Origin of the sequence: Kitasatospora sp. NPDC058032 (genome assembly GCF_042885845.1) — a bacterium.
Lineage (GTDB): Bacteria > Actinomycetota > Actinomycetes > Streptomycetales > Streptomycetaceae > Kitasatospora.
This window is the reverse complement of record NZ_JBHVRK010000033.1, coordinates 9,178-66,848: the sequence shown is the minus strand read 5'-3', so window position 1 is coordinate 66,848 and position 57,671 is coordinate 9,178. Positions and strand designations below refer to the sequence as shown.

At 74.4% G+C, this 57,671-nt stretch carries 43 protein-coding genes and 1 pseudogene (1 of these 44 running past the window's edge); 12 read left to right on the top strand and 32 right to left on the bottom strand.

The features are described 5' to 3' along the window. The 4 genes from ACFVUH_RS33300 to eccD all read right to left on the bottom strand — a co-directional run. Positions 1-253: the 5' portion of a M16 family metallopeptidase gene (locus ACFVUH_RS33300; RefSeq protein WP_387917209.1), read on the bottom strand. 1,100 nt of this gene lie to the left of the window's left edge; 253 of the gene's 1,353 nt are visible here — the first part of the coding sequence; its start codon is at positions 251-253; its stop codon lies beyond the left edge, outside the window. Positions 254-360: 107 nt separating this feature from the next. Then, the gene (locus tag ACFVUH_RS33295; RefSeq protein ID WP_387917207.1) at positions 361-2,568 is read right to left on the bottom strand and encodes a polyribonucleotide nucleotidyltransferase; all 2,208 of its coding nucleotides are present in this window, start codon (positions 2,566-2,568) and stop codon (positions 361-363) included. A 451-nt stretch (positions 2,569-3,019) separates the two neighbouring features. Next, positions 3,020-3,310 carry a 30S ribosomal protein S15 gene (rpsO, locus tag ACFVUH_RS33290; protein ID WP_209416808.1) on the bottom strand — a complete coding sequence of 97 codons (291 nt, stop codon included), beginning with the start codon at positions 3,308-3,310 and terminating at the stop codon, positions 3,020-3,022. A gap of 184 nt (positions 3,311-3,494) precedes the next feature. Continuing rightward, positions 3,495-4,958, bottom strand: coding sequence for a type VII secretion integral membrane protein EccD (gene eccD, locus ACFVUH_RS33285; protein ID WP_387917205.1), 1,464 nt, complete (start codon positions 4,956-4,958; stop codon positions 3,495-3,497). 383 nt (positions 4,959-5,341) lie between these two features. Here eccD and eccCa point away from each other — a divergent pair, with 383 nt between their 5' ends. Further along, positions 5,342-9,289 (top strand): type VII secretion protein EccCa, encoded by a 3,948-nt coding sequence (eccCa, locus tag ACFVUH_RS33280; RefSeq protein WP_387917204.1) that lies wholly within the window; start codon positions 5,342-5,344, stop codon positions 9,287-9,289. 472 nt (positions 9,290-9,761) lie between these two features. After that, positions 9,762-11,177, top strand: a complete 1,416-nt coding sequence (locus ACFVUH_RS33275) for an APC family permease (RefSeq protein ID WP_355372091.1) — start codon at positions 9,762-9,764, stop codon at positions 11,175-11,177. 78 nt (positions 11,178-11,255) lie between these two features. Here the strand turns inward: ACFVUH_RS33275 and ACFVUH_RS33270 are convergent, their stop codons facing one another. The 6 genes from ACFVUH_RS33270 to ACFVUH_RS33245 form a co-directional block, all read right to left on the bottom strand. Further along, positions 11,256-12,548 (bottom strand): hypothetical protein, encoded by a 1,293-nt coding sequence (locus ACFVUH_RS33270; protein WP_387917203.1) that lies wholly within the window; start codon positions 12,546-12,548, stop codon positions 11,256-11,258. A gap of 78 nt (positions 12,549-12,626) precedes the next feature. After that, positions 12,627-13,169 (bottom strand): SigE family RNA polymerase sigma factor, encoded by a 543-nt coding sequence (locus tag ACFVUH_RS33265; protein WP_380683041.1) that lies wholly within the window; start codon positions 13,167-13,169, stop codon positions 12,627-12,629. Positions 13,170-13,306: 137 nt separating this feature from the next. After that, the gene (mycP, locus tag ACFVUH_RS33260) at positions 13,307-14,527 is read right to left on the bottom strand and encodes a type VII secretion-associated serine protease mycosin (RefSeq protein WP_387917202.1); all 1,221 of its coding nucleotides are present in this window, start codon (positions 14,525-14,527) and stop codon (positions 13,307-13,309) included. Between the two features lie 94 nt (positions 14,528-14,621). Then, positions 14,622-14,915 carry a WXG100 family type VII secretion target gene (locus ACFVUH_RS33255; protein WP_380683043.1) on the bottom strand — a complete coding sequence of 98 codons (294 nt, stop codon included), beginning with the start codon at positions 14,913-14,915 and terminating at the stop codon, positions 14,622-14,624. Between the two features lie 77 nt (positions 14,916-14,992). Beyond that, on the bottom strand, positions 14,993-15,298 hold the full coding sequence (locus ACFVUH_RS33250) for a WXG100 family type VII secretion target (protein ID WP_355372105.1): 306 nt from the start codon (positions 15,296-15,298) through the stop codon (positions 14,993-14,995). Between the two features lie 186 nt (positions 15,299-15,484). Continuing rightward, on the bottom strand, positions 15,485-17,152 hold the full coding sequence (locus tag ACFVUH_RS33245; protein ID WP_387917200.1) for a type VII secretion protein EccB: 1,668 nt from the start codon (positions 17,150-17,152) through the stop codon (positions 15,485-15,487). A gap of 170 nt (positions 17,153-17,322) precedes the next feature. On the opposite strand from ACFVUH_RS33245, the gene eccE reads away from it, so the two are divergent. The 3 genes from eccE to ACFVUH_RS33230 all read left to right on the top strand — a co-directional run bounded on the left by eccE (position 17,323) and on the right by ACFVUH_RS33230 (position 21,921). Beyond that, positions 17,323-18,738 (top strand): type VII secretion protein EccE, encoded by a 1,416-nt coding sequence (eccE, locus tag ACFVUH_RS33240; protein ID WP_387917198.1) that lies wholly within the window; start codon positions 17,323-17,325, stop codon positions 18,736-18,738. Then, positions 18,738-19,511, top strand: a complete 774-nt coding sequence (locus tag ACFVUH_RS33235; RefSeq protein ID WP_387917197.1) for a hypothetical protein — start codon at positions 18,738-18,740, stop codon at positions 19,509-19,511. The genes eccE and ACFVUH_RS33235 overlap by 1 nt, the downstream gene beginning before the upstream one ends. Before the next feature lie 184 nt (positions 19,512-19,695). Further along, on the top strand, positions 19,696-21,921 hold the full coding sequence (locus ACFVUH_RS33230) for a MinD/ParA family protein (RefSeq protein WP_387917195.1): 2,226 nt from the start codon (positions 19,696-19,698) through the stop codon (positions 21,919-21,921). 81 nt (positions 21,922-22,002) lie between these two features. Here ACFVUH_RS33230 and ACFVUH_RS33225 read toward each other — a convergent pair whose 3' ends face one another. The 10 genes from ACFVUH_RS33225 to rimP all read right to left on the bottom strand — a co-directional run bounded on the left by ACFVUH_RS33225 (position 22,003) and on the right by rimP (position 35,418). Further along, positions 22,003-22,980, bottom strand: coding sequence for a bifunctional riboflavin kinase/FAD synthetase (locus ACFVUH_RS33225; RefSeq protein ID WP_355372117.1), 978 nt, complete (start codon positions 22,978-22,980; stop codon positions 22,003-22,005). A 65-nt stretch (positions 22,981-23,045) separates the two neighbouring features. Then, a complete protein-coding gene (locus ACFVUH_RS33220; RefSeq protein WP_387917193.1) occupies positions 23,046-26,864 on the bottom strand; it encodes a trypsin-like peptidase domain-containing protein in 3,819 nt (1,272 codons plus the stop codon). 189 nt (positions 26,865-27,053) lie between these two features. Continuing rightward, positions 27,054-27,983 carry a tRNA pseudouridine(55) synthase TruB gene (gene truB / locus ACFVUH_RS33215; protein WP_355372122.1) on the bottom strand — a complete coding sequence of 310 codons (930 nt, stop codon included), beginning with the start codon at positions 27,981-27,983 and terminating at the stop codon, positions 27,054-27,056. Positions 27,984-28,050: 67 nt separating this feature from the next. After that, positions 28,051-29,157, bottom strand: a complete 1,107-nt coding sequence (locus ACFVUH_RS33210) for a bifunctional oligoribonuclease/PAP phosphatase NrnA (RefSeq protein ID WP_355372125.1) — start codon at positions 29,155-29,157, stop codon at positions 28,051-28,053. Positions 29,158-29,159: 2 nt separating this feature from the next. After that, a complete protein-coding gene (gene rbfA / locus ACFVUH_RS33205; RefSeq protein ID WP_355372127.1) occupies positions 29,160-29,603 on the bottom strand; it encodes a 30S ribosome-binding factor RbfA in 444 nt (147 codons plus the stop codon). Positions 29,604-29,756: 153 nt separating this feature from the next. Beyond that, on the bottom strand, positions 29,757-30,053 hold the full coding sequence (locus ACFVUH_RS33200) for a DUF503 domain-containing protein (protein ID WP_355372129.1): 297 nt from the start codon (positions 30,051-30,053) through the stop codon (positions 29,757-29,759). Positions 30,054-30,187: 134 nt separating this feature from the next. Further along, on the bottom strand, positions 30,188-33,253 hold the full coding sequence (gene infB, locus ACFVUH_RS33195; protein WP_387917191.1) for a translation initiation factor IF-2: 3,066 nt from the start codon (positions 33,251-33,253) through the stop codon (positions 30,188-30,190). Positions 33,254-33,464: 211 nt separating this feature from the next. Beyond that, positions 33,465-33,710 carry a YlxR family protein gene (locus ACFVUH_RS33190; protein ID WP_355372135.1) on the bottom strand — a complete coding sequence of 82 codons (246 nt, stop codon included), beginning with the start codon at positions 33,708-33,710 and terminating at the stop codon, positions 33,465-33,467. Between the two features lie 127 nt (positions 33,711-33,837). Next, on the bottom strand, positions 33,838-34,839 hold the full coding sequence (nusA, locus tag ACFVUH_RS33185) for a transcription termination factor NusA (RefSeq protein ID WP_355372137.1): 1,002 nt from the start codon (positions 34,837-34,839) through the stop codon (positions 33,838-33,840). A gap of 57 nt (positions 34,840-34,896) precedes the next feature. Beyond that, complete coding sequence (gene rimP, locus ACFVUH_RS33180; protein ID WP_355372140.1) at positions 34,897-35,418, bottom strand: ribosome maturation factor RimP; 522 nt, start codon at positions 35,416-35,418, stop codon at positions 34,897-34,899. Positions 35,419-35,703: 285 nt separating this feature from the next. On the opposite strand from rimP, the gene ACFVUH_RS33175 reads away from it, so the two are divergent. Beyond that, a complete protein-coding gene (locus ACFVUH_RS33175) occupies positions 35,704-36,636 on the top strand; it encodes a ferritin-like domain-containing protein (RefSeq protein WP_387917189.1) in 933 nt (310 codons plus the stop codon). A 146-nt stretch (positions 36,637-36,782) separates the two neighbouring features. Further along, a complete protein-coding gene (locus ACFVUH_RS33170) occupies positions 36,783-37,727 on the top strand; it encodes an aminoglycoside phosphotransferase family protein (protein WP_387917188.1) in 945 nt (314 codons plus the stop codon). Here the strand turns inward: ACFVUH_RS33170 and ACFVUH_RS33165 are convergent. The 5 genes from ACFVUH_RS33165 to dxr form a co-directional block, all read right to left on the bottom strand. Beyond that, positions 37,700-38,305 carry a GNAT family N-acetyltransferase gene (locus ACFVUH_RS33165; protein WP_355372147.1) on the bottom strand — a complete coding sequence of 202 codons (606 nt, stop codon included), beginning with the start codon at positions 38,303-38,305 and terminating at the stop codon, positions 37,700-37,702. The two genes, ACFVUH_RS33170 and ACFVUH_RS33165, sit on opposite strands and share 28 nt — an antisense overlap. 16 nt (positions 38,306-38,321) lie before the next feature. Continuing rightward, positions 38,322-39,197: a GNAT family N-acetyltransferase gene (locus tag ACFVUH_RS33160; RefSeq protein ID WP_387917216.1), complete on the bottom strand. Its 876-nt coding sequence runs from the start codon at positions 39,195-39,197 to the stop codon at positions 38,322-38,324. A 161-nt stretch (positions 39,198-39,358) separates the two neighbouring features. Continuing rightward, entirely contained in the window at positions 39,359-40,519 is a 1,161-nt protein-coding gene (gene ispG, locus ACFVUH_RS33155; RefSeq protein WP_355372150.1) for a flavodoxin-dependent (E)-4-hydroxy-3-methylbut-2-enyl-diphosphate synthase, read from the bottom strand. A gap of 139 nt (positions 40,520-40,658) precedes the next feature. After that, positions 40,659-41,963, bottom strand: a complete 1,305-nt coding sequence (locus ACFVUH_RS33150; RefSeq protein ID WP_387917186.1) for a M50 family metallopeptidase — start codon at positions 41,961-41,963, stop codon at positions 40,659-40,661. Between the two features lie 79 nt (positions 41,964-42,042). Further along, positions 42,043-43,272 carry a 1-deoxy-D-xylulose-5-phosphate reductoisomerase gene (gene dxr / locus ACFVUH_RS33145; protein ID WP_387917185.1) on the bottom strand — a complete coding sequence of 410 codons (1,230 nt, stop codon included), beginning with the start codon at positions 43,270-43,272 and terminating at the stop codon, positions 42,043-42,045. A gap of 89 nt (positions 43,273-43,361) precedes the next feature. Between dxr and ACFVUH_RS33140 the strand changes: the two genes are divergently transcribed. After that, positions 43,362-44,027 (top strand): NAD(P)H-binding protein, encoded by a 666-nt coding sequence (locus ACFVUH_RS33140; RefSeq protein ID WP_387917183.1) that lies wholly within the window; start codon positions 43,362-43,364, stop codon positions 44,025-44,027. 112 nt (positions 44,028-44,139) lie between these two features. Here the strand turns inward: ACFVUH_RS33140 and ACFVUH_RS33135 are convergent, their stop codons facing one another. The 3 genes from ACFVUH_RS33135 to ACFVUH_RS33125 form a co-directional block, all read right to left on the bottom strand. Further along, on the bottom strand, positions 44,140-45,582 hold the full coding sequence (locus ACFVUH_RS33135; protein ID WP_387917182.1) for an aldehyde dehydrogenase family protein: 1,443 nt from the start codon (positions 45,580-45,582) through the stop codon (positions 44,140-44,142). 162 nt (positions 45,583-45,744) lie between these two features. Beyond that, positions 45,745-47,310 (bottom strand): PucR family transcriptional regulator, encoded by a 1,566-nt coding sequence (locus ACFVUH_RS33130; RefSeq protein WP_387917181.1) that lies wholly within the window; start codon positions 47,308-47,310, stop codon positions 45,745-45,747. A 162-nt stretch (positions 47,311-47,472) separates the two neighbouring features. After that, a complete protein-coding gene (locus tag ACFVUH_RS33125; protein WP_387917180.1) occupies positions 47,473-49,548 on the bottom strand; it encodes an ATP-binding protein in 2,076 nt (691 codons plus the stop codon). A gap of 240 nt (positions 49,549-49,788) precedes the next feature. On the opposite strand from ACFVUH_RS33125, the gene gabT reads away from it, so the two are divergent. Both gabT and ACFVUH_RS33115 read left to right on the top strand, forming a co-directional pair. Next, positions 49,789-51,129: a 4-aminobutyrate--2-oxoglutarate transaminase gene (gene gabT / locus ACFVUH_RS33120; protein WP_355372169.1), complete on the top strand. Its 1,341-nt coding sequence runs from the start codon at positions 49,789-49,791 to the stop codon at positions 51,127-51,129. 451 nt (positions 51,130-51,580) lie between these two features. Then, positions 51,581-52,228, top strand: coding sequence for a phosphatase PAP2 family protein (locus tag ACFVUH_RS33115; RefSeq protein ID WP_387917179.1), 648 nt, complete (start codon positions 51,581-51,583; stop codon positions 52,226-52,228). On the opposite strand, the gene ACFVUH_RS33110 is transcribed toward ACFVUH_RS33115, so the two are convergent. Next, entirely contained in the window at positions 52,225-52,563 is a 339-nt protein-coding gene (locus ACFVUH_RS33110; RefSeq protein ID WP_355372174.1) for a DUF2218 domain-containing protein, read from the bottom strand. The genes ACFVUH_RS33115 and ACFVUH_RS33110 overlap by 4 nt on opposite strands. A 63-nt stretch (positions 52,564-52,626) precedes the next feature. On the opposite strand from ACFVUH_RS33110, the pseudogene ACFVUH_RS33105 reads away from it, so the two are divergent. After that, a pseudogene (locus ACFVUH_RS33105) lies at positions 52,627-53,061 on the top strand (MarR family winged helix-turn-helix transcriptional regulator); the annotation flags it as partial. Positions 53,062-53,185: 124 nt separating this feature from the next. Here the strand turns inward: ACFVUH_RS33105 and ACFVUH_RS33100 are convergent. After that, positions 53,186-54,139, bottom strand: coding sequence for an EamA family transporter (locus ACFVUH_RS33100; RefSeq protein ID WP_387917214.1), 954 nt, complete (start codon positions 54,137-54,139; stop codon positions 53,186-53,188). A 109-nt stretch (positions 54,140-54,248) separates the two neighbouring features. Here ACFVUH_RS33100 and ACFVUH_RS33095 point away from each other — a divergent pair, with 109 nt between their 5' ends. Further along, positions 54,249-55,154, top strand: a complete 906-nt coding sequence (locus ACFVUH_RS33095) for a LysR family transcriptional regulator (protein ID WP_387917177.1) — start codon at positions 54,249-54,251, stop codon at positions 55,152-55,154. Between the two features lie 30 nt (positions 55,155-55,184). On the opposite strand, the gene ACFVUH_RS33090 is transcribed toward ACFVUH_RS33095, so the two are convergent. Both ACFVUH_RS33090 and ACFVUH_RS33085 read right to left on the bottom strand, forming a co-directional pair. Continuing rightward, positions 55,185-55,955, bottom strand: a complete 771-nt coding sequence (locus ACFVUH_RS33090) for a ZIP family metal transporter (protein ID WP_387917212.1) — start codon at positions 55,953-55,955, stop codon at positions 55,185-55,187. Positions 55,956-56,182: 227 nt separating this feature from the next. Continuing rightward, entirely contained in the window at positions 56,183-57,526 is a 1,344-nt protein-coding gene (locus ACFVUH_RS33085) for a restriction endonuclease (RefSeq protein WP_387917176.1), read from the bottom strand. Between the last annotated feature and the right edge of the window lie 145 nt (positions 57,527-57,671).

Genomic DNA, 57,671 nt, shown 5'->3' with positions numbered 1-57,671 from the left:
TGCGCCGCTCGGTGCCCTTGAAGAGCAGGTGCTCCAGGTAGTGGGTGGCGCCGTTGAGCTGCGGCGTCTCGTCCCGCGAGCCGACACCGACCCAGATGCCGAAGGTCGCGGAGCGCACCGTCGGCAGGGTCTCGGTGACGACGCGCAGGCCGCCGGGGAGGACGGTGCGGCGCACGGTTCCGGCGCCGTCGGCGCCCTTGAGCAGGGTCCGGGTCGTGCCGGGGCGCTGCTTCGCCGCCGAGGCCTGGGCCACGGGGGTACCTCCGTAGAAAGCATCCGTCGAGGAGCGTGGGGGGACAACAGGGTGCGGCCCGCACGCCGCTGGGGGCGTGCGGGCCGCGGGGTTCAGCTAGCGGCGCTTCACTCGGAAGCGGCCTCGGCGTTCTCCTCGCCCTCGATGACCGGGATCAGCGAGAGCTTGCCGCGCGGGTCGATCTCGGCGATCTCGACCTGCACCTTGGCGCCGACGCCGAGGACGTCCTCGACGTTCTCGACGCGCTTGCCGCCGGCGAGCTTGCGGATCTGCGAGATGTGCAGCAGACCGTCCTTGCCCGGCATGAGCGAGACGAAGGCGCCGAAGGTCGTGGTCTTGACCACGGTGCCCAGGTAGCGCTCGCCGACCTCCGGCATGGTCGGGTTGGCGATCTGGTTGATCGTGGTGCGGGCGGCCTCGGCGGCCGGGCCGTCGGCGGCACCGATGTAGATGGTGCCGTCGTCCTCGATCGTGATCTCGGCGCCGGTGTCCTCCTGGATCTGGTTGATCATCTTGCCCTTGGGGCCGATGACCTCGCCGATCTTGTCCACCGGGATCTTGATGGTGATGATGCGCGGCGCGTTCGGGGACATCTCGTCCGGGGAGTCGATGGCCTCGTTCATCACGTCGAGGATGTGCAGGCGGGCGTCGCGGGCCTGCTTCAGCGCGGCGGCGAGCACCGACGCCGGGATGCCGTTGAGCTTGGTGTCCAGCTGCAGGGCGGTGATGAAGTTGCGGGTACCGGCGACCTTGAAGTCCATGTCGCCGTACGCGTCCTCGGCACCGAGGATGTCGGTGAGGGTCACGAAGTGGGTCTCACCGTCGATCTCCTGGGAGATCAGGCCCATCGCGATGCCGGCGACGGCGGCCTTCAGCGGCACACCGGCGTTCAGCAGCGACATGGTGGAGGCGCAGACCGAGCCCATCGAGGTGGAGCCGTTGGAGCCCAGCGCCTCGGAGACCTGGCGGATGGCGTACGGGAACTCCTCGCGGGTCGGCAGGACCGGGAGGATGGCCCGCTCGGCCAGCGCGCCGTGGCCGATCTCGCGGCGCTTCGGCGAACCGACGCGGCCGGTCTCGCCGACCGAGTACGGCGGGAAGTTGTAGTTGTGCATGTAGCGGCGGCGGGTCTCCGGGGAGAGCGTGTCCAGCTGCTGCTCCATGCGGAGCATGTTCAGCGTGGTGACACCCAGGATCTGGGTCTCGCCGCGCTCGAACAGGGCCGAGCCGTGCACCCGCGGGATGGCCTCGACCTCGGCGGCCAGGGTGCGGATGTCGGTGACGCCGCGGCCGTCGATGCGGACCTTGTCCTTGATGACGCGCTCGCGGACGATCTTCTTGGTCAGCGCGTTGTAGGCGGCGCTGATCTCCTTCTCGCGGCCCTCGAACTCGGGCAGCAGCTTCTCGGCGGCCAGCGCCTTGACGCGGTCCAGCTCGTTGTTGCGCTCCTGCTTGCCCGCGATGGTGAGGGCCTGGGCCAGCTCGTCCTTGACGGCGGCGGTCAGCGCGACCAGCACGTCGTCCTGGTAGTCCAGGAAGACCGGGAACTCGCCGGTCGGCTTGGCGGCCTGGGCGGCCAGCTGGGCCTGGGCGGCGCACAGCACCTTGATGAACGGCTTGGCGGCCTCGAGGCCGGCCGCGACGACCTCCTCGGTCGGCGCGTCGGCGCCGCCCTCGACCAGCTTGATGGTCTTGTCGGTGGCCTCGGCCTCGACCATCATGATCGCGACGTCGCCGTCCGGCAGGACGCGACCGGCGACGACCATGTCGAAGACGGCCGACTCCAGCTCGCTGTGGGTCGGGAACGCGACCCACTGGCCGTTGATCAGGGCGACGCGCACGCCACCGATGGGGCCGGAGAACGGCAGGCCCGCCAGCTGGGTGGAGGCGGAGGCGGCGTTGATGGCCACCACGTCGTACAGGTGGTCCGGGTTCAGCGCCATCACGGTGACGACGACCTGGATCTCGTTGCGCAGGCCCTTGACGAAGGACGGGCGCAGCGGGCGGTCGATCAGGCGGCAGGTGAGGATCGCGTCCTCGGAGGGCCGGCCCTCGCGACGGAAGAACGAGCCGGGGATGCGACCGGCGGCGTACATCCGCTCCTCGACGTCCACGGTCAGCGGGAAGAAGTCGAAGTGCTCCTTCGGCTGCTTGGACGCGCTGGTGGCCGACAGCACCATGGTGTCGTCGTCCAGGTAGGCGACGGCCGAGCCGGCGGCCTGACGGGCCAGGCGGCCGGTCTCGAAGCGGATGGTGCGGGTGCCGAAGGAGCCGTTGTCGATCACGGCCTCGGCGTAGAACACGTTCTCTTCCACCTGGAAGATCTCCTCTTTCGTACGTCTCCGGGAGAGCGTCCCCGCGCATCGCCTGCGTGTTGACCCTGAACGGTCGGGCCGGTCTTCGATCGAAGCCTCCGGTGCACCCCGCTTCGGTCTGCGGGGCCTCCGGCGGCCACTACCGAGGACCGGCGCCTCTCGGCCGGCCGGGTCCGGACGGGCGGTTCGCGTCTGGACGCTCTCTCGGATGCGGGCGGCTTCCGTTTGAAGCCTTCGTCCCGCGGGGGGTTGGGTTCTGCTGCCCGAGTGGCGCGCTTGCGGCGCCATCACCCGGCATGCCCACAACCCTACGGTGCAATCCTCGGCCACCTGGGGAGGTGCGCGCGAGTTGTTATGCCCGGTTGTTGTGTTCGGGCGCCCCGGTCGGACGGCCGCGGCATACGCGCGAGGGGCGGCTCCCCGGTGTGGGGAGCCGCCCCGTGCGGCGTTCTCAGCGGGCGCCGCCGGCGGCACCGCGGCGGATGCCCAGGCGGTCGACGAGCGTACGGAAGCGCTCGATGTCCTTCTTGGCCAGGTACTGCAGCAGGCGGCGGCGCTGGCCGACCAGGATCAGCAGGCCACGACGCGAGTGGTGGTCGTGCTTGTGGGACTTGAGGTGCTCGGTCAGGTCCGAGATGCGGCGGGAGAGCATGGCGACCTGGACCTCGGGGGAGCCGGTGTCGCCCTCCTTCTGGCCGAACTCGGCGATGATCTGCTTCTTGACGTCAGAGGCGAGAGCCACTGCAACTCCTTACGAGGTGATACCGAGCGGTCCTGGTCTACGGCACAGGACTCTGGGAGAACTCGGTGTCGTGACGGGCGCGGCCGCCGGTCGTCGTCCCACCCGGGGACGGACACACGGCTGCGCTCGGAGGCCAAGCGTACCAGTGCCGCCGACACGGGTGGCCGGCGGCCCCGGCGCGCGGTCAGCCGGTGGCGCCGCGGACCAGCCGGTAGACGTCGAGGACCGCCAGCACCAGCGGGACCAGCGACATCAGGGTGAGGCTGTCGACCAGGTCCAGGATGCGCCCCCAGAACGGGGAGACGCCGAGCCGGGGCACCACCAGGGCGATCGCGGTGAGCACCGCGGCACCGAAGGCGATCGAGGCGGTCAGCCAGACGGTGCGCAGGTCGGCGCCGGTGGAGCCGATGCCGGCCCGCAGCACGAACTGCGGGGTGTGCAGGGAGAGGCCGACGATCAGCAGCGACAGTCCGAGCAGGCCGGCGATGCTGAGGCTGAAGACCTGGGCGCTGTAGCGGAACAGCCGGGCGCGCAGCATGGTGGCGAGGCCGAGGAGGAGGGCGAGCAGCTCGGGGAACGTCTCGTCGGTGAAGCCCAGCACCGCACAGGCGCCGACGATCACCGCGGCGCAGCCGCCGACCAGGCCGACCAGCACCTCGTGGCCGCGGCGGGCCTGGTGGGCGATCCGCTCGTACTGGACGAGTTCGGCGCGGGCGGCCTCCTCGTCGTGGTCGCGGCCGCGGGCGCGGGTCTGGCCGGGGGCGCTGTAGCCGACGGGCAGCCGGGCGAAGCGGGCGGACAGGCCGGGCAGGAAGCCGATCGCGGCGACGGCGGCGACGCCGGTGACGGCGGCGATGTGGTTGGCCGGGGTGCCCGGCAGCAGGACGGCGGCGAAGGTGGCGAACGCGCCGGCGGCGGCCAGGAAGGCGGCGGCGACGAACAGCGAGTCCCGCTCGGGCAGCAGGCCGACCAGCAGGACGGCAACCACCAGCACGGCGACGCAGCCGGTGAGGAACTGCAGCCGGCCGGGTCCGGCCAGCGGGCCGCCGGTGGGCGCGAGGACGCCGCTGCCGGCGATCAGGGCGTGCGGCAGGGCGCCGAGGCCGAGCGCGAGGCCGGCCCAGGCGTCCCGGTAGACCCGGGCGCGGACGCCGGCGAAGGCGGTGAGCACGACGGCGACGACGCCGGAGAGCACACCGGGCAGGCCGTGCATGTCGTGGCGCAGGTCGGCGAACCAGAGGGCGAAGCCGAGCAGGGTGAGCAGCACGCCGGTGCCGATGAGGCCGAAGGCGCGCATCAGCTCGGGGCTCCAGAACCGGCGGTCGCTCTCGCCGGCGGTGGCGATCGCGTCGGCGACGTCGTCGTAGACCGCGGGCGGCAGCGACTCGGCGAACGGGCGCAGGCTGAGCAGGTCTCCGTCGCGCACCTGCTGGGCGCCCAGCGAGCGGCTGCCGTCGAGCACCGTGCCGTCGCGGCGGACCAGGTGGAACCCGGTGGGGACGCCGTCGGGCTGGGTCTGGCCGGAGAGCCGCAGCACCTCGGGGTAGACGTCCGCGAGCGGGACGTCCTCGGGCAGGGCGACGTCGATCCGGCTGTCCGGCGCGACGACGGTGACCCGGCAGAAGCCGGTGGTGGCGGGCGTCGTCATGCCCGCACCTCGTTCGCTCGACGCACTGGGCGCTCCCCCTTGGTGACGGTGCCGCGGCACCGGCGGCTGGTCGGTCCGGCCGACCCGCGGGCACCGGCCGGGCGGAACCGGCCCGGCGGGGCCACGAGTTGGCGCGGCGTTACCCTACCCGCTCGGTTCGTGTCCGGCCCCGTGGAGGGCGGGCGGCCGGGGCGGGCCCGGGCCCCAGTAGGATCGGCCCCTGCGCAAGGCGGCGGGGGCGGCGCGCGCCTCCCCGGGTGCCTGCGGTCGGCGGAGCGGGGGCGGCGTCACACGGGGCGTCCTCACCCGTACGTATCCAGTGGCGTGAGGGCTGATGCCGTGGTGATCGAGCGAAGCGTTCGTGGTCGGGGGGTGGAGCGCGCATGGGCGTGATCACCGTCAAGCGGCCTCCCCGGGCCTACCCGCCCGCGGTGCCGGACGAGCCGGTGGAGCTGGTCGCCCCGCCCGAACTGCCCAGGTCGGGCGGCGAGGACTGGGTGATGAGCATCCTGCCGATGCTCGGCATGGGCGGGTCGGCGGTGTTCTTCTTCTCGCCGGGCGCCCAGGCCCCGATGAAGATCATGGGCGGCCTGATGATCGTCTCGACGGTCGGCATGGCGCTCGCCCAGATCGTCCGGGCCCGCAAGGGCGGCTCCTCGGCCACCGCGGACGAGCGGCGCGACTACCTCAAGTACCTGCAGCAGATGCGCCGCCAGGTACGCCGGACCGCCGAGCGCCAGCGCGGCGCGCAGCTGTTCCTGAACCCCGAGCCGGACCAGCTCTGGTCGATCGTCGCCGACGGCCGACGGCTGTGGGAGCGGCGGGCCGCGGACGCCGACTTCGCGCAGATCCGGGTCGGCCGCGGGCCGGTGCAGCTGTCCACCCCGCTGGTGGCGCCGCAGACCGCGCCGATGGACGAGCTGGAACCGCTGTCGGCCGCCGCGATGCAGACCTTCCTGAACGCCCACGGCACCCTGCAGGACCTGCCGTTGGCGATCTCGCTGCGCGCCTTCTACCACATCACGGTCTGCGGCGACCCGGACACCGTCTACGGCAACGTCCGGGCGATGATCGCCCAGCTGACCACCCTGCACTCGCCGGACGACCTGCTGGTGACGGTGGCGGCCGCGCCCGGCGCGGTGGACGAGTGGGAGTGGACCAAGTGGCTCCCGCACAACCAGCACCGCAAGGAGAGCGACGGCGCCGGTTCGCGCCGGCTGATCGCCACCGGCCTCGGCGAGCTGGAGCTGCTGCTCCAGGACGAACTGGCCGGCCGTCAGCGGTTCGTCCGGGACGCCTCGCCGGCGCCCGACCAGCCGCACATCGTGGTCGTGATGGACGGCGCGTCGGTGCCGCACGACTCGCTGCTGGCGGGCGCCGAGGGCGTGCACGGGGTGACCATCGTCGAGGTGGTCCCGGGCGACCTCGACGAGCCGACCGGGCACCTGGTCATCACCGTCTCGCCGGACGAGCTGGTGCTGCGCTCGGCCTCCGGCGCCACCTACTCCGGCGCCCCGGACACCCTCACCGCCTGGCAGTCCGAGGCGCTGGCCCGCCAGCTGGCGCCGTACCGGGCCTCGGCCGGCGGCGACGACGAACCGCTGCTGTCCAACCTGGACTTCACCGACCTGATGAACTCCGGCGACCCGGGCTCCTTCGACGTCGCCCGCAGCTGGCGGCAGCGGGCGCAGCACGAGCGGCTGCGGGTGCCGATCGGCGTCGGGGCCGGCGGCGAGCACGTGTACCTGGACATCAAGGAGGCCGCGCTGGAGGGCATGGGCCCGCACGGCCTGTGCGTCGGCGCGACCGGCTCCGGCAAGTCCGAGCTGCTGCGCACCCTGGTACTGGGGCTGGCGATGACGCACTCCTCGGAGACGCTGAACTTCGTGCTCGCCGACTTCAAGGGCGGCGCGACCTTCGCGGGCATGGCGGACATGCCGCACACCTCCGCGGTGATCACCAACCTGGAGGGCCAGCTGACCCTGGTGGACCGCATGCGGGACGCCATCGAGGGCGAGCTCAACCGGCGCCAGGAGCTGCTGCACCGGGCCGGCAACTACGCCAACATCCACGAGTACGAGCGGGCCCGGGCGGCCGGTGCGGCGCTGGACCCGCTGCCGTCGCTGGTGCTGATCATCGACGAGTTCTCCGAACTCCTCACCGCCAAGCCCGACTTCATCGACATGTTCATCCAGATCGGCCGGATCGGCCGGTCCCTCGGGGTGCACCTGCTGCTGGCCTCGCAGCGCCTGGAGGAGGGCAAGCTGCGCGGCCTGGACACCTATCTCTCCTACCGGATCGGCCTGCGCACCTTCTCGGCGGCCGAGTCGCGGGCGGCGATCGGCGTCCCGGACGCGTACCACCTGCCGCCGGTGCCGGGCGTCGGCTACCTGAAGTTCGGCACCGATGTGATGGAGCGGTTCAAGGCCGCGTACGTCTCCGGGCCGTACCGGGCGCCGGGCCAGCAGCGGTCGACCGGCGGCCGGCTGGTGAGCGCGCGGCCGGTGCGGTTCACCGCGGCCGAGGTGCCGGTGACCGAACCGCTGGTGCAGGAGGTCGAGCCGCTCGTCGAGGAGCCGGACGACGCCCTGATGGACACCGTGCTGGACGTCTTCGTGCAGCGGATGGCGGGCCAGGGCCCGGCGGCGCACCAGGTGTGGCTGCCGCCGCTGGACGCCCCGCCGAGCGTGGACCAGCTGCTGCCGCCGCTGCAGGCGACCCCCGAGCGCGGGCTGACCGCGCCGCAGTACGGGGCGCTGGGCCGACTGCGGGTACCGGTCGGCATCGTCGACAAGCCGCGCGACCAGCGGCGCGACATCCTCGACCACGACTACTCGGGGGCGGCCGGCCACGGTCTGGTGGTCGGTGGTCCGCGGTCCGGCAAGTCGACGGTGATCCGCACCACGGTGGCCTCGTTCGCGCTCACCCACACCCCGCTGGAGGTGCAGTTCTACCTGCTGGACTTCGGCGGCGGCGGCTTCCAGTCGCTCCAGGAGCTGCCGCAGGTCGGCGGGGTGGCCGGGCGGCTGGATGCCGAGAAGGTGCGCCGGATGGTCTCCGAGGTGCACGGCGTGCTGAACCGGCGCGAGGAGCTCTTCCGGGCCACCGGGATCGACTCGATCGGCACCTACCGGTCCCGCCGGGCCTCCGGCGCGCTGCCGGAGGAGCAGTTCGGCGACGTCTTCCTGGTGATCGACGGCTGGAACACCTTCAAGCAGGAGTTCGAGCCGCTGGAGCCGGTGATCGGCGACATCGCCCAGCGCGGTCTGGGCTACGGCGTCCACCTGATCGTCACCGCGGCCCGGTACGCGGAGGTCCGCCCGGCGCTCAAGGACCTGCTGCAGAACCGGACCGAGCTGAAGCTCGGCGACTCCATGGAGTCCGAGGTGGACCGCCGGGTGGCGCAGAACGTGCCGGCCGTGCCGGGGCGCGGCGTCACCGCGGACCGGCTGCACTTCCTCACCGGTCTGCCGCGGCTGGACGGCTCCGGCTCGGTGGAGGACCTGCCGAACGGCGTGGCCGGGCTGGTCTCGGCGGTCACCGGGGCCTGGACGGGCCCGCGCGCGCCGCAGGTGCGGATGCTGCCGGCGGTACTGGACGGGCACTCGCTGCCGAAGGGCTTCGAGCACCCGGAGCGGGGCGTCGCGTTCGGCGTGGACGAGGCGGAGCTGGCGCCGGCCTTCGTCAACTTCGAGACCGACCCGCTGTTCATCGTGTTCGGCGACACCGAGTCCGGGAAGTCCGCGCTGCTGCGGATGCTGGTCAAGCAGATCACCGAGCGGTACACCCCGGACCGGGCCGGCATCGTGGTCGGCGACTACCGGCGCGCGCTGCTGGGCGCCGTCCCGCCGGAGTACCTGGTGGAGTACGCGGCCGCGCAGCCGGCCATGTCGAGCGTGGTGGAGATGCTGCGCGGGGCCTGCGCGCGCCGGCTGCCCGGTCCGGACGTCACCGCCGAGCAGCTGCGCAACCGCAGCTGGTACAGCGGCAAGGACATGTTCGTGGTCGTCGACGACTACGAGCTGGTGGCGACCTCCTCGGGCAATCCGCTGGCGGCGCTCGCGGAGTTCCTGCCGTTCGCGCGGGACATCGGCCTGCGGGTGATCGTGGCGCGCAGCGCGGGCGGTGCCGGGCGTTCGCTGTACGAGCCGTTCATGCAGCGGATGCGCGAGCTGGGCGGGCAGGGTGTGATGCTGTCCGGCAACCGGGACGAGGGCCCGCTGCTGGGCACCGTCAAGCCGCAGGCGCTGCCGCCGGGCCGGGGCGTGTACGTCTCGCGCCGGATGACCGGCGGGCAGATGGTGCAGACGGGCTGGCTGCCGGCGCCGTAGCCGCCGGTTCCGGTCACGGAGCGTGTTCGAAGGGGTCGGGTCCTCGGATCCGGCCCCTTCCGCCGTCCCGGGTGTCGAAACGTTACCTAGATCTTTCCGCCGGAGAGCTGCGGTTCCCGTACCCGGCCCGCGGCTCGGCGGGCGCCGCAGGGGCTTCCGGACGACCTGCCTCCACATCCGGGCAGTGCCTTTGAATGGGCGTATGCAACACGGCGTTCACCTTGGATTCAAGTGCGATGTAGCGAAAGTAACAAGTCGGACATGCATAGTGATGACGCTTAGTGATCATCAGATCGCATGTTTATGCACTCCTTGACAACGGATTCCGAAGCGATTTCGCCATTGACTCGATCAATACGGCCAAGGTTCCATGGCGGCCCAGGGAGCGACAGGACCAGAAACCGAGCCAGTCAGCCAGCGGAGGCGATACCGCTCCCTCACCAGGACCAGCACAGAGCCGATCGGATGCCTCATGACCGACACGCTTCGCCCGCCCGCCCCCGCGGCCCCCGCCGCGGCGACCGCAGGCGCGCCCGACGCCCCGCCGCAGCAGCTCAAGCGCTCGATCGGTGTCGTCGGCGGCACGCTGCTCACGCTGTCCTGCGTCACCCCGGCCTCCACGCTCTTCGTGATCGTCCCGGAGCTGTTCTCCAGCATCGGCAGCGCCACCGCGCTGGCCATCGCGATCGGCTCGGTGCTCTGCATCGCGGTCGCCTTCTGCTACTCCGAGCTCGGCACCCTGATCCCCAGCGCCGGCGGCGAGTACGCGATGGTCGGCACCCTGGCCGGGCGGCTGGCCGGCTGGCTGGTCTTCGTGCTCTCGCTGATCGTGGTGATGATCGTCCCCTCGGTCATCGCCCTCGGCACCGCCGACTACCTCGCCCCGGTGCTGCACGTCGACAAGCCGCTGGCCGGCGCCGCGGTGATGCTCGCCGCCACCCTGGCCGGCCTGCTGGACCTGCGCGCCAACGCCTGGATCACCGGCATCTTCCTGGTCCTGGAGGTCATCGCGGCCGGCGTGGTGTCGGTGCTCGGCTTCGCCCACGCCAACGGCGACGCGCCCAGCATGCTGCACGGCGTGGTCACCGGCGAGAACGGCGTCACCACCACGGTGAGCATCGGCGCGATCATCGGCGCCCTCGGCATCGCGCTCTTCATCACCCAGGGCTTCTCCACCGCCGTCTACCTCTCCGAGGAGCTGGAGAACCCGCGCCGCAACGTCTCCCGCACCGTGCTGTGGACGCTGGGCATCTCCGCCGCGATCCTGCTCGTCCCGGTCGCCGCCATCACCATGGGCGCCCCCGACCTGGCGACGCTCAGCTCCGGCGACATCTCCGGCATGGTCACCGCCTGGAGCAACTCCGCGGTCGGCACCTTCATCAGCCTCTGCGTCGCGCTGGCCATCATCAACGCCGGCATCGTCATGGTCATCCAGAACTCCCGGGTGCTGTTCGCCTCGGCCCGCGACAAGGCCTGGCCCGGCCCGGTCAACAAGGCCTTCGGCACCCTGGGCCGGTTCGGCTCCCCGTGGATCGCCACCCTGGCCGTCGGCCTGCCGGGCGCCGCGCTCTGCTACGTCAAGGGCGAGCTGCTCAGCGAGATCACCGGCGTCGCCGTCACCGGGATGTACCTGCTCGTCGCGGTCGCCGCGCTGCTCTCCCGCCGCAAGCACCACAAGCACGCCGCCGCCTGGCGGATGCCGCTGTGGCCGGCCGTCCCGGTGCTGCTGATCGTGGTCCTGGGCTACGTCATCACCCAGCTGGACGCGGTGCCGCTGCTGTGGACCGGCGGCATCACCGCCGTCGCCACCCTCTACTGGCTGTTCTACCTGCGCCCCCGGCAGGACACCCACTGGGTGATCAGCCTCCCCGAGGACCAGCAGGCCTGATCCCCCCGATACCCCACCCCTCCCCCACATGGCAGTGCCCCGGGCTCCCCTGGCCCGGGGCACTGCCGCGTCCGGGTGCTACTTCTTCTTGAGCTTCCACTCCGGGCTGGTCGCGATCGCCTTCATCTGCTCGACGGTCAGCGCCGGGGCGGTCCGGGAACCGGCGGCGTTCGGGCCGCCGCTGTTGTAGGCGCCGACCGCCACCCGCAGGCCGTCCGGGTGCAGGGCGTCGACCGTCCACCGCGCCGGGTTGCCCGGCACCTTGCGGACCTTCACCTGGGTCCCGTCGGGCATCGTCTCCGTACCGCCGAACGGCTCGGTGTTCATGGGGTTGCTCCAGTCGTCCACGTTGAGCTCCACCATGGACTTGCCCTTGCCGTCGTTCACCACGAAGTTGGCGTAGCCCTCGCTGCCGCCGGTCTCGGTCTGCTTGAGACCCGTCGGGAGCAGTTTCGCGGCGGTCGCGAGGATCTCCTCCTTGGTGTAGGGCTCGCTGCGGTGGTTGGGCGACTCCGACACCGGCTCAGGCAGGGCGGCGATCACCCGGTCCCAGGACTTGTCGGTGACGATCGCCCTGAGCTGCTCAGGCGTCAGCGGCGGGGTGGCCCGGGAGACCGGCTTGCCCTTCTCCGCCGGGGAGTTCCACTCGCTCAGCTCGATCCGCCGGCCGTCCTTGCCGGTCAGCTTGGCGTTCCACCACTTGGTGTCGACCCGGCGGTCCGGGTACTCGTAGCCCTGGAACACGGTCAGCCGACCGCCGTCCGGCAGCGCGGTCGCGGTGCAGGCGTCGAAGGCGACGATCTTTTTGTCGGGGCAGTCGTTGTCCGTCCGGCTCGGGTCGTCCTGGGCGACCTTGGAGAACGAGATCGTCATCCAGGACTTGCCCTTGCCCTCGTCGAAGACCAGACTCGCGCCGGACATCCCGGTGTTCGGCTGGCCGTTGCGGTCGGCGCCGACCCCCTCGGCGTTGCTGATCTGCCCCTGGGGCAGCAGTGCACGGAACATGGCGAGCACCTCCTCCCCGCTGACCGCCGGGCCGGCGGAGGGGGTGGCGGAGGCGGTCGGCGAGGATCCGGGCGTCAGCGAGGCGGAGCCCGCGCCGGAGCCGGCGGCCGGGGTGGGCCCGGTGCCCGCCGGGGTCAGCCGGACGGCGGAGGGCGAACCGTCGGTGAGGTAGAAGGCCCCGGTGCCCACCAGGGCCAGCGCCGCCGCGCCGCCCACCACGGCGGCGGCCGACCGGCGTCGCCAGCGGCGACGGCCGCGCTCCAGCCCGCCGCCCGCCAGTCCGGCCGGGCCCTGCGGGGAGAAGCCCTCGCCGGTGCGGGTCATGGCGTGGAGCAGATCATCCTCGAAGCTGTCGGGTGCGGACATGCGTGATCACCGCTCTTCCTTCGGTCACGGAGCAGGGGCCGGTGGCGGACCCCCGCAGGAGGTGGTCGGTTCGTACCGTCAGCGGGCGGCGAGTTCGGCCAGCGAGTCCCCGAGCTGCCCGCGCAGGCGCGCCAGCGCCCGGGAGGTCCGGGTGCGGACCGCGCCGGAGGACAGCCTCAGCACCTCCGCGGTCTCCTCGACGCTGCGGTCCTCCCAGTAGCGCAGCACCAGCACGGCCCGGTCCTTCGCGGACAGCCGGCCGAGCGCGTCGAGCAGGGTGAGGCGCAGCGCCCCGTCCGCCTCCCGGCCCGCGGACTCGGGCAGCTGGTCGGTGGGGCGCTCGTCGCTGGAACGACGGCGCTTCTGGGCGAGGAACACGCGCACCATCACGGTGTGCGCGTAGGCGCCGGGGTTGTCGATCCGGTGGCGCCCGCCGGTCCAGGCCCTGCGGCGCCACAGCACGTACATCCGGCTGAGGGCCTCCTGGACGAGGTCCTCGGCCTGGTGGGTGTCCCCTCCGGTCAGCAGACAGGCGGAGCGGTACAGCCGTCCGGTGTGCCCCGAGACGAGTTCCAGGAACTCCGCGTCCTTCGACCTGCGTCCGGCCCCGGCCCGCCCCATCCCCCACGTCCTCCCTGTTCACCGCTGTCGACACTTGTTCGATGCGGTGGGTCGGGCGGGATGTTACAACCGGGCACGAAGTTTTTCCCGACGCCCGGCCGGGAGGTGCCCGGCCGGGCGCCCGGCCAGGCCGAGGCCTAGCTCCGCCGGCGGTGGTCGCGCAGCACCACGCCGCCGCCGATCAGCAGCGCGACCAGCAGGGCGCCGATGCCCAGGACGTAGGTGGCGGTGCGCCCGTCGCGGTCGGCCTGGGTCTCGCCGAGGCCGAGCGGGCGCGGCACGATCGGGGCCGAGGCCAGCTGGACCGGCGGGTCCTCCACCGGGTGCTCGGCCGGTGCGGCGGGCGCCGTGGTCACCGCCTTCACCGGGTCGACCACGCCCCAGCCGATGTACTCGTTCGCCTTGTGGTCGGTGCGCTGCGCGGTCTGCTCGATCCAGGCCCGCACCTGGCTGGGCCGCCAGTCCTTGTGCGCGCCGACCAGCAGCGCCGCCAGCCCGGCCACGTAGGGCGCGGCGAAGCTGGTGCCGTTGTCCACGCACTGCCCGCCGCGCGGGACGGTGGAGAGCATGTCGACCCCGGGGGCCGCGACGTCCACGAAGTCGCCGTACTGGGAGAAGTAGGTGCGCTCGTTGTTGCGGTCGGAGGCGCCGACGGCGAGCACCGTACGGAACGCCGCCGGGTAGGTGTCGCCCTTCTTGCCGTCGTTGCCGGAGGAGGCGACCACCACCACGCCGCGGTTCTCCGCGTTGTCGATCGCGGCCTTCAGCTCGTCGTAGCCCACGAACCGGGTGTCCCCCGCGCCCCGCACGTCCTGCGAGATGTTGATGACCCTGGCGCCCTGCTGGACGGCCGAGTTGATGGCCTCGACCAGCGAGTGCACGTCCCCGTTGCCCTCGGCGTCGTTCTGCCGGATCGACAGGATGGCCGCGCCCGGGGCGATGCCGACGAACCCGGTCTGCTCGCTGCGGGCGGCCGCGATGATGCCGGCCACCTTGGTGCCGTGGCCGACCAGGTCGTCCTTGCCGCCGCCCTCGACCCGCTTGCCCTCCTTGTCCTTGAGCAGCGAGCCGCCGTCGACCACCTTGTCGGCGAGCTGCGGGTTCTGGTCGTCCACCCCGGTGTCGATGACCGCGACCAGCACCCCGGCGCCGGTGACCGCACCGCCCTGCCAGAGCTCGTCCAGCACCATCCGCTGCAGCGACCACGGCACGGCCTGCACGTTCTGGGCGTTCTTGCCGCACTCCCCCGCGGCCGAGATGCCCGGTCCGTCCGCTGCCGCCGACACCGTCAGCGGGCCGCCCAGCAGTGCGAGGACGGCCGCCGCCGCGGCCGCCGTCCGGTACCTGACCACCGGCACCCTGCCACCCCTCTTGTCGTCGACCTGGTTGCACGCCCGCGTGCCAAAGGCGGGCACCCGCGAGGGGGCACCCGCCCTTCGGCGTGGTGGGCCGTCAGCCGGTCCAGAGGGTGGCGTTGCGGTTCTCGGTGTTGTGGTAGCTGGTGGCCGCGCTGTCCAGCGACTTGGCGATCTGCTCCAGCACCTGCTGCAGGTGCGCGGCGCGCTGGTCCCACTTGGCCTGGTGGGCCTGGTAGCCCTGCTGGGCGGCGCCCTCCCAGCTCGCGGCGATCTTGGTGACGCCGCCCTTCAGCTCCTCCAGCTGGTGCTGGATGGTCTGCGCGGTCCGACGGACCTCGGCGCTGGCGCTCTTGATGGTCTCGAAGTTGACGAGAATGTGGTCGGCCACGATGTCTCCTAGTCGAGGCTGCGAGGCACCCCGTCACCCGGGGTGCGCGTCGCGGGGTGAACGGACGGAGCCGCGGATCAGGCGCCGGCGGCGGCGGATCCGAAGATCGCCTGCTGGTCGGCGTCGGCCTGCGAGTACTTCTGGGTCGTGATCTCGATCGCGTCCTTGATGGCGCGCAGCGACTTGTTGAGCTCCTGGGCGTCCGTGTTGAACTGGCCCTGGAGGTTGGTGTAAGCCGTCGCGGCCTGGCCCTGCCAGCCACTGGTGATGGAACCCACCAGGTTGTTGAGGCCGTTGATCTCGGTGTTGATCTTGCCGATGACCTCGTCCATGTGCTTGGCGAACGCCAGCATCTCCTGAGCGGTCGTCTTGAACTGACCCATGCTCTACCGTCCCCCATGAGACAGACCTCGTGGCCGGGGGACGTTCTCCGAGCCCCCGGGCATCACCGGTGTGATGTCCTGCAGCACTGTAGTCGGCACACGCAGCTCACCCAACACCGGGCGACGGCCAGTTACCAAGCCATGACATCGTGGCCAATTCCTGTGCGCCGCGCGGACCGAGGCCCCTCAGGTGTTCTGCTGCTGCGCCGCGGTCTTCGCGTTGAGCGCCGGACCGGCCGGCACCAGGTTCGACCACTGCTGGGGCACCAGCGCGGGCTGCAGGCCCTGGTAGCCGAGCCGGGCCTGGTTGCCGCCCGCCTCCTCGGGCTGCGGCGGGCCGGACGGCGTCGCGGGCTGCGCGGAGGGGGTCTTGGGCGCGGCGCCCTGGCCGGCCGGCTGGGCCGGCGCGGTGGTCTGGCCGCCCTTGCCGCCCTCGCTGCTGGCCGGCACCGCGTAGCGCAGCCCGGTCTCGGTGATGAGGAAGTCGGTGCCGGAGCCCTCGGCGGAGTTGTCCAGCGCACGGTAGAACAGGCCGTGACCCGGCGTCACGTGCGCGGTGGCCGCGCCGTTGCTGTAGCGCACCGGGTAGTCGGGGCCGGCCCAGACGCTGCGCCGCGGGGTCCGGCCGTCCTCCGCCACTCCCTCGAAAGTGCTGCAGACCACCCGGCGCGCGTCCTTCGGCGCCTGCCAGTTGTTGGCCGGTGCGCCCGTCCTGACGGGCCAGTCGGCGGCGCCCTCCGCCATCAGTGGCACATTGCTGTTGACGACGGCGTGCTCGGCCGGGGTCAGGTCGTCGACCCGCGGGCTCTTGTTGGCGTCCTGGTTGTACAGCGGCTGCAACTGCGGGTTCTGCCGGATGAGTTCCGCCTGGAACTGACTGATCAGCAGCAGCTGGGTCTTGCCCACCACGTAGTGCTTGTCGCCGAACCGGACCAGCCGGCCGACCTTGCGGTCCTCCGGGTTCTGCAACTGCACCGAGGAGTTGGCGGTCCTGGTGTCCGGGACCAGCCCGTCGATCTTCGGGAAGACGATGTCGCTGCCCGGCGCCAGGGTCTCCAGCCAGTCCTTCTTCACCTTCTGCGGGACGGCGGTCGGCCCGAAGACCGCGCCCATCAGCTGGGTGCGGGTGGCGTCCGAGTCCTCCGGGCCGCCGATCGCGTGCCGGCGGCCCTTGTCGTCCACCAGGTACACCTTCAACTTGCCCTGGCCCGCCGTCTGGCCGGCGGCGGTGACCTGGGGGTCGTCCGCCAGCTGCACCAGCAGCGCCTGTCCGACGTCCAGCTGCCGGTCCTTGGCGCCCAACACCTCCGCGTCCGCGCCGCCCGCCACGAACACCGCCTGGTCGACGGTGCTCCCCTGCTCGTCGCCCGGGCGGTCGCAGACCGACCACTTCATCGGGCGGCTCGCGTTCTCCTTGCTCGGCAGCTTGTCCGGCGCGTACGGGATGCCGATCGTCGGGCCGTGGTTGGGATAGCGGTCCAGCACGCCGTCGTCGACCACCACGACCTTGGAGTCCACCGGCAGCACGAGCCGCGCCGAGGCCATGTTCAGCACCTGGTGCAGCCGCTTGGTCCTCCCGTCCGGGTCGGTCAGCACCACGTACCGGGTGGTGCTCTGCTTGCCCTGGACGATGAACCTGCCCTCGTCCCAGCCCACCGGCGCGCTCGGCTTGAACACCCCCCAGAGACCGAAGCCGCCGACCACCAGCGCGCCGGCTATCACGCTCGGCAGCACCGCCTTGACCGGCCGCGGGGCGTCCTCGTCACCGCCTCCGCCGCCGGGCAGCAGAAAGGCCGCGACCGTGCGCTTGCGGGCGAAGGTGTAGGCGTTCAGCTCGTCCCGGCGCGATGCCATCCTCGTCGTCTCCCCTGTCGGACCGTCCTGCCCCGTGTCCCGCACCCCCCGGGCGAGAACGCGCTCGAACCCTCTACGATGCGGCAGCAGACGGTGAGTACGGTACGGGTACGGTTCACGCACCGGCCAGCCGGGCCGCGACAACCGAACCAGAGAGGGGCACTCGGGGGATGCCAAGCCAGACCGCTCCAGGGCGCCGGAGCACGGCACGGGGCAGCGGTTCACGCCGCTCCGAACGACGCGGCCGGGCCGACAACGGCGGCTCCCCCGCCCCGGAGCACGCGCCGCGCCCGGCCCGTTCCGGCGGCGCCGACGGCCCCGTCGCGGTCCGCGTCCACCCCCGGCCCGGGCTGCTCGGCGGACGGCTGAGGCTCCAACAGCTCGTCCTGGTCGAGGTCGCGGTGGCGCTGGTCGCCGTCGGCTGGACGATCAGCCGGCCGGTCGCCGCGGGCTTCGGCGCCGTCGGCCTGGTGCTGGTCGTGCTCGCGCTGGTGCCGCTGCGCGGACGCACCATCCCCGAGGCGCTACGGGTGCGCACCGCGCTCCGGGCCCGCCGCAAGCGCGCCCGGGCGCACGTCCCGCCGCCCGGCACCGACCCGGCGCTCGCCCCCGCCCTGGAACTCGAACCGGCCCTGCGCACCTGCACCCACGCCACCGAGGCCGACTTCGGCGGCCGACCGGTGCGCCGGGAGACCGGCATGGTCGGCGACGGCACCTTCCTCAGCGCCGTCCTGCTCGTCCAGGCCAAGGACCTGCCGCTGCGTCCGGCGCGCACCGCCCGGCCGCTGCCGCTGGACGTGCTCTGCTCGGCGCTGCGGGTCGACGACATCACCCTGGAGTCGGTCCAGCTCGTCCAGCACACCCAGCCGGCGCCCGCGCCGCACCTGCCCGAGCAGTCGCTGGCCGCCCGCGCCTACCGGGAGCTCGCGGACGGCACCGCCACCCCCGCGCTGCGGCTCACCTGGGTGGCGCTCAAGCTCGACCCGGAACGGGCGGCCACCGCGGTGCGCGCCCGCGGCGGCGGCGAGCAGGGCGCCCGCAAGGCGCTCCAGCGGGTCACCGACCAGCTCGCCGGGCGGCTGAACAGCGCCGGTTTCAACGTCACCGTGCTCGACGAGCGCGAGCTGATCGCCGCCCTCGCCATCTCCAGCTGCGTCAACCCGCTGGCCACGGCCGGCCGCCAGGGCACCGGCAGCGGCGGCGGCAGCGGGCGGCGCACCCAGGAGACCAACCGGTTCTGGCGGGTCGACGACCGCTGGCACAGCACCTACTGGATCTCCCGCTGGCCGCAGCTCGGCCGCCCCGGCGGCGCCCCCGGCCGGATCGCCGTCCCGGACCTGGTCAACCTGGTCACCGGCGCGCCCGCGCTGGCCAGCACCTTCAGCCTGACGGCCGGTCACGGCACCGGCGGCTCGGTGGCCCTCAGCGGCCACGTCCGGGTGACCGGGCGCAGCGAGAGCGAGGCCGTCGACCTCGGCCGGCAGGTGGAGGCGCGGGCCCAGAGCACCGGGCTCGGCCTGACCCGGCTCGACCTGGAGCAGGCCCCGGGCGTGCTCGCCACACTGCCGCTGGGAGGTGCTTCCTGATGGCGTACCAGACCCACTCCACCGCCGGCGCGCAGAGCGGCACCGAGCCGCAGCCGCGGGTCCGGCCCCGGCTGCTGCCCGGCTTCGGGCTGCGCGGACCGCGCCGGGAGAAGCACGTGCTGACGGTCGCGGAGCTGGCGGCGCTCTCCTTCCCGGTCGGCGACGACGGTGTGCTGATCGGCGAGGACGTGCACCAGTCGCGCCCCGCCGTGCTCGGCCTGTTCCGGCCGAGCGCCCATGAGCTGGTGCTGGTCGGCGGCCTGTGGACGGCGCAGGTGATCGCTCTGCGGGCGGCGGCCACCGGCGCGCGGATCGCCGTCGAGACCGCCCGTGCCCACCTGTGGGGGCCGATGGCGCAGGCCGCGGGCGGCGGACAGCCGTGCGTGACGGTCCACCAGCCCGGCCGGCTCGGCCCGCAGGGCGCCTCGGTCACCTCGCCGGTGCTCGTGGTGCGCGACCTCGGCGCCCGTCCGCCGCGCAGCCGGCTCTCCGCCGCTCCCTGGCAGACGGTGCTGACGCTGGTGCCGCACCTGGGACCGAACGCCGCCCGGGTGCTCAACTCGGCCGACCTGGTCGGGGTGCAGCGGGTGATGCCGGAGGAGGCCGAGCTGATCGGCCGGGTGCTCTCGCTCGGCGCGGGCGAGGTGGCCGCACTGCCGTCCCTGCCGGACGACCTGACGCTGTGGACGACCCGGATGAACCGTCAGTACGTACGGATCGTGGCCGGCCAGGCGGAACACCAGATCCTGGGCGGTCCGCGCCGCCTCGACTGACGCGCGGGGGGCGCTTTGGCGGGCTGTGCGCGAGCCGTGCGCAGCCCGTCCGCAGCCCGTGCGCGCGCCGTCCGGGAGCCGTCCGGAGATGCGGCACCGCCTTCAGCCGGGGGTGGCTCACGGCCTAGGCTGTGAGACGGCAACGGCACCGCGAACGTGCGGCGGCGAACACGAGGGAGCCTAGGTGAGCAGCGATCGGGACGGCGTCTACGTCGGCGACAACGCGGCGGAGGACGACGACGACTGGTCCGACGCGCCCGACTACACTCCCCCGTCCTGGTACGTGCAGACGGACGCGGGCGCCCCGGCTCCGGCGGCGGGAACGGCCGCGCCGAGTGGCCAGGTGACGCCGCCTCCGGGCGGGGCCCCCGCTCCGGCGCCCGCGCCCTCGCCGGTACCCGTGCAGGCCGCTGCGCCGCCGGTGGTTCCGGCCCAGCCGCAGCCTCAGCCTCAGCCGCAGGTCCAGCCGCAGGTCCAGCCGCAGCCGGTCGAGGCCGCCGTACCCGCGCCGCCCGTTCCCGTTCCCGCGCCGGTCGAGGTGTCCGCCGTACCGCCGGCCGCCCCGGTCGCGCACGCCGCCCCGGCACCGGAGCCGGTCGCGGCGCCGCCCGCGCCGGTCCCCGCCCCCGTGCCCACTCCGGCTCCGGCACCCGCACCCGCACCGGCGGCGGGTTACGGCTGGCCGCCCGCCGACCCGGCGGCGCCCGTGCAGCCCGGCCCCGCCCAGCCGTACCCGGCCCCCGTGCAGCCCCAGCCCTACCCGGCGGTGCCCGGCCAACCGCAGCCCTACCCGCAGCCCTACCCGCAGCCCTACCCGCAGGACCCGACCGCCTGGGCCGCGGCACAGCAAGCCCAGCAGGCCCAGCCCCAGCCGTTGCCCGGACAACCGTTCCCCGGCCAGCCGCAGCCGGACCAGGCCGCGCCGCCCGCCCCCGCCGACCCGCGCGCGGGCGGCTGGCCGCAGCCCAATGCCTACCAGCAGCCCGCGCAGCCGCAGCCCGGCGCCCCGCAGTGGGACCGGCCGCCGGCCGCTCCCGCCGCGTTCCAGCAGGCCGGTGCCCCGCAGCAGACCGCGCACGGCGCGCCGCTCGGCTACACCGCCGCCGTCGAGCTGTCCTCGGACCGGCTGCTGCGCAGCCAGCCGAAGCAGCAGCGCCAGCAGCCGCGCTTCCAGTTCGGCGGCAAGGCGGCCGCCGCGGAGAAGGCCCGCAAGCTGGAGATCATCCGCACCCCGGTGCTCAGCTGCTACCGGATCGCGGTGATCAGCCTCAAGGGCGGCGTCGGCAAGACCACGACCACCACCGCCCTCGGCGCGACGCTGGCCAGCGAGCGCCAGGACAAGGTGATCGCGATCGACGCCAACCCGGACGCCGGCACCCTCGGCCGCCGGGTCAAGCGGCAGACCGGCGCCACCATCCGCGACCTGGTGACGGCCATCCCGCACCTGCGCAGCTACATGGACATCCGTCAGTTCACCTCGCAGGACCTGCACTCGGGCCTGGAGATCCTGGCGAACGACGTCGACCCGGCCGTGTCGACCACCTTCAACGACTCGGACTACCGCCAGGTCATCGACGTGCTGGGCCGCCAGTACCCGATCATCCTGACCGACTCCGGCACCGGTCTGCTGTACAGCGCGATGCGCGGGGTGCTGGACCTCGCCGACCAGCTGATCATCGTCTCCACGCCCAGTGTGGACGGCGCCTCGTCCGCCTCCACCACGCTGGACTGGCTCTCCGCGCACGGCTACGCCGACCTGGTGCAGCGCTCCATCACGGTGGTCTCCGGGGTCCGCGAGACGGCCAAGATGATCAAGGTCGAGGACATCGTCGCGCACTTCCGGACCCGTTGCCGGGGCGTGGTCGTGGTGCCCTTCGACGAGAGCCTGGCGGCCGGCGCCGAGGTCAACCTCGACATGATGCGGCCCAAGGTCCGCGAGGCGTACTTCGACCTGGCCACCCTGGTCGGCGAGGACATCGTCCGGGCCCAGCAGGCAGCCGCCCAGCAGGCGAGCTGGCAGCAGCCCCAGCAACAGCCGCCGGCCCAGCAGCAGCCCCCGGCGCCCGGCTACCCGCAGCCCCAGCCCGGCCCGCAGGCCCAGCCGCCGTACGGCCAGCCGTACCCGTACGGCTACCCGCACCAGCCCGGCCGGCCGGGCGTCCAGCCCGCGCCGGGCGCGCCCTGGGCGCAGCAGCCCGGGCAGATCCCGCCGCCCCAGGCCGGGTACGGCTACCCGCCGCAGCCCGCCCCGCCCGGCGCCGCGGCCCAGGCGCCGGGCCCCGCCCCCGTCCCGGAGTGGCAGCAGCCGCCGGCCCCGCCGGCCCCCGGCTACGGCTACGCCCAGCCCGAGGACAACCAGCAGCCGCCGCCCGGCTACGGGTACCCGTCGCCCGCCCCGCCGCAGCAGTAGCGGCCCGCGGGAGCGAACGCCGAGGGCCCGCCGACCTCCCGGTCGGCGGGCCCTCGTGCCGTCATGCGCGGCGGGCGCCGGTCAGCCTGCGTCCGTCAGTTCGCGGGCACGCTTCACGTCGTCGGCCATCCGCTCCAGCAGCGCCTCGATGGAGTCGAACTTCTCCATCCCGCGCAGGTAGACCAGGAACTCCACCGCCACGTGCATCCCGTAGAGGTCCAGGCCGACCCGGTCGATGGCGTACGCCTCGACGGTGCGGGTGGTGCCGTCGAAGGTCGGGTTGGTGCCCACCGAGATCGCGGCCGGCATCCTCCCGCCTTGCCCGCCCTCGGGCAGGAGGGTCCCGTCCCGTCCGGCGATCAGCCAGCCCGCGTACACGCCGTCGGCCGGGATCGCGCTGTGCGGCACGGTCTCCACGTTGGCGGTCGGGTAGCCCAGCTCACGGCCGCGCTGCGCGCCGCGCACCACCACGCCCTCGACCCGGTGCGGGCGGCCCAGCACCTCGGCCGCCCCGGCCACGTCACCGGACCCGACCAGCCGGCGGGTCAGCGTCGAGGAGAACGGCTCGCCGTCCCCCACCGCGCCGCGCACCTGGAGGTCGACCACCTCGACGCCGCAGTCCGCGGCCCGGCCCAGCTCGGCCAGCAGCGCGACATCGCCCGCCGCCCGGTGGCCGAAGCGGAAGTTCGGCCCCTCGACGACCAGGCAGGCGTGCAGCGCGTCCACCAGCACCTGCCGGAAGAACTCCTCCGGCGACTCCTTGGAGAACTCGGTGGTGAACGGCAGCACCAGCACCGCGTCCACCCCCAGTTCCTCGATCAGCTCCGCCCGGCGCGGCTGCGGGGCGAGCAGCGGCGGGTGGCTGCCGGGGCGGACCACCTCGCTCGGGTGCGGGTCGAAGGTGACCACGACCGAGCGGACGCCCCGCTCGCGGGCGCGCTCGACCACCCGGTTGATGATCAGCTGGTGTCCGCGGTGCACTCCGTCGAACGAGCCGATGGTGACGACGCTGCGTCCCCAGTCATCGGGGATCTCCTCCAGGCCACGCCAGCGCTGCACCTGACCGCTCCTTGTTCCCTACGGCGCGTACCGTCCGTACGCTCAAACGCTCAAAACCCGAACCCCTATAGCGTGCCATGCGCCTGTCCCGAGTTCGGCACCGGAAGGCAGGTTGGGCGCACCGCCGGGTGGCGGGGCCCGGCGGCGGGCGTCCAGGACACCCCGGAGCCGCCCGTGCGCTCGGCCTCCGCCGCCGCGTACTGCGGGTCCCGTCCGGCCGCCACCAGGGCCCGCAGCCGGTCGAGACCGGGCCCCACCGGGCGGGCCGGGCGCTCGTCCGACGGCCAGCGCGCCAGCAGCGCGGCGAACGCCGCCGACCGGCCGGCGCAGCGCACCAGCAGCCCGTCCGCGTCCGGCAGCCCGGCCGCCGCCCGCACCAGCACCGCGCGGGCCCGGGCCGGCCGCTCCGCCGCGCAGTGCTCGGCCAGCCCGGCGACGGCGGCGGCCAGCACCTCCGGATCCGCCTCGGTGGCCAGCAGGGTGTCCAGCAGCTCGCAGCGCAGGGCGTCCGCCACCGGGTCGGGCACCGGACGGGACAGCACCTCGGCGAACGGCCGGCGCACGGCCGCCGCGCGGGCCGCCAGGGCGCTGCTCAGCAGCATCCGCAGCTCCAGCCGCGCCACCGCCCCCTCCACCGCCCCGTGCGCCAGCCGGCGGCCCAGGTAGTCGACGGCGACCGGCCCGGCCAGGGCCGGCCGCTCGCGCAGCAACCGGGCCGCCAGTTCGGCGCCGCGCCGGGCGGCCGACGGCGCCCGGGCGTCGGCCAGCACCCGCAGCGTGGCGGCCACCGGCGCACCGGCCGGGTCCGCGCCGCCCGGCCCGCCCAGCCGGTCCGCCAGCGCCGCGAGCACCGGCTCCGGGTCGCTCTCCAGCGCCGGGGCCAGCGAGCGCGCGGTCAGGAACCGGTCCTCACCGCGCCGGTACGCGGCCAGCGCCGCCGGAAGGTGCCCGGCCCGGCTCCGCCCGTCCCGCAGCAGCAGGGCCAGCGCGGCACCGTGCAGGGCCGGCTCGTCCTCCCTGGCCAGCAGGGCCAGCGCGGTGAAGCGCAGCAGTTCGGGCCCGGCACCGCGCGCGTACGGGGCCGTGCGCAGCGCGTGCACCGCGGCGGCGACGTGCCGCTCGGGGCGGGGGTCGTGGCTCCAGCGGTCCACCGCCCGGCAGAGCGCCGAGGGCTCCTCGACGGCCAGCACGGCCAGCAGCGCGTCCGCCCGCGGGTGCGCGGCCACGGCCAGCGCCTCGGTCAACTCGTCCAGCGCCAGCGCCCGGTGCGCGAACAGCAGGTCGTGCGCGAGGTCGGCGACGGTGACCCCGGGGCGGCCGGGCAGGCCGCGCGGATCGTCGAACCACGCGCACAGCAGCGGCAGCAGGCCCGCCGGTTCGGCCCGCAGCCGGGCGGCCACCGCGGCGAGGAACGGCCGGTCCGGGCCGTCGGCGGCCACCAGGCGCCGGTACAGGTCCAGTTCGCGCTCCACCGGCAGGCCCAGCGCGGCCCAGAACGCCGGGCCGTACCCGCCCAGCCCCGGCACCGGCAGCCGCTCGAACCCGCCCGCGACGGCGGCCCGCTCGACGATCCGATCGGCCAACTGCTCCAGCAGCGCCCGGTGTTCGCCGAGGTCGGGACTGGCCTCCAGACCCGCGGTGAGCAGGGCGCCGGCCCACCAGCAGGCTTCGCCGCCCGGCGGGTTCAGGTCCAGCGCCCGCCAGAGCCGGTGCAGCCACGGGTCCAGCGCCGGCGCGCCCCAGGTCTCGCCGATCCGCCGGAGCGCGGCGGCCACCGGGCCGATCCGGTGCCGCGGCACGGTGGCGCCCGCGCCCGGCGGCGCGGGCCGCTCTCCCCCGGCCGGGCGGCCGGGGTCGGCGGGCGGGGCGAGTGCGTCCTGCGCCTCCCCGAGCAGCAGCCGCAGCGCCCCGTCCAGGTCCAGGTGCTGGCCCTGCAGCCAGTCGGCGAACTCCCCGTGCGCGAACCGGTGGCCGGGCCCGGCCGGTACGAACAGGCCCTCCGCCAGCACGGCCGTCGCCCACCCGCCGGCCGCCGGGAACAGTTCCTCGAACGCGGCCCGGTCCAGGCCGCCCTCCCCGGCGCCGAGCATCCGCCGCGCCGCCTCGTGCACCCGCCCGGCCACCGCCGCCGCCGTACGCCGCACCCGCCCGGCGTCCTGCGCCGCCGACCGGACGGCGCCCCGGCGGTGGGCCCCGGGCCGCCGGACGCGGCCGTCCTCGGTGAGTCGCCGGGCCACCCGCAGGCAGCACAGGTCGAGGTGGGCCGCGAACAGTTCGCTGCGCAGCGCCGGCTCCCCGCGCAGTCCCTGCGCCCACAGCTCCCCCGCCAGCCGGACCGCCAGCGGGTGCCGGGCGTCCGGCTCCGCCGGCCACCCCGGCGGCAGTCCGTACCGTCCCCGCACCCGCTCGGCCGTCTCGACGGGCAGCGGTCCGAGCCGCCGGGCCACCACCCGCACCGCACCACCGGCCGGCGCCAGGGCCTGCCGGCCCTCCTCCCCGCAGGCGGTCAGCAATCGCGCGCCGCCCGCCGCCAGCCACCCCGCCGACGCCCGCAGCCAGTCCGCGCCGAGCGGCACCGGCGCCTCCTCCGGCCCGTCCAGCACCACCAGCAGCGGCCGTCCGGCCGCCGCACACAGGGCCGCCACCGCCGTCGCACCGGGCGGCGGCACCTCCAGCCTGGCCGCCGCGGACGCGAGCGCGCGCTCCACCGCCCCGGCGAGCGAGAGGTCACCGGCCGCCAGATCGGCCCCGCGCAGCCACACCGTGGGCTGCGGGCGCTCCCCGCCCCCGCGCCGCGCGGCCACGGCCGCCGCTTCGGTGCTCCGTCCCGATCCGGGCGCCCCCACCAGCGCCACCACCCTGGCCCCCGCCCCGCAGCGGTCCCGGCATCCCGGCTCGGCGCCCGCGGCGGACGCTCCGGCCGCCGCGCCCCCGAAAGCCCCCCACGACCCGGCGCCCGGCTGCGGCGAAGCGCCCCCCTCCTCGGCCCCGCACAACCCCCCGCAGGCCCCCACCGGGCCGCCGCCCTCCCCCGTCACCAGGAGGTCGGCCCACCACGCCGGACCGTCGGAGCGCTCCACCCGGTCGGCCGCCAGGGCGGCCACCCGGCCCGGACCCGCGCCCGCCGCCGCGACCTGGGCGGCGGTCAGCCGCAGCACCCCGGCCAGGTTGAGCGCCCGCCCGTAGGCGGGCACGTCGGCCGCGTTGCGCGCCAGCACCTCGGCGAGCGCCGGCCCGACCGCCCCGGCGCCGAGCACCGGGACGGCGGTCGGCGGCCCCGGCCGCCCCGGGGCCCGCAGGCCGGGCGCGACCACGGCGACCACGGCGCCGCTGCCCGCGTCCAGCACCGGCGCCCCGGCCGGGACGGCGGCCGCGTCCGCCGCCGAGGGCACGTCGAGCAGCAGCACGCCGCCGATCGGATGGAAGTGGTCCGCCTGCGGGTACACCGCCCCGGTGGTCGCGGCGACGGCGCAGCGCAGCAGCACGGTCCGCCCGTCCGCGCGTCCCTCGCCCCGCACCGGGACGGGCACCAGCAGCACTTCGCCGCCCCCGGCCGGCGGCGGTCCCGCGAGGGGCAGCGGCGCCACCGGCGGACCGTCGGCCGGGTCGGTGCGCAGCAGGGCGAGCCCGTGCCCGGGCAGCGGCCGGACACCGGCCGGGTCCACCGCCCGGGTCCGCCCGCCGGGCAGGTGCAGGACGATCCCGTCGAGGCCCGCGACGACCTCGTGGGCGGTGAGGACGGTGCCCTGCCGGTCGACGACGAAGCCGAGCCCGCGCAACCGTCCGTCCCGGTCGCGGATCCGCAGCAGCGACCGGCCCGCGTCGCCCGCCGCGGCGGTGTCGTCCTCCCCCGGAAAGCCCCTGAAGCCCCGCAGTCCCGGCATGCCCGCAGCCCTCCCCGCAGGGCCGGCCGGCCCTGGAGTGGACGCGTCGCGGCGACCTGCTCGCCGCCGGGGAGCCTGCCCGGCGCGCACGCGGACGGACCGCGCCCGCGCCGATCACCACCGCCGTTCACCTCGCGCGCTCCCCCGTGCGGGTGAACTTTCCCCGGTACCGGCCCCCGCGCGGAGCGGTCAGCCGACGAAGACGGCGACCGGCCGGGCCTGGCCGCCCTTCTCCTCCACCAGGGCCAGGAAGGTGCCGTCCGGCCCGAACACCGCGATCGGCCCCTCCACGCCCAGCCCGGGCGCCTTCAGCCGGGCGCCGTGCGAGAGCTGCTTCGCCTGGTCGGCGTCGAGGTCCCAGCGCGGGAAGGCGGCCGCCGCGGCCTCGCCGATCGGCAGCACCTCCAGCCCCGCGCCGGAGCCGCCGGTGACCGCCGCCTCCAGCTGCTCCAGGGTGCGCGCCGACTCCACCCCGTACGGGCCGACCTTGGTGCGCCGCAGCGCCGTGAGGTGGCCGCCGACGCCGAGCCCGGCGCCGAGGTCCCGGGCGAGCGCCCGGATGTAGGTCCCGGAGGAGCACTCCACGGTGACGTCGAGGTCGATCACCGGCGTGCCGTCCTCCGCCACCGCCGCGCGCTGCTCGTGCACGGTGAACGCGTGGATGGTGGTCGGCCGGGCGGCCAGCTCGAAGTCCTCGCCCTCGCGCACCCGCGCGTACGACCGCTTGCCGTCGATCTTGATCGCGCTGACCTTGGACGGCACCTGCATGATCGCGCCGGTGAGCGCCGCGATCCCGGCGTCGATCGCCTCGCGGGTCACCGCGTCGGCCGGGGTCGAGGAGGTGACCTCCCCCTCCCGGTCGTCGGTGACGGTGGTCTGGCCGAGCCGGACGGTCGCCTCGTAGGTCTTGGCGGTGAGCATCAGGTGGCCGAGCAGCCGGGTGGCCCGCTCGACGCCGATCACCAGCACGCCGGTGGCCATCGGGTCGAGGGTGCCGGCATGACCGACCTTCCGTGTCCCGGCCAGCCACCGCAGCTTGGCGACCACCCCGTGCGAGGTGATGCCCTCCGGCTTGTCGACGATGACCAGGCCGTCCGGGCCGGTGCCTTTGCGCTTCATCAAGTTCTCTCTGTCAAAGCCCTACACACATCAACCGCACCGCAAAGCTACCGAAAGCGCGGCGCGGCTACCGAACCCGCAGCGCGGCCCGGAAGCGCTCCACCACCACGGGGACGTCCTCCCGGGCCGAGAAGCCGGCCGCGAAGACGTGCCCGCCGCCGCCCAGCTCGGCGCAGGCCGCCGCGACGTCCACCGCGCCCTTGGAGCGCGAGGAACCGCGCAGCGTGCCGTCCGGGTCCTGCTTGAGCACCAGCGCCACCTCGGCCTCGGCCGGACGGCGCAGGATGTCGATCAGGCCCTCGATCTCCTCGACGGTGACGCTGAACAGCACCAGGTCCTGGTACGGCACCCAGGTCCACACCAGGCCGAGACCGCCCGCCGCCCGCGGCTCGTAGACGGCCCGGTCGAGCGCGCCGGCCAGCACCTTGAGGTAGCCGAAGGAGGAGGTGTCCCACAGCTGCCGCGCGATGAGGTCGTGCCGGATGCCGGTGGCCAGCAGCCGCGCGGCGAGCTCGTGCGTCGCCGGGGTGGTGGCCCGGTACTTGAACGAGCCGGTGTCGGTGGCGACACCGGTGTAGAGGCAGGCGGCCAGGTCCTGGTCCAGCTCGACGCCGAGCCGGCGCAGCAGTTCGTCCACCAGGACGGCGGTGGCCGGGGCGCCCGGGTCGATCAGCTGGTGGGTGCCGAAGCCGGGGTTGGAGGCGTGGTGGTCGAGGACGGCCAGCACCGGCGCGGCGAAGGCCTTGTCGTGCAGCAGGCCGAGCCGACTCTCCGCCGCGACGTCGAAGCAGAGCACCAGCTCGGGGGTGTCGGGCACCGCCGCGACCGGCACGATCAGCTCCTGGCCGGGCAGGAAGGCCAGCGACTCGGGGACGATCTGCGGATCGTCCCCGAAGGAGACCCGGACCTCCTTGCCGAGCCCGCGCAGGGCCAGCCCGGCCGCCAGTGCGGAGCCGAGCGCGTCGCCGTCCGGGCAGATGTGGCAGATCAGGTCGACCGAGCGGGCCCGCCCGATCTCCGCGACCAGCTGCTGCCAGACCAGCTCGCGCCCGCTCTCCTCGGAGCGCGGTCCGGGAAGCACCGCGAGGGCACCCTCCACCGTGTCGGTGGAGGACGCCCCCGTGGTCGAACCGGTACCGGCCGCCGAACCGGCCGCCGCCGGCTCACCCGCCATGACTACTCGTCCTCGTCGTCACGCTCGGCCGCCGGAACCTTGTACGGGTCCGCGTCGCCGGCGTAGGTCGCGCCCGCGGCGGTGGTCCGCACGGCGGCGTCGATGGCCCGGGCCCGGTCGAGCAGGTCGTCGATGTTCCGGGCGTTCTCCGGCAGCGCGTCCGCGACGAAGGTCAGCGTCGGGGTGAAGCGCACCCCGGTCTGCTTGCCGACCTCGGAGCGGAGCACGCCCTTGGCGCTCTCCAGCGCGGCGGCCGTGGCCTCACGCTCGGTGTCGTCGCCGAAGACGGTGTAGAAGACGGTGGCCTCGCGCAGGTCCCCGGTCACCCGTGCGTCGGTGATGGTCACGAACCCGAGTCGCGGGTCCTTGATCCGGCGCTCCAGGGTCTGGGCGACGACCACCTGGATGCGGTCGGCGAGCTTGCGCGCCCTTGCGGTGTCGGTCACGTTGCCTCCTCGTGCAGTGGGCCGGGTACTCGGGCGTGCTGCGCGCCCGTCGGGGCCCCTGCCCCAAAGTACCGGCCCGCGCCCAGCCTTGTGGGCGCTCTCGGTCCTGATCTGTGTGAGAACGGCGACTCACGCCGCCCGGCTCCACAGCTCTCATTCGTCGTCGTCGTTGTGGTAGCGCCTCCTGGCGGAGAGCAGTTCTACCTCGGGGCGGCCGGCGACCAGCCGCTCACAGCTGTCCAGGACCTCGGTGACGTACCCGGCCTCGCCGGACACCACCGCCAGGCCGATCTCGGCCCGCCGGTGCAGGTCCTGGTTCCCGGTCTCGGCAGCGCACACGCTGTACTTGCGCTGCAGTTCGGCCACGATGGGCCGCACGATCGACCGCTTCTCCTTGAGCGAGTGGACGTCGCCCAACAGCAGGTCGAAGGTGAGTGTTCCCACGAACATGTGTGACAGGTCTAGCCGACCTGGAAGGCCTCGGGGAGCGGTCCCGAACCGGACCGCTCCCCGGACCCTACACAGCAGGACCGGGGCCGGTCGACGGGAATTCCACCCGTCGACCGGCCCCGGCAGCCACCCGCTTACGCGCGCGGCTTCTCGCGCATCTCGTAGGTCTCGATGATGTCCTCGACCTTGATGTCGTTGAACGAGCCCAGGGTCACACCGGCCTCGAAGCCCTCGCGGACCTCGGTCGCGTCGTCCTTGAAGCGGCGCAGACCCTCGATGGTGAGGCTCTCCGCCACGACCTTGCCGTCGCGCAGCAGGCGGGCCTTGGTGTTGCGGCGGATGATTCCGTCGCGGACCAGGACACCGGCGATGTTGCCGAACTTGGAGGAGCGGAAGACCTCGCGGATCTCCGCGGCGCCGAGGCGCACCTCCTCGTACTCCGGCTTGAGCTTGCCCTTGAGGGCGTTCTCGATCTCCTCGATCGCCTGGTAGATGACCGAGTAGTACCGGACGTCCACGCCTTCCTTGTCGGCCGCGGCGCGCGCACGGCCTTCGGCGCGCACGTTGAAGCCGATGATGATGGCGTCCGAGCCCATCGCCAGGTCCACGTCGGACTCGGTGATGGCACCCACACCGCGGTGCAGGACCCGGAGCTCGACCTCCTCGCCCACGTCCAGCTTGACGAGGGCGTCCTCGAGGGCTTCCACCGAACCGGAGACGTCACCCTTGATGATGAGGTTGAGCTGCTCGATGGAGCCGGCGGCGATGGCCTTGTCCAGGTCCTCCAGGGACACCCGGACCCGACGCTGCGCGAAGGCGGCGTTGCGGTCGCGGGCCGAGCGCTTCTCGGCGATCTGGCGGGCGGTGCGGTCCTCGTCGACGACGATGAAGCTGTCGCCGGCGCGGGGCACCGAGGTCAGACCGAGCAGCAGCACCGGGCGGGACGGGCCGGCCTCGGCGAGGCTGTTGCCGTTCTCGTCCAGCATCGCGCGGACGCGGCCGTAGGCGTCGCCGACCACGATCGAGTCGCCGACGCGGAGGGTACCGCGCTGCACGAGGACGGTCGCCATGGCACCGCGGCCCTTGTCGAGGTGGGCCTCGATGGCGATACCCTGCGCGTCCTGCTCGGGGTTGGCCCGCAGGTCGAGCGAGGCGTCCGCGGTCAGGACCACGGCCTCCAGCAGCTGCTCGATGTTGAGGCCCTGGCGCGCGGAGATGTCGACGAACATGGTGTCGCCGCCGTACTCCTCCGCCACCAGGCCGAACTCGGTCAGCTGGCCGCGGACCTTGGTCGGGTCGGCGCCCTCGACGTCGATCTTGTTGACGGCGACCACGATCGGCACACCGGCGGCCTTGGCGTGGTTCAGCGCCTCGACCGTCTGCGGCATGACACCGTCGTTGGCCGCGACCACCAGGATCGCGATGTCGGTGGACTTGGCACCACGGGCACGCATGGCGGAGAACGCCTCGTGACCCGGGGTGTCGAGGAAGGTGATCGGGCGCTGCTCGCCGTTCACCTCGGTGACCACCTGGTAGGCACCGATGTGCTGGGTGATGCCACCGGCCTCGCCGGCCACCACGTTGGACTTGCGGATGGCGTCCAGCAGTCGGGTCTTACCGTGGTCGACGTGACCCATGACGGTGACGACCGGCGGGCGCGGGGCCAGCTGGTCCTCGTCGCCCTCGTTGGCGCCGAAGTCGATGTCGAACGACTCCAGCAGCTCGCGGTCCTCGTCGTCCCGGCTGACGATCTCGAGCTGGAAGCCCATCTCGTCGGCCAGCAGCTGCAGCGTCGCGTCGGAGACCGACTGCGTCGCGGTGACCATCTCACCGAGGTTGAACATGACGGAGACGAGCGCGGCCGGGTTGGCGTTGATCTTCTCCGCGAAGTCCATCAGCGAGGCGCCGCTCGACAGGCGAACGGTCTGGCCGTTGCCGCGAGGCAGCATCACACCGCCGACGGACGGGGCCTGCATGGCCTCGTACTCCTGGCGCTTCGCCCGCTTCGACTTGCGACCACGGGCCGGACGGCCACCGGGGCCACGGCCGAAGGCACCCTGCGTGCCACCACGGGCACCCGGGCCACCGGGACGGCCGCCGAAGCCACCCGGACGCGGACCGAAGCCGCCGCCGCCACCCGGGGCACCGCCACCGGGACGGGGGCCGCCGAAGCCGCCACCGGCCGGACGCGAGCCCGGACCGGCCGGACGGCCCTGGAAGCCCGGACGGGCGCCACCGGCACCCGGACCACCCGGACGGCCACCGGGGCCACCCGGACCACGGCCACCCGGGCCGGGACGCGGGCCCGGACCGGCCGGACGCTGCGGCATCATGCCCGGGTTCGGACGCGGCATGCCCGACGGGGTCGGACGCGGGCCGGCCGGACGCGGCATGCCGTCGGGGCGCGGAGCACCGGCACCCGGGGCACCCGGGGCGCCCGGACGCGGACGGTCGCCACCCGGACGGGGGGCACCGGCGCCGGGGGCACCCTGGCCACCCGGACGGGGACGGTCGCCACCCGGACGCGGACGGTCGCCACCCTGGCCGGCCGGAGCACCCGGACGGGCACCCGGCGCGCCCTGACGGCGGTCGCCGGGGCGGGCCATACCGGTGGCGCTGCCCGAGGTGAACGGGTTATTGCCCGGACGCGGACCGGCCGGACGCGGGCCCGGACGGGCACCGCCGGCGGCGGGACCGGCCGGACGCGAGGCCTGCGAGGCCTGCTGGGCCTGCGGGGCCTGGCGCGGGGCCTGGGTCTCGGCGGCCTCGGGGGCCGGCGAGGAGAACTCGGCCGCGGGGGCGGCCGGCGCCGCGGGGCGCGGAGCCGGGCGCGGGCCCGGCGTCGGGCCGGACGGCCGGGCCGCGGCGGGGGCGGCCGGCGCCGGAGCGGCGGCCGCGGGGGTCGGACGGGGACCGGGGGCCGCGGGGCGCGGACCCGGGGTCGGAGCACCCGGCTTGGGTGCACCCGCGGCCGAACCGGCCGCGGGCTGGGGCGCCGCGGGCTTCCGCGGGCCCGGCTTGGCAGCGGAACCACCGGTGGGGGCCACACCAAGCGCGTCAGTCAACTTGCGTACGACCGGCGCCTCGATCGTCGAGGACGCCGAACGGACGAACTCACCCAGCTCGGTCAGCTTGGCCATGACGGCCTTGCTCTCCAAACCGAGTTCCTTGGCGAGTTCGTAAACCCGGACCTTAGCCACTTCACTCCTGTCTATGAGTCCGGGGGTCTCGTCCGCCGGACTGTCGCTACTTCATGGGCGTACCCATCGCGTACTCATCGCGTACTCATCGAGTGCTCATCGCAATCTCGACCTACTTCCACATCGCGAGGTACCTGACTGGTGGCACGGCGTACGGCTGCCCGTGTGCCGTGCTTGTTGCGGTGGTTCTCCGCCGCGCGAGCGGCGGCCGTCACGGGGAGCTGTCGCTCACCCGCTCCTCGATGTACCCGCGGAGCCGCCCGGTGTCGAGCGCGCCCTGGATCCGGAAGGCCCGGGGGAACGCCCGTCGGCGGACCGCGAGGTCGAGGCAGGCCGGTTCGGGGTGCAGGTGTGCGCCCCGGCCCGGCAGTGCGCCACGGGGATCAGGGACGCAGACGCCCTCGACCGCCGTGACACGCAACAGCTGGTGCTTGGCCGCTCGCTTGCGGCAGCCCACGCAGGTGCGTTCCGGGCGTGCTCGGACGTGCGTCCGGCCAGACGAAGGCAAGTCTACCCCTCCGAAGGGACATGGCGCCGCCCCGCCGATCCCGGAGGGAACGGCAGGGGCACTCGGACAACAACGACTACGGGGTCGCGGATTCCTGTTCGCCACCCTCGGTGTCCGGCCGGATGTCGATCCGCCACCCGGTGAGCCGGGCCGCGAGACGGGCGTTCTGCCCCTCCTTGCCGATCGCCAGCGACAGCTGGTAGTCCGGCACGATCACCCGCGCGGAGCGCTGGGCGGCGTCGACGATCTCCACGCTGGTCACCCGGGCGGGGGACAGCGCGGCGGCGACCATCTCGCGCGGGTCCTCCGACCAGTCGACGATGTCGATCTTCTCGCCGTGCAGCTCGCCCATCACCGCGCGCACCCGGGAGCCCATCGGGCCGATGCAGGCGCCCTTGGCGTTCAGCCCCTGGCGGCGCGACCAGACCGCGATCTTGGTCCGGTGGCCGGCCTCACGGGCGATCGCCGCGATCTCCACGCTGCCGTCCGCGATCTCCGGGACCTCCAGCGCGAACAGCTTCTTCACCAGGTTCGGGTGGGTGCGCGACAGCGTCACCGACGCGCCGCGCACACCACGGCGCACGGCCACGACGTAGCACTTCAGCCGGGTGCCGTGGCGGTAGTCCTCGCCCGGGACCTGCTCCTGCGGCGGGAGGATGGCCTCCAGCTTGCCGATGTCGACCAGCACGTTCTTCGGGTCGTTGCCCTGCTGGACGACACCGGTGACGATGTCGCCCTCCTTGCCCGCGTACTCGCCGAAGGTCTGGTCGTCGGCGGCGTCACGCAGCCGCTGCATCATCACCTGCATGCCGATGCTGGAGGCGATCCGGCCGAAACCGCTCGGGGTGTCGTCGAACTCCTTCGGCTCGACACCCTCCTCCAGCTCCGACGCGTCCTCGGTCGCCCAGACCGTCACGTGGCCGGTCTTGCGGTCCAGCTCGACCCGGGCGCGGCGGCGCGAGCCCTCGGTGCGGTGGTACGCGGTGAGGAGGGCCGACTCGATCGACTCGACCACGAGGCCGAAGGGGATGTTCTTCTCGCTGACCAGCGTGCGCAGGGCACTCATGTCGATGTCCACGGCTACGCCTCCTCGTCTTTCGTCACGTTCATCATGGTGCGGTCGGTGCGCAGGTCGTCACTCCGCACCGTCGTCCCCCTCGTCGAGCAGCAGCTCGTCGTCCTTGCGGTTGAACTCCACCTGGACCCGGGCCCGGGCGACCTCGCCGTACTCCAGCCGGCGCTCCTTGGGCCGGCCGCGGCCCTTCACCGGCTGCACCTCGACCAGCGCGCCGTCCTCGTCCGCCTCCAGCACCCGGGCGACGATCTCCCCGCCGTCCACCAGGTGGATCCTGGCCAGCCGGCCCTCGGCGCGGATCCAGTGCCGCGGCACGCTCAGCGGACGCTCAGCGCCGGGCGAGCCGACCTCCAGGACGTACGCCCCGGAACCCATCACGTCCGACTCGTCCAGGGCCTCGCCGACCACCCGGCTGAACTCGGCGATGGTGTCCAGGTCCACGCCGCCGTCGGCGTCCACGTCGATCTGCACCTGGCGGCGGCTGCCCGCCTGGGTGACCTTGACGTCCTCCAGGTCCAGGCCCGCCTGCGCGGCCAGCGGCTCCAGCAACGCGCGCAGCCGGTCGATGTGGGTGGTGCTCATCCGGGTGGACTCCTCGGCCGCGTCTGCTGTTGTCGGAAGGTCGCCCCGCACCCCCGGCGCCGGTACGGCGCGCGGCCGGGTCGCGGCAGCTCGGCCCAAAGCCTAGCCGGTGAACCCCCCAACCACCGATTCCGGCCCCGGCGCCGCCGCACCCGGTGCGAGCAAGCTCACACCCCTCACCGACAACTCGATCGGCCCCCACAGACGTAAGGATTCTGTAATCATTCACGCCAACGAGGGCAGGCGGGCAGGCCGTCCTCCCGTACACGCCCCGGAGTGACACCCATGCAGCCGCGCAGCCGACGGACCTTCCTCACCCTCGGACTGCTCGTCACCGCCGGCACAGCCCTCACCGCCTGCACCGAGCCCCACGGCACCCCCCCGGCCGGCGCCGCCCGCCGCCCCGACCCGGACGAGCCGATCCGGCTGCGCGCCGTCGCCGCCACCGACACCCTCCTGGCCGGCTACGACGCCCTCCTCCCCCAGGCCCCCCAGCTCCAGCCGCTGCGCGCCGAGGTCGCCCAGCACCGCGCCGCCCTCCAGCCCACCACCACCGCACCCCCCACCGTCACCGCCCCACCCAGCAGCGCCCCCACCACCCTCACCGCCCTGGCCGCCCTCGAACGCCAGACCGCCCAGTCCCGCCTCGCCGACCTGGACGCCGCCTCCCCCCCACTGGCCCGCCTGCTGGCCTCCGTCTCCACCGCCGGCGTCCTGCACGCCGCAGCCCTCGGCGACCCCGGCGCCCCCGCCGCCTCAACCCCCTCCCCCACCCCCGCCGGTGACCCGGCCACCGCCTTCCAGGACGCCCTGAGCGCCGAACACGCCGCCGTCTACGGCTACGGCGTGGTCGGCGCCCGCCTCACCGACGACCAGCAGCGCACCGACGCCCGCACCACCCTGGCCGCCCACCAGTCCCGCCGCGACGCCTGGCAGCGCCTCCTCGCCACCAGCGGCGCCACCCCCACCGCCGCGGCCGCCGGCTACCAGCTCCCCTTCCCGGTCACCGACGCCCCCGCCGCCACCCGCCTCGCCGCCCACCTGGAAACCCGCCTCACCACCGTCTACGCCGACCTGGTCGCCGCCGCCCCCACCCCCCACCGCCTCCTCGCGGCCGACGCCCTCCGCGACTCCGCCCTCCGCGCCCACCACTGGGGCGCCGCCCCCACCCCCTTCCCCGGCCTCCCCAGCTCCCCCGCCCCCAGCACCGCCCCCTGACCGGGCGCGCGAGCCAAGCCGCGCGCCCGCAGAAAACTCACCCGCACCACCCCGCCCGCCCCCACCCCGCGCCGCCACCCCCCATCCTTCCCATAACGGACAATGAACCCGTACCGCCCCAGGGGACCCGCGACCGGAAGGCCACCATGTCGGCACCAGCACCAGGACGGATCACCGTCCCCGACTGGCTCACCCGCAGCATCACCGCCGCCCACCCCGCCGAGGCGACCAGCTGGCTGGCCGAACTGCCCGCCCTCGTCTCCGCCCAGCTCACCCGCCTCGGCCTCACCCTGGACCGCGTCCTGGACCCCGGCGGCACCCTCGGCCTGGTCGCCTACGTCCACCGCGACGACGACCTCACCCCGGCCGCCCTCAAGGTCTCCCTCCGCACCCCCGAAACCGCCCACGAGCCCGAAGCCCTCACCACCTGGGCCGGCCGCGGCGCCGTCCTCCTGCTCGACGCCCACCAAACCCCCACCGCCAGCGTCCTCCTCCTGGAACGCCTCCACGGCGAGATCCCGCTCCGCTCCCTCGCCGAACCCAAGGCCATGCTGGAAGCCACCAGCCTCCTCCACCGCCTCTGGCTCCCCCTCCCCTCGTCCCCCTCGCCCTCGTCCCCCTCGTCCCTCCCGCTCCCCACCCTCCCCGACACCGTCCCCACGGTCCCCGACGAACTCCCCGCCCTCCCCGACGAAGCCACCCCCCTCCTCACCGAGGCCAGGGAAACCGCCACCTCCCTCACCGCCTCCGCCACCGAGGAGTTCCTCCTCCACGGCGACTTCCACCACGGCAACGTCCTCGCCGCCGACCGCGCCCCCTGGCTGGCGATCGCCCCCCGCCCCCTGGTCGGCGAACGCGCCTACGACCTGGCCCGCCTCGCCCTGGACCGCGCGGACACCCTCGTCGGCTCCCCCGGCCTCCCCGCCGCCCTCCGCCGCCGGCTGCACCAACTCGCCGAAGCCCTGGACGTCGACCGCGACCGCCTCCGCGGCTGGACCCTGGTCCGTGCCGTCGACCTCGCCCTGACCGCCCTCGCCGCCGGCCGCCGCCCCGAGGCCGAGCTCTACCTGGAGTTCGCCGGCGCGCTCTGAGCGGGCCCGGCCCCGCCGGCCTCCCGCAACGGCAACGGCGCCCCCATCACCGCGTACCGCCGCTCCGTGTTCGGAAAGTGCACGGCCCGCGCGAGGTCCCGGTACCCCAGGGACCGGTAGAGCCGCCGGGCCGGCGTCTCGGCGTCGATCGCGGAGAGGATGCTGCGGTCCATCCCGGAGAGCCCGGTCAGCGTGCGGATCAGCGCCGAGCCGACCCCCCGCCCCTGGTACTCCGGCAGCACGTGCAACTCGGTGACCGCGAAGACGCCGTCCAGCCAGTCCCCGTACCCCCGGGCGACCAGATAGGGCTCGATCACCGTGCTCCACCAGTGCTCCCGGTGGTTGGGCATCCCGTACCCGAACCCCACCAACCGCCCCCGCCCAGCCATCCCCTCGCCCCCGCTGAACGCCCCGAGCGCGATCACCCCCGGCTGCTGCGCATGCCGCCCGACGATGTGCAGCCGGACCATGACCTCCTCCGGCGTGAGCCCGAACGCCACCGCCTGGACCTCAAGGGCCTGCGGAGCCCACACCGCAAGGTCGATGGCCTCGACCGTCACACCCGTCAGCCGCTCCATGCCCGATTCCCGCCCCTCAGAACAGCACGCTCATGAACGCCCCGACCTCCCGGAACCCCACCCGCCGGTACGCGGCCCGCGCCCGCAGGTTGTAGTCGTTGACGTACAGCGAGACCACCGGCGCCACCTCCCGCAGCGCGACGTCCAGCACCGCCGCCATCCCGATCTCGGAGAGCCCCTTCCCCCGCTGCTCGGGCGCCACCCAGACCCCCTGGATCTGGCAGGCCCCCGCCGTGACGGCCCCGATCTCGGCCTTGAACACGACCTCCCCCGCCTCCCCGAACCGGGCGAACGAGCGCCCGGTGGAGACGAGTTCGGCGACCCGGGCCTGGTAGAGCAGCCCCCCGTCGCCGGCCAGCGGAGAGACCCCGACCTCCTCGGTGAACATCGCCACACAGGCCGGCATCAGGGTCTCGATCTCGTTGCGCCGCACCCGCCGCACCAGCGGATCCGGCGAGATCTCCGCGGACGGCACGCTCGTCGACATCAGCGGCTGGTGCGCCCGCACCTCCCGGGCCGGCCCCCAACTGCGCTCCAGCAGCGCCCACAGCGCCGACGTGGGCCCGGCCGGGCCCACGATGGAGGAACAGCGGCGCCCCTGTCTGCGGGCGCGCTCGGCGAAGGCCTGGACCGCCTGCGGCCCGGCGTTCACCAGGACCAGGTTGGCCCCCGCGTAACAGAGCGCGTCGAGTTCGCCGTGCTCGTCGTACCAGCCCCACATCTCGCCGCCGAGCCGCCACGGGTCGAGGCCGACGGCCTCCACCCGGGTGGCCACGAAGGCGTTGGCGACCGGGTCGCGGTGGAGGACGGCGAGCGCGTCGGCGAGGTCCGGCGGTTCCAGCACGCGGGTGGTCGCCAGGGCGCGCGCGGCCTGGAACGAGCTGGGGAGCATCACACCTCGATCGAGCATCGAGACAGCACCTTACTGAGACGACTCTGGCCGCACCCTACTCCGTGCCCCCACCCGGCTACGGCCGCGGGGCCGCCCGCGCACGGACGGCCCCGCTTCCGGAAGACTTTCGGACGGCCCGGCACCCCCGGTACCGGGCCGGGTCACTCGCCGGCGGTGACGGTCGGAGCGCCGGACTCGGCGCCCTCGGCCTCCATCTGCTCGGCGATCTTGAACGCCTCCTCGATCAGGGTCTCCACGATCTTGGACTCGGGGACGGTCTTGATGACCTCGCCCTTGACGAAGATCTGGCCCTTGCCGTTGCCGGAGGCGACACCGAGGTCGGCCTCGCGCGCCTCGCCCGGACCGTTGACGACGCAGCCCATGACGGCGACGCGCAGCGGCACGTTCATGCCCTCCAGACCCGCCGTGACCTCCTCGGCGAGCTTGTAGACGTCGACCTGGGCGCGGCCGCAGGACGGGCAGGAGACGATCTCCAGACCGCGCTGGCGCAGGCCCAGCGACTCCAGGATCTGGTTGCCGACCTTGATCTCCTCGGCCGGCGGGGCGGACAGCGAGACCCGGATGGTGTCGCCGATGCCCTCGGCGAGCAGCGCGCCGAAGGCGACCGCGGACTTGATGGTGCCCTGGAAGGCCGGACCGGCCTCGGTGACACCGAGGTGCAGCGGGTAGTCGCAGGCGGCGGCGAGCTGGCGGTAGGCGTTGATCATCACGACCGGGTCGTTGTGCTTGACCGAGATCTTGATGTCGCGGAAGTCGTGCTCCTCGAAGAGCGAGCACTCCCAGAGCGCGGACTCGACCAGCGCCTCGGGGGTGGCCCGGCCGTACTTCTCCAGCAGGCGCTTGTCGAGCGAGCCGGCGTTGACGCCGATCCGGATCGGCACGCCGGCGTCCTTGGCCGCCTTGGCGATCTCGCCGACCTTGTCGTCGAAGGCCTTGATGTTGCCCGGGTTGACGCGGACCGCGGCGCAGCCGGCGTCGATGGCCGCGAAGACGTACTTCGGCTGGAAGTGGATGTCGGCGATCACCGGGATCTGCGACTTCTTGGCGATGATCGGCAGTGCGTCGGCGTCGTCCTGGGAGGGGACGGCGACCCGCACGATCTGGCAGCCGGACGCGGTGAGCTCCGCGATCTGCTGCAGCGTGGCGTTGATGTCCGAGGTCACCGTGGTCGTCATGGACTGCACCGAGACGGGGGCGTCGCCGCCGACCGGGACGTTGCCGACCATGATCTGACGGGAGACACGGCGCTTGGCGAGCGGCTTGAGCGGCAGAGACGGAATACCGAGCGAGATCGCGGTCATGTGCGCAGGGTTCCCCGGGGTTGAGGTGTGGTCGGTCCGGCCGCTGGGACGGCCGGGCCCGGACGCGCCGACGATCGCACGCCCGGGCTCCAACGGTACGGCACGGCAACGGGCGCCCGCGCACCCACCGGCCCCCGCCCTAGCTGATCTTGACGGGGTTCACCAGGTCGGCCACCAGCACCAGCAGGGTGAAGCCGATGAACACGCTGGCCACGACGTAGGCGAGCGGCATCAGCCGGGCCACGTCGAACGGGCCGGGGTCGGGACGGCGGAAGAGGGCGGCGAAGCGGCGGCGCACCGACTCCCAGACCGCTCCCGCGATGTGGCCGCCGTCCAGCGGCAGCAGCGGCAGCATGTTGAAGAGGAACAGCGAGAGGTTGATCCCGGCGAGCAGGTTGACGAAGTAGGCGACCCGCTGGCTGCCCGGGATGTCCAGCGCGAACACCTCGCCGCTGACCCGGGCGGCACCGACCATGCCGATCGGCGAGTCGGACTCGCGCGGGGTGCCGTCCACCACCGAGTGCCACAGGCCCGGGATCTTGCCGGGCAGCGCGGCGAGCGACTTCACGCCGTTCTGCGCCATGTCGTACATCCGGTCGACGGACTGCCCGAAGCCGAGCTGGACCACGCCGCTGGTCGGGGTGAAGCCGAGGAAGCCGGCCCGCACCGTCTCGCCCTTGACCGGCACGCCGTTGTCGTCGTACTTCTGCACGTCGTTGACGGCGATGGTCGGGGTGAGGGTGAGCTGCTGCCCGCCGCGCTCGACCACCACCTCGACCGTCCTGCCGGCCGACTTGCGGATGTCGCCCTGGAGCTGCTCGTAGGTGGTGATCCGGTCGCCGTCGAAGGAGACCACCTTGTCGCCCGGCTTCAGCCCGGCCTGGAAGGCGGGCGCCACGGGCGCGTCCGCCGGGCAGGTGTCGGTCGGCTGGCCGGCCTTCACCACGCACTCCGAGACGGTGCCGATGGTCGGCACCGACATCGGGACGCCGAAGCCCATCATCACCGTCAGGAAGAGCCCGAAGGAGAGGATCAGGTTCATGAATGGCCCGGCGAACATGACGATCACGCGCTTCCAGGGCTTGCGCGTGTAGAAGAGCCGGTTCTCGTCGCCCTCCTTGACCTCCTCGTAGGAGGCCTCCCTGGCGTCCTCGATCATGGTCCGCCAGGGCGAGGTGGAGCGCTGGGTGATCCGCCCGTCCGCACCGGGCGGGAACATCCCGATCATCCGGATGTACCCGCCCAGCGGAACGGCCTTGAGGCCGTACTCGGTCTCGCCCTTCTTCCGCGACCAGACCGTCGGGCCGAAGCCGACCATGTACTGCGGCACCCGGATGCCGAACAGCTTGGCCGTGGAGAGGTGGCCGAGCTCGTGCCAGGCGATCGAAACGAGCAGTCCCAGTACGAAGACCAGGATGCCGACCACCGTCATCACCGTTGCCACCGCTGCTCCTCCGTCATGCCACTCCGCTCATCCTGTCGTCGTACCGGTCGTCCGGCGGTGCCGTCCGGGCGGTCCCGGATCAGCCCCCGGCCAGCTCGCGGGCCCGGGCGCGCGCCCAGTCCTCCGCGTGCAGGACGTCCTCGACCGTCAGCGAAGTTCCCGCCACCGGCGTGCCGTGCTCCGCCACGACCTTCGCCACAGTGTCCACGATCCCGGTGAAGGCGAGGCGGCCGTTCAGGAAGGCGTCCACGCACTCCTCGTTGGCCGCGTTGAACACCGCCGGGGCGGTGCCGCCCAGCGTGCCGACCTCGCGGGCCAGCTCGACCGCCGGGAAGGCGTCGTCGTCCAGCGGGAAGAACTCCCAGGTCGCCGCCTTGGTCCAGTCGCAGGCCGGGGCCGCGTCCGGCACCCGGTCCGGCCAGCCCAGTCCCAGCGCGATCGGCATCCGCATGTCCGGCGGGCTCGCCTGCGCCAGCGTGGAGCCGTCCGTGAACTCCACCATCGAGTGGACGACCGACTGCGGATGGACCACGACCTCGATCCGGTCGAACGGCACGTCGTACAGCAGGTGCGCCTCGATCACCTCCAGGCCCTTGTTCACCAGGGTGGCCGAGTTGATCGTGACGACCGGGCCCATCGCCCAGGTCGGGTGCGCCAGCGCCTGGGCCGGGGTGACGCCCGCCAGTTCGGCGCGGCCGCGGTTGCGGAACGGGCCGCCGCTCGCCGTCACCACCAGCTTGCGGACCTCCGCCCGGGTGCCGCCGGCCAGCGCCTGGAACAGCGCGGCGTGCTCCGAGTCCACCGGTACGATCTGCCCCGGCTGCGCGGCCGCCTTCACCAGCGGACCGCCGACGATCAGGGACTCCTTGTTGGCCAGCACCAGCACCCGGCCGGCCCGCAGCGCCGCCAGCGTCGGGCGCAGGCCGATCGAGCCGGTGATGCCGTTCAGCACCGAGTGGCACTCCATCGCCGCCAACTCGGTCGCCGCGTCCGGACCGACCAGCACGGCCGGCAGCGCACGGCCCGCCGCCTTCGCCGCCAGCGCCTCGCGCAGCGCCGGCCCGGCCGCCGGATCGGCCACCGCCACGGTGTGCACGCCCAGCCGCAGCGCCTGCTCGGCGAGCAGCTCCACCCGGCCGCCGGCCGCCGACAGGGCCACCACCCGGAACCGGTCCGGGTTGCGCAGGACCACGTCGATGGCCTGGGTGCCGATCGAACCGGTGGAGCCGAGGATCACCAGCTCCCGGGGGCCGGAAGGGGTGTTCACCTCGGGGGTGAACCGCAGCTGCGGGTGGGCGAGCGAAGTCATGCGCCCATTGTGTCCTGCCCGGCCCCCGGCCCGGCACCACGGGACCGTTCCCGGGGCGCCGGACGCGCCCCCGGGCTACCGTCGGAGCCATGCGCATCGTCATCGCCGGGGGCCACGGACAGATCGCCCGCCGCCTGGAACGGCTGCTCACCGACCGCGGCGACCGCCCCGCCGGGATCATCCGCCGCCCCGGACAGGCCGACGACCTCGTCGCGGCCGGGGCCGAACCGCTGCTGCTCGACCTGGAGACGGCCGCCGCGGCCGAACTCGCCCCGCTGCTCGACGGCGCCGACGCCGTGGTGTTCGCAGCCGGGGCCGGACCGGGCAGCGGCGCCGCCCGCAAGCTCACCGTCGACCGGGACGCGGCCGTGCTGCTCGCCGACGCCGCCGTGCTGGCGGGCGTGCGCCGCTACCTCCTGGTCTCCTCGATGGGCGCCGACGCCCGGGCCCGGTACCCGTCCGACGAGGTCTTCGAGACCTATCTGCGGGCCAAGGGCGCCGCCGAGGACGCCGTCCGGGCCCGCGGCGCGCTGGACTGGACGGTGCTGCGCCCCGGGCGCCTCACCGACGGCCCGGGCACCGGGCGGGTCCGGCTCGCGGCGAGCGTGCCGCGCGGCTCCGTCGACCGGCAGGACGTCGCCGCCGTGCTCGCCGCCCTGCTGCACGAGCCCGGCACCGCCGGGCAGACCCTGGAGCTGGTCGGCGGCGACGCCACCGTGGCCGAGGCCGTCGCGGCCGCCGGCGGCCACACCTGACCGCGCCCGGCCCTGTCGCGACCCCGTCCGCCCCGCTGCGGACCCGCGGTGACCCCGCGCATGCGCGAGGGCCCGGCCGCACACGGCGGCCGGGCCCTCGCTCACGTCATCGTCAGAGGGCGAGGCCGGTGAGGACCAGGACCTTCTCGACGGTGTAGTCGTCCATCGCGTAGCGGACGCCCTCGCGGCCGACGCCGGAGTCCTTGACGCCGCCGTACGGCATCTGGTCGGCGCGGTAGGACGGCGCGTCGCCGATGATCACACCGCCGACCTCCAGCTCCTGGTGGGCGCGGAAGGCGGTCTGCAGGTCGTGCGTGAACACGCCCGCCTGCAGGCCGAACAGCGAGTCGTTGACGGCGGCGAAGGCCTCGTCCACGCCGTCCACCTTGTGCAGCGACAGGACCGGGCCGAACACCTCGGAGGTGGCCAGGATCGCGTCGGCCGGCAGCTCGGCCAGCACGGTCGGAGCGTAGGTCGCGCCCTCGCGGGTGCCGCCGGTGAGCAGCTTCGCGCCCTTGGCGACCGCGTCGTCCACCCAGGACTCCACCCGCTTGGCGGCGTTCTCGTCGACCAGCGGGCCGACGTCCGTCGCGTCGTCGTTCGGGTCACCGGTGACCTGGGCCCGCACCTTGGCGACGACCTTCTCGGCCAGCGCGTCGTACACCGACGCGTCGGCGATCACCCGCTGCACCGAGATGCAGGACTGGCCGCCCTGGTAGTTGGCGAACATCGCGATCCGGGTGGCCGCCCACTCCAGGTCCGCCTCGGAGGACCAGTCGGCGAGCACCACGGCCGCCGCGTTGCCGCCCAGCTCCAGGGTGGTGTGCTTGCGCGGCACCGAGTCCATGATCTGGTAGCCGACCTTGTCCGAACCGGTGAAGGAGATCACCGGCAGACGCGGGTCCTGCACCAGGGCCGGCATCCGGTCGTTCGGCACCGGCAGGACGCTCCACGAACCGGCCGGCAGCCCGGTCTCGGCGAGGATCTCGCCCAGCACCATGGCCGACAGCGGGGTGGCCGGGGCCGGCTTGAGGATGATCGGGGCGCCGACCGCGATCGCCGGGGCGATCTTGTGGGCGACCAGGTTCAGCGGGAAGTTGAACGGGGCGATGCCCAGCACCACGCCGCGCGGGAAGCGACGCACCACCGCGAAGCGGCCCGTGCCGCCCGGGTCGGTGTCCAGGCGCATGGTCTCGCCGTTGGTCCGGCGGGCCTCCTCGGCCGCCCAGCGGAACACCGAGACGGCGCGGCCGACCTCACCGCGGGCCCACTTGATCGGCTTGCCGTTCTCGGCGGTGATCAGCTGGGCGATCTCCTCGGTGCGCTCGGTCAGCCGCCGGGCCACGTGGTCCAGGGCGGCGGTGCGCACGTGCGCGGGGGTCGCGGCGAACACCGGCAGCGCGGCGACGGCGGCCTCCAGGGCCTCCTCGACCTGCGCCTCGGTGGGGATGCTCACCTTGCCGACCAGGCGGCCGTCCCAGCTGTTGTGCACCTCGAAGTCGGCGTCGCCGCTCGCCCGGCGGCCGGCCAGCCAGAAATCGTACGTGGTGGTCACCGTGGTACCGGCCCTCTCCTCGTCGTCCTCACGACCCCACGGACGTGGAGCCAGAACCGAGGGTAGGACGGGCGGCGCGCCGACCGGATTGGACACCGAGTAGCGTTCGCCCCCACGGCCACTCCACTGCGTCCAGCCCCGCCCGGCCCCACCGCACGACGCTCACTCCTCGCCGGAGCGCAGCGCCAGCCAGAGCTCCATCCGGACGTCGGTGTCGTCCAGCGACCGTCCCAGCAGCTCCTCCACCCGCCGCATCCGGTACCGCAGGGTGTGCCGGTGCACCCCGAGGTCGGCCGCCGCCGCGTCCCACTGCCCGTGCCGCGACAGCCACGCCCGCAGCGAGGCCACCAGATCACCGCGCGCCGTACGGTCGTGCTCCCGCAACGGCCGCAGCAGGCCCTCCGCGAAGGCCGTCACGGCGTCCTCGCCGAGCAGCGGCAACAGCGAGCCCGCGCCGACCTCCTCGTGGTCCACCGAACGACGCCCGCCGCGCAGCGCCACCGCCAGTGCCCGCTCGGCCTGCGCGTGCGCCGTCCCGGCGTCCTCCAGCGCGGCCGGCGCCGACACGCCCAGCGACAGGCCCTCGTGCTCCTCCACCGCGCCCAGGCACGCCCGGTGCACCGCGCCGTTGTCCAGCGCCAGCACCATCAGCCGCGCCCCGTGCGCGCCGTCCTCCCGCGCCACCAGCAGCTTCTCGCCGACCCGCGACCCGGCCTGCTCGGCGCGGTCGCCCAGCTCGCCCAGCGCCTCCCCGGCGTCCGCCCCCTGCGGCGCCCCGGCCACCAGCACCCGGACGGTCCCCTCCGGCAGCCCCCCGAACAGACCCGCCGCCACCTGCCGCGCCGTCGCCACCTCACCGGCCAGCACCATCCGCAGCAGCGCGGCGCCCATCTTCTCCTCGGCCTGCCGCAGCTCCCGCGACCGCTCCAGGGTCAGCGTCAGCAGCGCCACCGCCGCGTTCAGCACGTACCGCTCGGTCGGCGTGATCCGGTCCTCGGTGCCCACCGCCAGGAACCCCCGGGCCCGCCGGTCCGCCCCCAGCGACTGGACCACCACGTAGTCCTCGTCCGCCGTGTCTATCCCCGGCGCGCGGCCCTGCAGCGCCGCGCTCGACGGCGCCGGCCGCCGCCGCAGCCGGTCCACCTCCGCCGCCAGCCGCCCGGCCCGGCGCGCCGCCCAGTCCGGCGCCACCACCGACAGCGCGCCCGACCCGTCGTACAGCGCCGCCCAGCCGCCCAGCCGGGCCGCCAGCCGCCGCACCACCGCCGTCGTGCCGTCCTTGCCCAGCGCGGCCCGGGTCAGCTCCTCCTGCGCCTCGAAGCTGGTCGTCACCGCCTCGTACTGCTCGGCGGCCAGCGCCGCCGACACCACCTTGCTGATCGCGATGAACGGCGTCGGCTCCGGCACCCGCAGCAGCGGCAGCCCGCGCTGCGCCGCGGCGTCCACCAGCGGCTGCGGCACCTCGGTGTGCGACAGGCCCACCCCCAGCCCGAGCCCGACCACCCCCGCGTCGGCCAGCCGGTGCACGTACGCCTGCAACCGGGCGGCGGTACGGCCGAGCTTGATCCCGGTGGTGAGCAGCAGCTCACCACCCTCCAGGAACGGCGTCGGGTCGTCCAGCTCGCTGGTGTGCACCCAGCGGACCGGCCGCTCCAGGTGGTCCGCACCGGCGAGGACCGTCAGATGGAGCGAGGTGTTGCGGACGACGGAGGCAAGTGTGGGGGGCATGGCACCTTCGAGGGAACGACCCGACCGCGCCGTTGCGGCCGGGCGAGAGAGGGCTGGGGGTCCTGGGGGGAATCCCACCTCTCATTATGGACGCCCCGGACAACCCGCACTGCTGAATCCACCTCGAAGGCGAGCTTTAACGGCGAGTTCCGCCCGAGGCCCTCAACCCCGCAGGTCCACCAGCAGCGGCGGCACCTGCTCCCCCGACACCGCCGTCAGCGACAGCACCGCATGCCCGGCCGGCAGCGCGTGCGCCAGGTCCGAGGGGGACCACCGCAGCCGCTCCACCTCCCGCGTGGTCACCGACTCCGTCTGCGCGGTCGTCCCCGACAGCGCCTTGCGGCCCAGCCGCCCGGCCCGCCGCACGATCCCGCCCGAGGTGTCCGGCGCCAGCGTCACCGCCGTCTCCCGCACCAGGTGCGTGCCCCAGGCCTCCGAGAACAGCCGGCCGTCCCACGGCGCGATGCCCGGGAACGCCGCCCGGCAGCCCACCGCGCCGAACAGCGGCGCCCGCAGCGCCTCCGGCAGGTCCACCAGCGTACGCAGCAGCAGCACCACCCCGGCGTTCGCCCCGCGCAGCCGCTGCAGCCCGCGCACGATCCCGGCGTCCAGGGCCGCCGAGGCGTCGTCCACCACCAGCCCGGCGAACAGCGACCGGTCCCCCCGGGCCCCCGCGGCCTGCACGAACTGGCCCACCAGCAGCCGCGACAGCATCCGCGCCGCCTCCGGGTGACTACGCTCGGGCAGCTTCACCCGCACCCGCAGCGGGTGGTCCAGCACCCGCATCGCGAACGGCGGCCGGCCCGTGCCGTCGGTCGCGAACACCCCCTCGAAGGCCGGCCGGTCCAGCAGCGCCAGCCGGTCCGCCAGCAGCGCCCCCGGATCGTCCGCCCGGCCGCGCTGGCGCTCCCGGTGCTCCAGGTCCCGCTCGTACGAGCCCAGCCGGCCCGCCGCGCGCAACCCCTTCACCAGCGACTCCAGCGCCTCCGGCTCCCCGGCGAGCAGCACCCGCAGCTCGCGCACCCCCGGGTAGCGGCCGAACGCGGCGTGGAACGGGCCCACCATCTGCTGCAGCGCCGTGCGCGCCGTCTCGGCGCGCGCCGTCAGCTCGTCCGGCAGCAGCGCCTCCGCCAGCCGGGCCGCCGCCTCGTCCGGGTCCTGCGCCGCGCCGTACAGGTCCAGCCCGTAGCGGGACCCGGCGTGCCCCGGGGCGATCACCACGTCGTACCAGTCGTCCGGCCCCAGATCCGCCTCCGCCGACCCGATCACCACCGCGCACGCCGTCCCGGCCAGCGCCTGCAGGCAGAGCGCCTCCGCCACCGGACGGGCCAGCCGCGCCGTCTTCCCCGTCCCGGCCGGGCCCACCGCCAGCAGCGAGGTGCCCAGCACCGCCGGGTCCAGCGCGAAGCCCGCCGCCCGGTGGGTCAACGGGTTCTTCGGCACGTCCTGCGCGGTACCGAGCCGCACCTGAGCCAGCAGCAGGTCGTGCCGCTCCGCCCGCCCCGGCAGCTCGCGCGCCTCCGACGGGTGCGCGAACGCGGCCGCGCCGCGCAGCGACACCTGCTCGGCGAAGGCCGGCAGGAAGGCCCGGTCCGCCTGGGCCGACTCCCACGCCCGCTGGATCCGCACGTAGTCGACGTCCCCGACCGCCTCGCCGTCCAGCCGCCCGGCCGCGACCGCCGCCCCGCCCTGCCGCAGCACCGCCCACGGATCCCGCTGCCGCACCGCCTCCGCCCGCTCCTCCACGGACGCGGGCTCCTCCTCCGTCACCGTCCGCGACAGCAGCGGCACCGCATACCGCCGCCACACCTCCACCCACCGGCCCATCCGCCCGAAGACCTTGATGACGATGCCCGCGACCAGCACGTTGAGTGTGAGGACGACCGAGACCGCGACGAATGCCGAACGGGTCGGCAGGACGCCGATGAGCGTCGTCCCGTACTTGGCGAACTCGACCCCGTAGACGTACGCCAGCCACCCCACCACCGCGTTCAGGCCCGCGCGCAGCAGGAGGGGCCAGGTAGGCACCTTGGCCGCCTCCGCCCGGTCGGGGTCGAGCTGCCGGTACCCCTCGCGGAAAACCCCGGGGGCGGCCTCCGGCCGCGGGGCGGCGACCCAGGCGGCGAGGTCGAAGGCCGCGCCGGCCGGGGAGCGTGGGTGGGGCATCGCGGTGGGCGGTGGGCTGTGGGGGGTGGCGGTGGTCCGCTCGCTGTGGCTCCGTGCCCCGTCCAGTCCCATGTACGGCCCCGCTCCCTCGCCCGACGGCCCGACCACCGTCGGTGCCGCCCATACCCATGCCGCCGCCCCGGCGACACGCCCGCGCTCAATGTAGTGGAGCGAAGGCGGCCGGTCGTGGCGTCGGCCGCGCTGGCCGCCCCGGACAAGTCGGACGGCCCAGTGCTACCGAGTGGCGCATGCCCGCCCGGAGAGCGCCCCCGTAGCCTGCGAACTACCGAGCCGAGAAGTCTGGAGAAACCCATGAGCGCCGCAACGCCGCTCCCGCAGGAGCGCCGCCTGGTCACCGCGATCCCCGGTCCGAAGTCGCAGGAGCTGCACGCCCGCAAGCTGGGTGCGGTGGCGGCCGGCGTCGGCACCACCCTGCCGGTGTACGTGTCCCGTGCCAACGGCGGTGTGCTGGAGGACGTGGACGGCAACTCGCTGATCGACTTCGGCTCCGGCATCGCCGTGACCAACGTCGGCAACAGCGCCGAGGCCGTGGTGGCGAAGACGACCGAGCAGCTGGCCGCCTTCACCCACACCTGCTTCATGGTGACCCCGTACGAGGGCTACGTCGCCGTGGCCGAGCAGCTCAACGAGCTGACCCCGGGCGACCACGAGAAGCGCACCGCGCTGTTCAACTCGGGCTCCGAGGCCGTCGAGAACGCGGTGAAGATCGCTCGCGCCTACACCAAGCGCCAGGCCGTCGTGGTGTTCGACCACGGCTACCACGGCCGTACGAACCTCACCCTGGCGCTGACGGCGAAGAACATGCCGTACAAGCAGGGCTTCGGTCCGTTCGCCCCCGAGGTCTACCGGGTGCCGGTCGCCTACCCCTACCGCTGGCTGACCGGTGCGGAGAACTGCGCCGCCGAGGCCGCCGCCCAGGCGATCGACACCATCAACAAGCAGATCGGCGCCGAGAACGTCGCCGCGATCATCATCGAGCCGATCCAGGGCGAGGGCGGCTTCATCGAGCCGGCCAAGGGCTTCCTGCCGGCGATCGTGGAGTTCGCGAAGGCGAACGGGATCGTGTTCGTCGCGGACGAGATCCAGACCGGCTTCTGCCGCACCGGCCAGTGGTTCGCTTGCGAGGACGAGGGCATCGTCCCGGACCTGATCACCACCGCCAAGGGCATCGCCGGCGGTCTGCCGCTGTCCGCGCTGACCGGCCGCGCCGAGATCATGGACGCCGCGCAGACCGGCGGCCTGGGCGGCACCTACGGTGGCAACCCGGTGGCCTGCGCCGCCGCGCTGGGCGCCATCGAGACCATGAAGGAGCAGGACCTCGTCGGCAAGGCGCAGCGGATCGGCGAGATCATGCTGGGCCGTCTGCGGGCGATGCAGGAGAAGTACGAGATCATCGGTGAGGTCCGCGGCCGCGGCGCGATGATCGCCGTCGAGCTGGTGAAGCCGGGCGGCAAGGAGCCGAACACCGAGGCCACCGCGGCCATCGCCAAGGCCTGCCACGCCGAGGGCCTGGTCGTGCTGACCGCCGGCACCTACGGCAACGTGCTGCGCTTCCTGCCGCCGCTGGTGATGCCGGAGCACCTGCTGAACGAGGGCCTGGACATCCTCGAGGGCGCGTTCGCCGCCCTCTGAGCCGGCCCGCGGCCGCGGTAGCGACCGGCGCCGCACCGAAGACCCGCCGGAGGGATGTCCGGACAGCGCTGAACGGCCCGTGGGGACCTCGTCCTCACGGGCCGTTCGGTTCGAACCCGGCGTGACGCCACCGGCGCGGACGGTGAAGATGGTGTGCGGAATCGCTGAAGCTCCACTACCCCGTACGGACCTTGACGTAGTGTCATCACAGATGGACAGCGAGCCCCAGCCATGGGCGGATCCGTCCGCGGCACCGTCCTCCGGGACGGCTCCGCGCGTGGGCCGCGAGGACAACCAGGCCGTCCCGCCAGGGGCGGCACACACCGAAAGCCGATCGACCGGCCGTCCGACCCACACCCCCCGGGGCGCACGGAACGGCGATCATCAGGGCCGCCCCGGAGCTCTCCCCCCTGCTCCGGGGCGGCTGCCTCGCGTTCTCGCCCATCCGGCGGTGCCGGTGGTCCTCGGGGTGGTCCTGGTGCTGGTGTCCTGGCAGGTCGCGGTGGACGGGCCGCTGCTGGGCCTGGACCGCTGGACCCGGCACACCGTCCGGGACGTGCGGCACACCCTGCACAGCACCCTGCTCAACCACCTCGGCAAGGCGTTCTCCGACCTGGGCGGGGGCTCGGTGGCGGTGCCGGTGCTGCTCCTCGGCGGGGCGGTGGCGGCCTGGCGGGAGTGGCGGGCGGGCTTCGCGCGCTGGTGGCTGCCGGTCCCGGTGGCGGTGCTGACGGCCGGGCTGATCCCGCTGCTGGTGGTGCCGGCGAAGGCGTGGTTCGCGCGGCCCGGCCCGTTCGGGCTGCCGCTGGCGGCGGACCAGTGGGGCTGGTACCCGTCCGGCCACACCGTGACCGCCACCCTCGGGTTCGGGGTGGCGGCGCTGCTGCTGGCCCGGGCGGCCGGCCCCCGGGCGCGCCGGGGGCTCGGCGCCGGCGCGGCGCTGCTGGCGGCGGGTGTCGGACTCGGGCTGGTGTGGAGCGACTACCACTGGCTGCTGGACGTGGTGGCCGGCTGGTGCCTGGGCGGTCTGGTCATGTGGGCCCTCGCCCGGTGGCCGTTCACCGGCCGCCCGGGCAAGGATCCGGGGGACAGGTCCTAACCCTCGGCCGGGGCCTCGTCGTTGCGGTGGACGAGGCCGGGCTCGCCGTTGTCACGCCGCCACTCGACGACCAGTTCGTCGCGGGCGCCGAAGCGGACCAGGTGGCGGCCGACGACGTCCTCCAGGCCGGGCAGGTTCTCGCGCTCGCCCTCGACCGTGAGCAGCAGGGCGTCGGGGGCGGCCTCCAGGGTGGCGGTGCCGGCGCCGAAGACGAGGGTGCCGCGGCCGGTCTCCTCGGACCAGTCGGCCTGGATCTTGCGGCCCATGTGGGCGGCGAGCTGCTTGGCGTAGCGGGCGGAACGGTCGGTGGCGACGCGGGCTTCGGAGCGGGGCACGGGCCCTCCAGGGTCGGGGGAGGGAACTTAGGGTGCCCTCACTCACGACCTACGCTAACGCAGATGCTGAGCCTTGCTCAACATTTTTCCGAGCGCCTGCGGACCGGCCGATACCCTTGGTCGAACGCCTGCCGAGGAGAGCCGCCCATGACCACCACGCCGACCGACGACGGCGCGAGCTCCTCCCCCGCCGCGGACCCGGCGGCCGCCCCGGACAGCACCGCCGCCCCGGGCAGCACCACGGCCCCGGACACCGCGGCCGAGCTGGCCGACGCGATGACCCGGGCGATCAAGCGGATCCGCCGCCGCACCAGCGAGCGGCTGGAGCCCTACGGCATCACCCCCGGCCAGGGCCGCGCCCTGCGGGCCCTCGCGCACGCCCCCGGCTGCGAGCTCCCCGACCGCGCGATGCGGCTGAGCGACCTGGCCGACCGGCTGCACATCGCCCCGCGCTCGGCCACCACGGTGGTCGACGCCCTGGAGGAGGCCGGCCTGGTCGAACGGGCCCCGGACCCGGCCGACCGCCGCGCTGTGCGGATCCTGCTGACGGCGGCCGGCCGGTCGGCGGTGGAGCGGATCGGCCAGGTCCGGCACGAGGTGGCCCAGGAGTACTTCGGCCCGGTCAGCCCCGCCGAGCAGGAGGCGCTGCTGCAGGCGTTGCGGACCGCCGAGTCCGGGTACGCGGCGACAAGCGCGCCCACCGCCACGCCGCGCCGGACAGCGTCCCCGGGCGCAGCGCCGTGATCCCGATGCCGACGACCACCAGCACCGCGGCGCCGACGGCGAGCGGGCCGACGGACTCGCCGAGCAGCAGCCACGCCGAGGACATCCCGAACACCGGCACCAGCAGCGAGTAGGGCGCGACGGCGGTGGCGTCGTAGCTCCGCAGCAGGTAGCTCCAGGCGACGAAGCCGAACAGGGTGGAGACCAGCCCGACGTAGCCGATCGCGCCGAGTCCGGCGAGGCCGATCCCGCGCAGCGCCCGCAGGTCGGCGTCCGGGCCCTCGACCAGCAGCGAGAGGCCGAGCAGCGGCAGCGGCGGGACGGCGCTGACCCAGACCATCCAGCGCAGCGCGTCCGGCGGGGCGGCCTTGCGGGTCAGCACGTTGGACAGGCCCCAGGCCGCGGCGGCGAGCACCAGCAGGGCGAAGGCGCCGAGCGGCCCGTCGAGGCCGCGGTCGACGGCGCTCAGGCCGATCCCGGCGAAGGCGACGGCCAGGCCGAGCAGCCGCTGCCCGCCGGGCCGCTCGCCCAGCAGGACTCCGGCGAACAGCGCGGTGAAGACGGCCTGCCCCTGGAGCACCAGGGAGGAGAGGCCGGCCGGCATCCCGGCGTGCATGCCGAGGAAGAGCAGGCCGAACTTGACCACCCCGAGCACCACGCCGACCGCGAGCACCCACCGCCAGGCGACCTTGGGCGGGCCGACCAGGAAGACCGCCGGGACCGCGACCACCGCGAACCGCAGGGCGCAGAAGAGCAGCGGGGGGAAGTTCTCCAGGCCGACGTGGATGAGGACGAAGTTGAGCCCCCAGACGGCGGCCACCAGGACGGCCAGGGCGATGTGACGCGGACTCATGCCGCCTCCCGGGGCGGCCTGCGGGGGTGTGCTCATGGGACGAGGATGGCCGCCGCCCACCGTGTAGCACCAGCGATGAATACTGAAGGCCACGCTTTAGCATGGCTTCATGATGGATCTGGCGCGCCTGCGGGCGCTGCACGCGGTGGCGGTGCACGGCTCGGTCGGCGGGGCGGCCGCCGCCCTCGGCTTCACGCCCTCCGCCGTCTCCCAGCAGATCGCCAAGCTGGAGCGGGAGACCAGGACGGTGCTGCTGGAGCGCCAGGGCCGCGGGGTGGTGCTGACCGACGCGGCGCGCGAACTGGCCGCCACCGCGCAGGCGGTGCTGGGACTGGTGGAGCGGGCCGAGGTACGGCTGGAGGAGCAGCGCGGCCAGGCGGTCGGACGGCTGCTGGTGGCCGCCTTCGCGACCGCCGCGCGCGGGCTGCTGCCGGGCGTGCTGACCGACCTGCGCGAACGCTGCCCTGACCTGGACGTGCGGCTGCTGGAGAGCGACCCGTACCCGGCGGCCGAACTGGTGGCGCGCGGGGAGGTCGACCTGGCGCTCGTCCAGGACTGGCCGACGGTCCCGCTGCCGCTCCAGGAAGGCCTGTCCCGGATGGAGCTCGGTGCGGACCCGGTGGACCTGCTGGTGCCCGCCGGCCACCCGCTGGCCGGGCTCGCGGTGGTGCCGGTGGAGCGGCTGCCGGGGCAGCGGTGGACCAGTGTGCCGTCGGGCAACATCTGCCACGACTGGCTGGTCCGGACGCTGCGCGAGGCCGGCGAGGAGCCGGACGTGCACTACCAGGTCGGCGAGTTCGAGACGCAGATCGCGCTGATCGCGGCGGGGCTGGGCGTCGGGCTGGTGCCGCGGCTGGGGCGGGCCGCGCTGCCGCCGGGGGTGGTCGCCCGCCCGGTGGTGCCCGAGCCGGCCCGGCGGGTGTTCGCGCTCTGGCGCTCCCAGGCCTCGCGACGCCCGGCGATCACCGAGGCGCTGGCCGCGATGCGGGCCCGGTGGGACGCCCTGGACAACTGACGTCCTGGCCGGCGGACGGCCGGCACCGCGTCAGCCGGCGAGGCCGATCACCAGCCACATGAAGCCCACCCCGCCGAGGGTGCAGAGCAGTGTGGTCCGCGAGGGGTGCGGACTGTGCGCCTCGGGCAGGATGTCGGAGGTCGCCAGGTAGAGCAGGAACCCGGCGAAGAAGCCCAGGTAGAGGCCGAGCAGGTGCTCGGGGATGGTGAACAGCAGGGTGATCGCGGCACCGGTGACCGGCGCCAGCGCGTCCGCCGCGAGCAGGGTCAGCGCCCGCCGCCTGTTGTTCCCGTAGAGCCGGGTGATCGTGTAGGTGTTGAAGCCGTCGGCGAAGTCGTGCGCGACCACGGCGACCGCCACCACCGTCCCGACCGTCGTCCCGGCCTGGAAGGCCGCGCCGATCGCGAAGCCGTCCATGACGCTGTGCCCGACCAGGGCGAAGGCCGCGGTCAGGCCGATGCCCTGGCGCCCGTCGCCGCCGGCCCGGGCGCGACCGTGGGCATGCCCGTGGGCGTGGCCGTCGACCTGCGCGGGCCGCTGGCCGTGAGTGTGCTCGGCGTACTCCCCCTCGTGGCCCCGGTGGATGGCCACCGCCCGCTCGACGATGTGGATGGCCAGGAAGCCGGCCGCGAACATCAGCAGCGCCTGCGGCACCCCGTGGATCTCCTCGGGTGCCTGGTGCAGCGCCTCCGGGAGAAGGTCGAAGGCGACCACTCCGAGCATCAGCCCGGCGGCGAAGCCGAGCACCAGGTGGCGGCGGTCGCCGGTGCGCTGCGCGACCCAGCCGCCGATCAGCGTCATCAGGAAGGCCCCTGCGGCGACCAGGACCGCGGTCACCGCGCCTCCGCCCTGACGGGCCGTCCGTCCACTCGTCTCCCCCGTGTTCCGCCGTCCCCGGGCCTGCCGCCGACCGTGGCCGGACGGCCGTGTCCCCCAGCGTCGTGCAGCCCGCGCGGCGGCGCCCGCCGGACGGTCCGTCGGGGTGAGCCAGCCGCACACCGACCGACCCGCGCCGACCGGCGGCCGGCTCAGCGCCCGGCGGCGAGCGGCAGGCCGAGGTGGGTGCGCGCCAGCTCGCGCACGCCGTCCCCGTCCACCAGGTGGATGTGGCGGTGCCCGTCCTCGCCGGTGAGGTCGAGCGCCCCGTCGGTGAAGTGGCCGGTGGTCAGCCGCAGGCCGCGCTCGGCCGACTCCTCGCGGACCGCGTCCGCCAGCGTGCGGATCTCCTCCTCCCCCACCGGCCCGGCGGTCCGCGAGGCCCAGACCACCCAGCGGCCGGGCAGCGCGCTGCCGGTCGGTCCCTCGCCGGTGGCGACCAGCCCGGCCGGGCCGCGCAGCCGCACGCTCCACTGGCCGAGCCCGCCCCGGGTGAGCAGTTCCCGGACCAGCTGGGCGAACTCGTTCGCCGACAGGTCGGGCGCGGCGGGGACGGTGGCCGCCGCCTGCGCGGCCGGCTCCACGCCCACCCACCCGTACGGGTCGGGGCTGACGGCGGCGCCGAGCTGGCGCAGCCGGACCAGGGCCTCGTCCTGCTCGGCGTCGGCGTAGACGCCCTCGCCGTCGGGCTCCTCCTCGGGGTCGGCGGGCGGCAGCAGCCTGGTGCGGGCCAGCGCGTCGCGGTCCGCGTCCACGCTCACCAGGCAGAGCGGCTCGGCCGCGCCGGGCTCGCGCAGCCAGCCGTTGAGGACGACCCCGGCGAGGATCTCGTCGGTGTCGACGGCGTCGGCGGCCTGCAGGGCGCGCAGGGCGAGCCGGGCGACCAGCCGCAGGTAGTCGGCGGCCCGGTCCGCCGGCGGGCGCGGCACCGGGAGTGCCTCGCCGTCCGGGCCGAGCCGGTAGCCGGTCAGCGAGGGCACCACGTCGAGGGCCGGCAGGTCCAGGTCGAGCACGGCGGTGCGGGTCAGCGGCCGGTAGACGGCGCGGCAGGGCGCCGGCAGGTCCTGGGTGTGGGTCTCGGCGGCGGCGAGGGCGCGCTCCAGCAGCGACTCGACGGCGGCCGGCTCGGCCTCTCGGTAGGCACGGCGGCACTCCTCCAGGGACTCGTTGTACTCGCGCACCGCCCGCGCCCGGGCCTGTTCGGCCTCGTCGTGGGCGCGCCGGTACTCGTCGACGACCGGGTCTCCGGCCTCGGTCTGCCGGGTGCGCCACTCGCGCAGGGCGCGCTGGTGGTCGAGCCGGGCCTGCGCCAGCCCGCGCTGGTAGCCGGAGTCGAGCAGTCGGCGGGACGGGGCCTCGTCGGGGTCGGCGGCGGGCGGCTCGGCGGGCGCGAAGTCCTCCCAGCGCGGCTCCGGGTCCTCACCGGCCTCCGCGGCCGGACCGTCGGCCGCGTAGGGGCGCGGCTCGTAGCGGCGCAGCTGGCTCTCGAAGTCCATGGCCGAAACGGGCAGCGCGGCCCGCCGGAGCAGGTCGGTCAGCCGCTCCTGCTCGGCCTGGACGGTGAGCGTGCGGTGGTGGGTGAGCGCGGCGGCCCGGGCGTGGGGGGGGGGGGCCCCCGGGCCCGGGGGGGGGGGGGGGGGG

Coding starts and splice junctions, on each gene's coding strand:
- ACFVUH_RS33085 (WP_387917176.1), bottom strand. CDS start 57,526: ATGGACTTCGAGAGCCAGCTGCGCCGCTACGAGCCGCGCCCCTACGCG.
- ACFVUH_RS33265 (WP_380683041.1), bottom strand. CDS start 13,169: ATGGGGCGGGCCGGGGCCGGACGCAGGTCGAAGGACGCGGAGTTCCTG.
- ACFVUH_RS33175 (WP_387917189.1), top strand. CDS start 35,704: ATGCAGCCGCGCAGCCGACGGACCTTCCTCACCCTCGGACTGCTCGTC.
- eccCa (WP_387917204.1), top strand. CDS start 5,342: ATGGGCGTGATCACCGTCAAGCGGCCTCCCCGGGCCTACCCGCCCGCG.
- ACFVUH_RS33210 (WP_355372125.1), bottom strand. CDS start 29,157: ATGGCGGGTGAGCCGGCGGCGGCCGGTTCGGCGGCCGGTACCGGTTCG.
- ACFVUH_RS33245 (WP_387917200.1), bottom strand. CDS start 17,152: ATGGCATCGCGCCGGGACGAGCTGAACGCCTACACCTTCGCCCGCAAG.
- ACFVUH_RS33095 (WP_387917177.1), top strand. CDS start 54,249: ATGATGGATCTGGCGCGCCTGCGGGCGCTGCACGCGGTGGCGGTGCAC.
- gabT (WP_355372169.1), top strand. CDS start 49,789: ATGAGCGCCGCAACGCCGCTCCCGCAGGAGCGCCGCCTGGTCACCGCG.
- ACFVUH_RS33160 (WP_387917216.1), bottom strand. CDS start 39,197: ATGCTCCCCAGCTCGTTCCAGGCCGCGCGCGCCCTGGCGACCACCCGC.
- truB (WP_355372122.1), bottom strand. CDS start 27,983: ATGAAGCGCAAAGGCACCGGCCCGGACGGCCTGGTCATCGTCGACAAG.
- ACFVUH_RS33125 (WP_387917180.1), bottom strand. CDS start 49,548: ATGGGACTGGACGGGGCACGGAGCCACAGCGAGCGGACCACCGCCACC.
- ACFVUH_RS33235 (WP_387917197.1), top strand. CDS start 18,738: ATGGCGTACCAGACCCACTCCACCGCCGGCGCGCAGAGCGGCACCGAG.
- ACFVUH_RS33270 (WP_387917203.1), bottom strand. CDS start 12,548: ATGTCCGCACCCGACAGCTTCGAGGATGATCTGCTCCACGCCATGACC.
- ispG (WP_355372150.1), bottom strand. CDS start 40,519: ATGACCGCGATCTCGCTCGGTATTCCGTCTCTGCCGCTCAAGCCGCTC.
- ACFVUH_RS33140 (WP_387917183.1), top strand. CDS start 43,362: ATGCGCATCGTCATCGCCGGGGGCCACGGACAGATCGCCCGCCGCCTG.
- ACFVUH_RS33220 (WP_387917193.1), bottom strand. CDS start 26,864: ATGCCGGGACTGCGGGGCTTCAGGGGCTTTCCGGGGGAGGACGACACC.
- ACFVUH_RS33090 (WP_387917212.1), bottom strand. CDS start 55,955: ATGACGCTGATCGGCGGCTGGGTCGCGCAGCGCACCGGCGACCGCCGC.
- ACFVUH_RS33165 (WP_355372147.1), bottom strand. CDS start 38,305: ATGGAGCGGCTGACGGGTGTGACGGTCGAGGCCATCGACCTTGCGGTG.
- ACFVUH_RS33200 (WP_355372129.1), bottom strand. CDS start 30,053: ATGTTCGTGGGAACACTCACCTTCGACCTGCTGTTGGGCGACGTCCAC.
- eccD (WP_387917205.1), bottom strand. CDS start 4,958: ATGACGACGCCCGCCACCACCGGCTTCTGCCGGGTCACCGTCGTCGCG.
- ACFVUH_RS33170 (WP_387917188.1), top strand. CDS start 36,783: ATGTCGGCACCAGCACCAGGACGGATCACCGTCCCCGACTGGCTCACC.
- rimP (WP_355372140.1), bottom strand. CDS start 35,418: ATGAGCACCACCCACATCGACCGGCTGCGCGCGTTGCTGGAGCCGCTG.
- dxr (WP_387917185.1), bottom strand. CDS start 43,272: ATGACTTCGCTCGCCCACCCGCAGCTGCGGTTCACCCCCGAGGTGAAC.
- ACFVUH_RS33130 (WP_387917181.1), bottom strand. CDS start 47,310: ATGCCCCCCACACTTGCCTCCGTCGTCCGCAACACCTCGCTCCATCTG.
- ACFVUH_RS33100 (WP_387917214.1), bottom strand. CDS start 54,139: ATGAGTCCGCGTCACATCGCCCTGGCCGTCCTGGTGGCCGCCGTCTGG.
- eccE (WP_387917198.1), top strand. CDS start 17,323: ATGCCAAGCCAGACCGCTCCAGGGCGCCGGAGCACGGCACGGGGCAGC.
- ACFVUH_RS33275 (WP_355372091.1), top strand. CDS start 9,762: ATGACCGACACGCTTCGCCCGCCCGCCCCCGCGGCCCCCGCCGCGGCG.
- ACFVUH_RS33250 (WP_355372105.1), bottom strand. CDS start 15,298: ATGGGTCAGTTCAAGACGACCGCTCAGGAGATGCTGGCGTTCGCCAAG.